The organism is Bradyrhizobium ottawaense (genome assembly GCF_002278135.3).
GTDB lineage: Bacteria > Pseudomonadota > Alphaproteobacteria > Rhizobiales > Xanthobacteraceae > Bradyrhizobium > Bradyrhizobium ottawaense.
Window position 1 is genome coordinate 8267672 of the sequence record NZ_CP029425.2, and the last position, 55603, is coordinate 8323274.

The 55603-nt window shown below is 65.3% G+C and carries 56 protein-coding genes, 1 tRNA gene and 1 riboswitch (2 of these 58 cut by a window edge); of the genes, 17 read left to right on the forward strand and 40 right to left on the reverse strand.

Annotated features, from left to right (window positions below; translation table 11 throughout):
* The 6 genes from CIT37_RS38675 to CIT37_RS38700 form a co-directional block, all read right to left on the reverse strand.
* On the reverse strand, positions 1–193 hold the 5' end (the start) of the coding sequence (locus tag CIT37_RS38675) for an ATP-binding cassette domain-containing protein (protein ID WP_028140890.1). It extends 566 nt beyond the left edge of the window; only the first 193 of its 759 coding nucleotides appear in the window; the start codon lies at positions 191–193; the stop codon falls past the left edge of the window.
* A 12-nt stretch (positions 194–205) separates the two neighbouring features.
* Positions 206–1528: a xylose isomerase gene (gene xylA / locus CIT37_RS38680; RefSeq protein WP_095425044.1), complete on the reverse strand. Its 1323-nt coding sequence runs from the start codon at positions 1526–1528 to the stop codon at positions 206–208.
* Positions 1529–2983 (reverse strand): xylulokinase, encoded by a 1455-nt coding sequence (gene xylB, locus CIT37_RS38685; protein WP_095425088.1) that lies wholly within the window; start codon positions 2981–2983, stop codon positions 1529–1531.
* 77 nt (positions 2984–3060) lie between these two features.
* Entirely contained in the window at positions 3061–4119 is a 1059-nt protein-coding gene (locus CIT37_RS38690) for a LacI family DNA-binding transcriptional regulator (RefSeq protein WP_095425043.1), read from the reverse strand.
* Between the two features lie 397 nt (positions 4120–4516).
* Positions 4517–5098 (reverse strand): helix-turn-helix domain-containing protein, encoded by a 582-nt coding sequence (locus tag CIT37_RS38695; protein WP_028140894.1) that lies wholly within the window; start codon positions 5096–5098, stop codon positions 4517–4519.
* A gap of 177 nt (positions 5099–5275) precedes the next feature.
* A tRNA-Gly gene (locus CIT37_RS38700) sits at positions 5276–5349 on the reverse strand.
* A 175-nt stretch (positions 5350–5524) separates the two neighbouring features.
* Here CIT37_RS38700 and CIT37_RS38705 point away from each other — a divergent pair.
* From CIT37_RS38705 to CIT37_RS38730, 6 genes are all read left to right on the forward strand, one after another.
* On the forward strand, positions 5525–6103 hold the full coding sequence (locus CIT37_RS38705; protein WP_038947291.1) for a methylated-DNA--[protein]-cysteine S-methyltransferase: 579 nt from the start codon (positions 5525–5527) through the stop codon (positions 6101–6103).
* Between the two features lie 10 nt (positions 6104–6113).
* On the forward strand, positions 6114–6953 hold the full coding sequence (locus CIT37_RS38710; RefSeq protein WP_028140896.1) for a helix-turn-helix transcriptional regulator: 840 nt from the start codon (positions 6114–6116) through the stop codon (positions 6951–6953).
* 131 nt (positions 6954–7084) lie between these two features.
* Positions 7085–7444, forward strand: a complete 360-nt coding sequence (locus CIT37_RS38715; RefSeq protein WP_038947289.1) for a hypothetical protein — start codon at positions 7085–7087, stop codon at positions 7442–7444.
* A 105-nt stretch (positions 7445–7549) separates the two neighbouring features.
* Positions 7550–7909, forward strand: a complete 360-nt coding sequence (locus CIT37_RS38720) for a VOC family protein (protein ID WP_028140897.1) — start codon at positions 7550–7552, stop codon at positions 7907–7909.
* 145 nt (positions 7910–8054) lie between these two features.
* Complete coding sequence (locus CIT37_RS38725) at positions 8055–8456, forward strand: SRPBCC family protein (protein WP_028140898.1); 402 nt, start codon at positions 8055–8057, stop codon at positions 8454–8456.
* Positions 8457–8579: 123 nt separating this feature from the next.
* Complete coding sequence (locus tag CIT37_RS38730) at positions 8580–9059, forward strand: hypothetical protein (RefSeq protein WP_161966289.1); 480 nt, start codon at positions 8580–8582, stop codon at positions 9057–9059.
* On the opposite strand, the gene CIT37_RS38735 is transcribed toward CIT37_RS38730, so the two are convergent.
* The 4 genes from CIT37_RS38735 to CIT37_RS38750 all read right to left on the reverse strand — a co-directional run bounded on the left by CIT37_RS38735 (position 9056) and on the right by CIT37_RS38750 (position 13492).
* The gene (locus tag CIT37_RS38735; protein WP_095425040.1) at positions 9056–10501 is read right to left on the reverse strand and encodes an MATE family efflux transporter; all 1446 of its coding nucleotides are present in this window, start codon (positions 10499–10501) and stop codon (positions 9056–9058) included. The two genes, CIT37_RS38730 and CIT37_RS38735, sit on opposite strands and share 4 nt — an antisense overlap.
* 169 nt (positions 10502–10670) lie before the next feature.
* Positions 10671–11723 carry a hypothetical protein gene (locus CIT37_RS38740; RefSeq protein ID WP_028140901.1) on the reverse strand — a complete coding sequence of 351 codons (1053 nt, stop codon included), beginning with the start codon at positions 11721–11723 and terminating at the stop codon, positions 10671–10673.
* Positions 11724–11829: 106 nt separating this feature from the next.
* Positions 11830–12246 (reverse strand): PAS domain S-box protein, encoded by a 417-nt coding sequence (locus tag CIT37_RS38745; RefSeq protein ID WP_095425039.1) that lies wholly within the window; start codon positions 12244–12246, stop codon positions 11830–11832.
* 109 nt (positions 12247–12355) lie between these two features.
* The gene (locus CIT37_RS38750) at positions 12356–13492 is read right to left on the reverse strand and encodes a 2'-deoxycytidine 5'-triphosphate deaminase (protein ID WP_095425038.1); all 1137 of its coding nucleotides are present in this window, start codon (positions 13490–13492) and stop codon (positions 12356–12358) included.
* A gap of 80 nt (positions 13493–13572) precedes the next feature.
* Positions 13573–13652, forward strand: a riboswitch (SAM riboswitch).
* A 74-nt stretch (positions 13653–13726) separates the two neighbouring features.
* Here CIT37_RS38750 and CIT37_RS38755 point away from each other — a divergent pair.
* Positions 13727–14914, forward strand: a complete 1188-nt coding sequence (locus CIT37_RS38755) for an O-succinylhomoserine sulfhydrylase (protein ID WP_028140904.1) — start codon at positions 13727–13729, stop codon at positions 14912–14914.
* Between the two features lie 115 nt (positions 14915–15029).
* Here the strand turns inward: CIT37_RS38755 and CIT37_RS38760 are convergent, their stop codons facing one another.
* The 3 genes from CIT37_RS38760 to CIT37_RS38770 are packed head-to-tail and all read right to left on the reverse strand — an operon-like array spanning position 15030 to position 18064.
* On the reverse strand, positions 15030–16022 hold the full coding sequence (locus CIT37_RS38760) for an SGNH/GDSL hydrolase family protein (RefSeq protein ID WP_028140905.1): 993 nt from the start codon (positions 16020–16022) through the stop codon (positions 15030–15032).
* A gap of 12 nt (positions 16023–16034) precedes the next feature.
* Complete coding sequence (locus tag CIT37_RS38765; protein WP_028140906.1) at positions 16035–16814, reverse strand: SGNH/GDSL hydrolase family protein; 780 nt, start codon at positions 16812–16814, stop codon at positions 16035–16037.
* Positions 16814–18064 (reverse strand): OpgC domain-containing protein, encoded by a 1251-nt coding sequence (locus tag CIT37_RS38770; protein ID WP_028140907.1) that lies wholly within the window; start codon positions 18062–18064, stop codon positions 16814–16816. The genes CIT37_RS38765 and CIT37_RS38770 overlap by 1 nt, the downstream gene beginning before the upstream one ends.
* Before the next feature lie 179 nt (positions 18065–18243).
* Between CIT37_RS38770 and apaG the strand changes: the two genes are divergently transcribed.
* On the forward strand, positions 18244–18636 hold the full coding sequence (apaG, locus tag CIT37_RS38775) for a Co2+/Mg2+ efflux facilitator ApaG/CorD (RefSeq protein WP_026202434.1): 393 nt from the start codon (positions 18244–18246) through the stop codon (positions 18634–18636).
* 1132 nt (positions 18637–19768) lie between these two features.
* Here apaG and CIT37_RS38780 read toward each other — a convergent pair.
* From CIT37_RS38780 to CIT37_RS38790, 3 genes are all read right to left on the reverse strand, one after another.
* Complete coding sequence (locus CIT37_RS38780; protein ID WP_028139789.1) at positions 19769–20776, reverse strand: Hsp33 family molecular chaperone; 1008 nt, start codon at positions 20774–20776, stop codon at positions 19769–19771.
* Positions 20777–21090: 314 nt separating this feature from the next.
* A complete protein-coding gene (gene argF, locus CIT37_RS38785) occupies positions 21091–22026 on the reverse strand; it encodes an ornithine carbamoyltransferase (RefSeq protein WP_028139788.1) in 936 nt (311 codons plus the stop codon).
* Complete coding sequence (locus CIT37_RS38790; RefSeq protein WP_028139787.1) at positions 22026–23234, reverse strand: aspartate aminotransferase family protein; 1209 nt, start codon at positions 23232–23234, stop codon at positions 22026–22028. Before CIT37_RS38790 ends, argF begins: the two co-directional genes overlap by 1 nt.
* Before the next feature lie 455 nt (positions 23235–23689).
* Between CIT37_RS38790 and CIT37_RS38795 the strand changes: the two genes are divergently transcribed.
* Positions 23690–24202: a GcrA family cell cycle regulator gene (locus CIT37_RS38795; RefSeq protein ID WP_028139786.1), complete on the forward strand. Its 513-nt coding sequence runs from the start codon at positions 23690–23692 to the stop codon at positions 24200–24202.
* A gap of 229 nt (positions 24203–24431) precedes the next feature.
* Here CIT37_RS38795 and phoB read toward each other — a convergent pair whose 3' ends face one another.
* From phoB to CIT37_RS38865, 14 genes are all read right to left on the reverse strand, one after another.
* The gene (phoB, locus tag CIT37_RS38800; protein ID WP_018316913.1) at positions 24432–25139 is read right to left on the reverse strand and encodes a phosphate regulon transcriptional regulator PhoB; all 708 of its coding nucleotides are present in this window, start codon (positions 25137–25139) and stop codon (positions 24432–24434) included.
* A gap of 22 nt (positions 25140–25161) precedes the next feature.
* A complete protein-coding gene (phoU, locus tag CIT37_RS38805) occupies positions 25162–25878 on the reverse strand; it encodes a phosphate signaling complex protein PhoU (protein ID WP_028139785.1) in 717 nt (238 codons plus the stop codon).
* Between the two features lie 11 nt (positions 25879–25889).
* Complete coding sequence (pstB, locus tag CIT37_RS38810) at positions 25890–26708, reverse strand: phosphate ABC transporter ATP-binding protein PstB (RefSeq protein WP_028139784.1); 819 nt, start codon at positions 26706–26708, stop codon at positions 25890–25892.
* Positions 26705–27556 carry a phosphate ABC transporter permease PstA gene (gene pstA, locus CIT37_RS38815; protein WP_095425037.1) on the reverse strand — a complete coding sequence of 284 codons (852 nt, stop codon included), beginning with the start codon at positions 27554–27556 and terminating at the stop codon, positions 26705–26707. The genes pstB and pstA overlap by 4 nt, the downstream gene beginning before the upstream one ends.
* Before the next feature lie 4 nt (positions 27557–27560).
* On the reverse strand, positions 27561–28550 hold the full coding sequence (gene pstC, locus CIT37_RS38820) for a phosphate ABC transporter permease subunit PstC (RefSeq protein WP_026201750.1): 990 nt from the start codon (positions 28548–28550) through the stop codon (positions 27561–27563).
* A gap of 140 nt (positions 28551–28690) precedes the next feature.
* Positions 28691–29704 (reverse strand): phosphate ABC transporter substrate-binding protein PstS, encoded by a 1014-nt coding sequence (pstS, locus tag CIT37_RS38825; RefSeq protein ID WP_028139782.1) that lies wholly within the window; start codon positions 29702–29704, stop codon positions 28691–28693.
* Between the two features lie 150 nt (positions 29705–29854).
* Positions 29855–31147, reverse strand: coding sequence for an ATP-binding protein (locus tag CIT37_RS38830; RefSeq protein WP_095425036.1), 1293 nt, complete (start codon positions 31145–31147; stop codon positions 29855–29857).
* A 58-nt stretch (positions 31148–31205) separates the two neighbouring features.
* Entirely contained in the window at positions 31206–32261 is a 1056-nt protein-coding gene (locus CIT37_RS38835) for a putative bifunctional lysylphosphatidylglycerol flippase/synthetase (protein ID WP_028139780.1), read from the reverse strand.
* A 444-nt stretch (positions 32262–32705) separates the two neighbouring features.
* On the reverse strand, positions 32706–33137 hold the full coding sequence (locus CIT37_RS38840; protein ID WP_095425035.1) for a GNAT family N-acetyltransferase: 432 nt from the start codon (positions 33135–33137) through the stop codon (positions 32706–32708).
* Between the two features lie 19 nt (positions 33138–33156).
* Positions 33157–33384 (reverse strand): Rdx family protein, encoded by a 228-nt coding sequence (locus CIT37_RS38845; protein ID WP_038946905.1) that lies wholly within the window; start codon positions 33382–33384, stop codon positions 33157–33159.
* Positions 33385–33395: 11 nt separating this feature from the next.
* Positions 33396–34301, reverse strand: a complete 906-nt coding sequence (locus CIT37_RS38850) for a haloalkane dehalogenase (protein WP_095425034.1) — start codon at positions 34299–34301, stop codon at positions 33396–33398.
* Positions 34298–34888 carry a TetR/AcrR family transcriptional regulator gene (locus CIT37_RS38855; RefSeq protein ID WP_095425033.1) on the reverse strand — a complete coding sequence of 197 codons (591 nt, stop codon included), beginning with the start codon at positions 34886–34888 and terminating at the stop codon, positions 34298–34300. Before CIT37_RS38855 ends, CIT37_RS38850 begins: the two co-directional genes overlap by 4 nt.
* A gap of 97 nt (positions 34889–34985) precedes the next feature.
* Positions 34986–35282 carry a hypothetical protein gene (locus CIT37_RS38860; RefSeq protein WP_028139775.1) on the reverse strand — a complete coding sequence of 99 codons (297 nt, stop codon included), beginning with the start codon at positions 35280–35282 and terminating at the stop codon, positions 34986–34988.
* A 2-nt stretch (positions 35283–35284) separates the two neighbouring features.
* Positions 35285–36679, reverse strand: coding sequence for an OmpA family protein (locus CIT37_RS38865; protein WP_028139774.1), 1395 nt, complete (start codon positions 36677–36679; stop codon positions 35285–35287).
* Positions 36680–36843: 164 nt separating this feature from the next.
* Here CIT37_RS38865 and CIT37_RS38870 point away from each other — a divergent pair, with 164 nt between their 5' ends.
* Both CIT37_RS38870 and CIT37_RS38875 read left to right on the forward strand, forming a co-directional pair.
* Positions 36844–37902 carry a polysaccharide deacetylase family protein gene (locus CIT37_RS38870; protein WP_028139773.1) on the forward strand — a complete coding sequence of 353 codons (1059 nt, stop codon included), beginning with the start codon at positions 36844–36846 and terminating at the stop codon, positions 37900–37902.
* A gap of 287 nt (positions 37903–38189) precedes the next feature.
* The gene (locus CIT37_RS38875; protein ID WP_038946902.1) at positions 38190–38990 is read left to right on the forward strand and encodes an SDR family NAD(P)-dependent oxidoreductase; all 801 of its coding nucleotides are present in this window, start codon (positions 38190–38192) and stop codon (positions 38988–38990) included.
* A 272-nt stretch (positions 38991–39262) separates the two neighbouring features.
* Here CIT37_RS38875 and boxB read toward each other — a convergent pair whose 3' ends face one another.
* The 6 genes from boxB to CIT37_RS38905 form a co-directional block, all read right to left on the reverse strand.
* Positions 39263–40699, reverse strand: coding sequence for a benzoyl-CoA 2,3-epoxidase subunit BoxB (gene boxB, locus CIT37_RS38880; protein WP_095425087.1), 1437 nt, complete (start codon positions 40697–40699; stop codon positions 39263–39265).
* A gap of 153 nt (positions 40700–40852) precedes the next feature.
* The gene (boxC, locus tag CIT37_RS38885) at positions 40853–42541 is read right to left on the reverse strand and encodes a 2,3-epoxybenzoyl-CoA dihydrolase (RefSeq protein WP_038946900.1); all 1689 of its coding nucleotides are present in this window, start codon (positions 42539–42541) and stop codon (positions 40853–40855) included.
* 98 nt (positions 42542–42639) lie between these two features.
* Positions 42640–42861 (reverse strand): hypothetical protein, encoded by a 222-nt coding sequence (locus CIT37_RS38890; RefSeq protein WP_244611338.1) that lies wholly within the window; start codon positions 42859–42861, stop codon positions 42640–42642.
* Complete coding sequence (locus CIT37_RS38895; RefSeq protein WP_244611339.1) at positions 42824–43177, reverse strand: DUF309 domain-containing protein; 354 nt, start codon at positions 43175–43177, stop codon at positions 42824–42826. Before CIT37_RS38895 ends, CIT37_RS38890 begins: the two co-directional genes overlap by 38 nt.
* Positions 43178–43195: 18 nt before the next feature.
* A complete protein-coding gene (locus tag CIT37_RS38900) occupies positions 43196–44014 on the reverse strand; it encodes an alpha/beta fold hydrolase (RefSeq protein WP_095425032.1) in 819 nt (272 codons plus the stop codon).
* 115 nt (positions 44015–44129) lie between these two features.
* Positions 44130–45671, reverse strand: a complete 1542-nt coding sequence (locus CIT37_RS38905) for a benzoate-CoA ligase family protein (protein ID WP_095425031.1) — start codon at positions 45669–45671, stop codon at positions 44130–44132.
* 137 nt (positions 45672–45808) lie between these two features.
* Here CIT37_RS38905 and CIT37_RS38910 point away from each other — a divergent pair, with 137 nt between their 5' ends.
* Together CIT37_RS38910 and CIT37_RS38915 are read left to right on the forward strand one after the other, a co-directional pair.
* Positions 45809–46717, forward strand: a complete 909-nt coding sequence (locus tag CIT37_RS38910) for a helix-turn-helix transcriptional regulator (RefSeq protein WP_095425030.1) — start codon at positions 45809–45811, stop codon at positions 46715–46717.
* 230 nt (positions 46718–46947) lie between these two features.
* The gene (locus CIT37_RS38915; protein ID WP_095425029.1) at positions 46948–47340 is read left to right on the forward strand and encodes a group II truncated hemoglobin; all 393 of its coding nucleotides are present in this window, start codon (positions 46948–46950) and stop codon (positions 47338–47340) included.
* 54 nt (positions 47341–47394) lie between these two features.
* On the opposite strand, the gene CIT37_RS38920 is transcribed toward CIT37_RS38915, so the two are convergent.
* Both CIT37_RS38920 and CIT37_RS38925 read right to left on the reverse strand, forming a co-directional pair.
* Positions 47395–47727 (reverse strand): PRC-barrel domain-containing protein, encoded by a 333-nt coding sequence (locus CIT37_RS38920; protein WP_028139764.1) that lies wholly within the window; start codon positions 47725–47727, stop codon positions 47395–47397.
* A gap of 167 nt (positions 47728–47894) precedes the next feature.
* A complete protein-coding gene (locus tag CIT37_RS38925) occupies positions 47895–48680 on the reverse strand; it encodes an IclR family transcriptional regulator domain-containing protein (protein ID WP_095425028.1) in 786 nt (261 codons plus the stop codon).
* A 113-nt stretch (positions 48681–48793) separates the two neighbouring features.
* Between CIT37_RS38925 and CIT37_RS38930 the strand changes: the two genes are divergently transcribed.
* From CIT37_RS38930 to CIT37_RS38945, 4 genes are all read left to right on the forward strand, one after another.
* A complete protein-coding gene (locus tag CIT37_RS38930) occupies positions 48794–50152 on the forward strand; it encodes an aromatic ring-hydroxylating dioxygenase subunit alpha (RefSeq protein WP_095425027.1) in 1359 nt (452 codons plus the stop codon).
* 130 nt (positions 50153–50282) lie between these two features.
* On the forward strand, positions 50283–51719 hold the full coding sequence (locus CIT37_RS38935) for a glutamine synthetase family protein (protein WP_095425026.1): 1437 nt from the start codon (positions 50283–50285) through the stop codon (positions 51717–51719).
* A gap of 54 nt (positions 51720–51773) precedes the next feature.
* Positions 51774–51995, forward strand: coding sequence for a hypothetical protein (locus CIT37_RS38940; RefSeq protein ID WP_152036305.1), 222 nt, complete (start codon positions 51774–51776; stop codon positions 51993–51995).
* Between the two features lie 53 nt (positions 51996–52048).
* Positions 52049–52402 (forward strand): hypothetical protein, encoded by a 354-nt coding sequence (locus CIT37_RS38945; RefSeq protein ID WP_028139760.1) that lies wholly within the window; start codon positions 52049–52051, stop codon positions 52400–52402.
* A gap of 37 nt (positions 52403–52439) precedes the next feature.
* Here CIT37_RS38945 and CIT37_RS38950 read toward each other — a convergent pair whose 3' ends face one another.
* Both CIT37_RS38950 and CIT37_RS38955 read right to left on the reverse strand, forming a co-directional pair.
* Entirely contained in the window at positions 52440–54692 is a 2253-nt protein-coding gene (locus CIT37_RS38950) for a TonB-dependent siderophore receptor (RefSeq protein ID WP_244611388.1), read from the reverse strand.
* A 148-nt stretch (positions 54693–54840) separates the two neighbouring features.
* Positions 54841–55603: the 3' portion of an AraC family transcriptional regulator gene (locus CIT37_RS38955; RefSeq protein WP_038970764.1), read on the reverse strand. The gene runs 119 nt beyond the window's last position; 763 of the gene's 882 nt are visible here — the last part of the coding sequence; the start codon falls outside the window, past its right edge — the gene reads right to left on this strand; it ends in the stop codon at positions 54841–54843.

The following is a 55603-nucleotide window of genomic DNA, read 5'->3' on the forward strand; positions in this document are numbered from 1 at the left end:
CGCCATGGCTGGGGCGGAAATTGCCGGCGATGATCTTGACCAGGGTCGACTTGCCCGCGCCGTTGTCGCCCATCAGCCCGACCACCTCGCCCGGCATGACCTGCATGTCGACGCCGTGCAGCGCGCGGATCGCGCCGAACTCCTTGCCGATGCCGGTCAGCTCGAGGACCGGTGTCGCGTCAGCCTTTGCCATCAGCAGCCTCGCTCAGACATAGCGGTTGACCAGGGATTCCAGATATTCTTGCCGGCCCGAGCGCGGCTGCGGGTCGAAACCGGGACGAAGCGCGCGGTCGGCGAGATCGGCGAGCGAACGCTGGCCGCCGAGAATGGCGCGACCCTCGGGGCCGGACCATCCCTGGTAACGCTCGGTGAGCGGCGCCGTGAGGGCGCCGGCGTCCAGCATGTCGGCGGCGGCGAGGAATGCGCGCGCGCAGGCATCCATCGAGCCGACATGGGCGTGGATCAGATCATCAGGGTCGATCGACTGCCGCCGGATCTTGGCGTCGAAATTGAGCCCGCCGGTGGTGAAGCCGCCACGGTTCAGGATCTCGTGAAACACCAGCGCCAGCTCCGGGACGTTCATCGCGAACTGGTCGGTATCCCAGCCGAGCAGATCGTCGCCGCGGTTGACGTCGAGCGAGCCGAACACGCCGAGCGCCTCGGCCAGCGCCACCTCATGGTGGAAGGAGTGACCGGCGAGGATGGCGTGGTTCTGCTCGATGTTGAGCTTGACGTCCTTCAGGAGGTCATAGCGCGCAAGGAAGCCGTAGCAGGTGGCGACATCGAAATCATATTGATGCTTGGTCGGCTCCTTGGGCTTCGGCTCGATCAGGATCGGCCCCTTGAAGCCTATTCTGTGCTTGTGCTCGACGACCAGCGAGATGAAGCGGCCGAGCTGGTCGAGCTCGCGCTTGAGATCGGTGTTGAGCAGCGTCTCGTAGCCCTCGCGCCCGCCCCACAGCACATAGTTCTGGCCGCCGAGCCGGTGCGTCACCTCCAGCGCGGCGCGGACCTGGCCTGCCGCGTAGGTGAAGATCTCCGGATCCGGATTGGTCGCCGCGCCCGCCATGTAGCGACGATGAGTGAACAGGTTGGCGGTGCCCCAGAGCAGGCGGACCTTGCTCGCGGCCATCTTTGCCTCGAACAGATCGGCAATCGCATTGAGATTGGCGACGGATTCCGCGAGCGAGCTACCTTCCGGCGCGGCATCGACGTCGTGGAAGGTGAAGTAGGGCACGTCCAGCAGGCGGAACAGCTCGAAGGCGACGTCGGCCTTGGCGCGCGCCTGCGCCATCGCGTCACCGCCCCCGTGCCACGGCCTCAGGAACGTCTCGCCGCCGAAGGGATCGCCACCCGGCCAGCAGAACGAATGCCAATAGCAGACTGCAAAGCGCAGATGATCCTCCAGCCTGCGGCCATGCACGAGGCGATCCTTGTCGTACCAGCGGAACGCGGGCGCCTGTCCCGCATCCTTGCCGGCGAAGGCGACAGGTGCAGTTGCATCGAAGAATTTGGCTGACGCGTTCACTTAAGAGCACTCCTTCAATGCGGGATAAAGCGCGCGCCATCGCCGATAGGCCTCGTCATAGGCCTCAGTGACGGATGCGCGGGGCGTGAAGCTCGCGAGCCGCCGCGGGCGGGTGCAGACCGCTGCCGGTGTCTCGCCGGTCACAGCGAGCCGGCCGAGCCGCGCGGCGCCGAGGGCCGCCCCCACCTCGCCCTCCTCGACGCGGTGAACGGGAATGCCGAGCACATCGGCGCAGATCTGCGCCCATAGCGGCGAGCGCGAGCCGCCGCCGACGAGATCGAGCTCGGCAACAGGCCCGCTCGCCGCGCTCAGCGCCGCCAGATTGTCGCGCGCGGCGAATGCCACGCCTTCGAGCACGGCCTGCACGATCTGCGTCCGCCCGGTCGCACCGCGCAGGCCGACGAAGGCGCCGCTCGCCGCGGCATCGTTGTGCGGCGTGCGCTCGCCGTCGAGATAGGGCAGGAATCTGATCGGGCTCGGCCCGTCGACGCGCTCGCCGAGCGGCGCCAGCAGCGCTGCGGCCGGCGTCTCCATCACGCCGGCGAGCCAGGCCAGCGAGGCCGCTGCCGAGAGCATCACGCCCATCTGGTGCCAGAGGCCGGGCAGCGCGTGGCAGAACGCATGCACCGCCGTTTCAGGCGCCGGCGCGAACCGGTCGGTGACGCGGAACACCACGCCTGACGTGCCGAGCGACAGGAACGCATCGCCCGGCGCGATCGCGCCGAGCCCGATCGCGCTCGCGGCGTTGTCGCCGGCGCCCCCGGCGACAACGACATCTTTCGCCATGCCCCAGCGCTGGGTGAATTCCGGCGCGAGCATCGCGCTCACCTCGCTGCCCTCGACGAGGCGCGGCATGTGGTGGAGATCGAGCCCGGTGGCATGCAGCAACAGGGGCGACCAGCGGCGCAGACCGACATCGAGCCACAGCGTGCCGGCCGCATCGGACATGTCCTCGATCAACTCGCCGGTCAGGCGATAGCGCACATAGGCCTTCGGCAGCAGCACCTTTGCGACGCGCGCGAAGATTTTTGGCTCATGCCGCGCGACCCACAACAGCTTCGGGGCGGTGAAACCCGGCATCGCCAGATTGCCTGCCATCGCGTGCAGCGAGGGGCAACGCTGCTCCAGCACGGCGCATTCGGCCTGCGAGCGGCCGTCGTTCCAGAGGATCGCCGGACGCAGCGGCCGTCCGTTCTCGTCGAGCAGCGTCGCGCCATGCATCTGGCCCGACAGGCCGATGCCGCGGACCCGCGCCACCTCGCGCGGATGGCGGGCGGCGAGATCGTCGACCGCACCGATGGCTGCATCGACCCAGGAATCGGGGTCCTGCTCGGACCACAGCGGCGCCGGGTGCGACAGCGCAAGCTCGCGCGCCGCCGTCGCGAGGATCGCGCCGGCTTCGCTCACGAGCACCGCTTTCACGCCGGAGGTGCCGATGTCCAGTCCGAGATACAAATCGTCCTCCCATTTACCCATTGCGGTGCGCGAGCTTGCGTCGCCTTCCCGCCAGGCCGTTCCATATTCATCTGCCGCTAAGGCAGATTGTCCCGCATCACGATGTCGATCCTGATCTTCTCCTGTTCGCGCAGGATCGGCTCGCCGCGGGCGAGCGCGAGCAGCACGCGCACGGCCGCACGCGCCTCGTGCCCGGGGTTCTGCGAGATCGCGGCATCCATCACGCCCTGCAGCAGCAGCCGGCGCGTCAGCACGGTGACGTCATGACCGACGAACACGACCTGCTTGTCGCGGCCGGCATCGCTCAACGCCTTGTCATTCAAGGCCTTGGCGACGCCCTGGGTGCCGGCGCCGACGTTATAAAGGCCGACGATGTCGGCATGCCTGCCGAGCAGCCGCGCCAGCACCTGTTCCGAACGATCGTCCTCGTCGCGCCCTTCCAGCACCGGCAGCACGCTGAGCCCGGGGAATTCCGACGCCATCACCTGGTTGAAGCCGAAGATGCGCTCGGCATGGTCGCGCAGGCCCTGCGAGCCCGCGACGATCGCGACCTTGCCGGACTTTTGGCCGGCCAGTCGCCCGACCAGCGCGCCGGCGGTGCGCCCCGCGGCAATGTTGTCGATGCCGACATAATGGTGGCGCCGCGAGGACGGCACGTCCGAAACCAGCGTCACCACCTTGGTGCCGGCATCGACGAGATCGTTGATCGCGGCGCGGACGCCCGGATGATCCAGCGCCACCACGGCGACGCCGTCGTAATCGCCCGACAGCGCCTCCAGTGAGGCCGCAAGCACGGAGGGATCAAACACGTCGGTCGGAACCATCTCGACATTGAGGCGGCGAACCGAGAGCCAGGCCGACATCTCGCCGAGATAGGCCTCGATCTGCTGCATGAAGGGGTTCGGCCCCGACGGCATCACGAAGGCGAAGCGGCGGGCGCGGCCGCGGGCGAGCTCGGCGGCGGCAACATGCGGCTGGAACGCGTTGCGCTCGATCGCCGCCTTGACGCGCCGCACCGTGTCCGGCCGCACCCCCGGGCGGTTGTGCAGCACGCGATCGACCGTCGCCAGGCTGACGCCCGCCTCGCGGGCGATGTCCTTCAGCGTCAGCGCGGTCGCGGCGAGGGTGTCAGCCATCGCTGAAGGTTAGCAGAGGTGTTTTGAGGTACGCAACTCATTTTGAGGACCGTCATCGCCGAGCCTCAAATTACGGTTGTAGCCACAGCCGTAGACACGCCCCTGCCCGACCCGCGTCTCGCTCGAACGCTGGACGCGCGGCCCCGCCGCCTTGCCTATGGTTGCCGCTCACCGACGGCGCCACAACGAGCGTTCGCGGCAAGATCATGAGAGCGCGCGGCGATATCGCCAGGGATTCGGACAAAGGCAGGCTCTATCAACGCGTCCTGTGGCAGTCCGCGACGCTCTATCATCAAAATGCTCAGCTCCTGGGCCGGCGAGCGGGTCCAGCCGCTGCCGCAATTGGCCTGAGCATTGACCGGACTTGTCGACAGGCCATGACAGGCTTGCCCTGATCTCACATCTTCCCGTAGGAGGCGCCGCGCCGCGTGATGATGACGTAGCGCGCGTCCTGCTTGGTTTCGTTCTCGAAGATCACCGCGCGCATCACGTCGAAATCCAGGCAGTCGCCTTCGCGCAGGCGCACCGCCTTGGCGTCGATGTGCACGGCGATGGCTCCCTCCAGCATCAGCAGTTGCTGGGTGAAGGCGTTGCGGCCCCAGGGGCTGTACGGCACCCGCGCGCCGGCCGGCAAATCGATGACGATGATCTCGATGCCGCTCGCCGCATCCGTCGGCGAGGCGTGCCGGCGGCGATAGCCGCTGTCGGGATCGCGCCAATGCGGCTGGTCGGCAAGCCGCACCAAGCGCTCCGGCGGCTTCTCGGCGAGCGCGACGACATCGCTGAGCGACACGTCGAGCGCCGCGCAGAGTCGTCCCAGCAGCGCAGCCGTCGCGCTGCTCTGCGCCCGCTCCACCCGCCCGATCATGGCACGGCTGACGCCGGAGCGTGCGGCGAGCTCGTTCAACGTCATGCCGGCCTGCGTCCGCAGCGTCTTCAGGCGGCGCCCGATCGCGCGATCGAGTTTTTGCTGGTCCATGGTATTCATCCGAACGTTGCCCGGCCAGAGACCGCACCCGCCAAAGCGTGAGGAGCTTAGGCCAAGGGACCAGCAAGCGCCGGAGACAGCGGCTAATATATTGGAATTTTACGCACCGCGCGAATACGCGGTCGCGCCTGCCAGATCGATCGGAATGGAAAACTTCAATCGGAAGCTTGGAGCGGGCGAAGGGAATCGAACCCTCGTATGCAGCTTGGGAAGCTGCCGTTCTACCATTGAACTACGCCCGCTTATGCGCGGCTTGCGCGCCCGTCCTGATTAGCCGAGACGGCGCCTCCCGCCAAGCAGTTTGGCGCAGCCAGCCGGCCGGTTATTAACGTCTTGGCAAGATTTTGGGTGCGCCGGATTGTGGCGGTGTTATGATCTCGTGTCTGGGGAGAGACGTGCACTGAGTGGGGCGTGTGCATGGTGGGGCGTGGCTATTCAATATTCGACACGGCGATCGGGCGCTGCGGCATCATCTGGAGCGGCACCGGCGTGGTGGCCGTGCAATTGCCCGGGGCGCGGGAGATCGACACCCGCCGCCGCATCTTTGCGGTCCATCCCGAGGCGCGGGAGCAGCGCCCCTCCGACAATGCCGAGCTTGCGATCGACGGCATCGTGAGCCTGCTGCAGGGCAACGATCCCGATTTTTCCGAGGTCAGCCTGGATGCCGGCGGGGTGCCCGGCTTCAACCGCCGCGTCTACGAGTTCGCCTGTTCCATTCCGCGCGGGGAGACGCGCACCTATCACGAGGTCGCCAAGGCGCTGGGGGCTTCAGGCGCGGCACATTCGGTGGCACAGGCGATCGCCAGAAATCCCTACATGCTGATCGTGCCCTGCCACCGGGTACTGGAGGCCGGCAATTACACCGATCGGCTCTCTCCTTATGGCGGGGTGATCTCCAAGCGGCGGCTCCTGGCACTCGAGGGCGCCCATCCCGTCGCCAGCAAGACGCTGTTCGAGGTGCTGCTGCCGGTTGCCCCACCAAGGCCGTCCACCTAGATAAGGCGGCATGGACGCGACCACACTGCTGACGTCACAATCGATGATCGTTTCCGAGTTTCGCTGCGACGCGGGACCGGGCGATACGCCATTTGCCGAATGCCGCACTGGGCATTCCATCGCCTATGTCCGCTCGGGCAGCTTTGGCTGCCATTGCCGCGCCGGTTTCTTCGAACTGGTGGCGGGCTCGATGCTGGTCGGCGCGCCCGGCGAGGAATACACCTGCACGCATGAGCATGTCAGCGGCGATGTCTGCCTGTCGTTCTTCCTCAGCTCGGACATGGTCGATGCCCTCGGCGGGCGGGGCGAGGTCTGGCAGGTCGGCGCCACGCCGCCGCTACCCGAATTGATGGTGCTGGGCGAGCTCGCCCAGACGGCGGCAGATGGCAATAGCGATATTGGCCTCGACGAGGTCGGCCAGATCCTGGCCGGCCGTTTTGTCGACGTCGTTTCGGGCAAGGCGCGCAAGCCGGCCACCCCCACCGCGCGCGACCGCCGCCGCGCGGTCGAGGCCGCACTTTGGATCGACGACAATTCGCATGCCGAGGTCGATCTCGAACAGGCCGCAAAGCAGGCGGGCCTCAGCCCGTTCCATTTCCTGCGGCAGTTCTCGAGCGTGCTCGGCGTCACCCCGCATCAATATCTGGTGCGGTCGCGGCTGCGGCACGCAGCGCGGCTGCTCACGGATGACGACATTGCGGTCACCGATGTCGCCTATGACGTCGGCTTCGGCGATCTCTCCAACTTCGTCCGCACCTTCCACCGCGCTGCCGGCGTATCGCCGACCAAATTCCGCCAGGCCTCGCGCGGGGAGCGCAGCGTCTTCGCCGAACGCCTCGTCCTCAACTGAGACAGGTCGGCCGCATGGTGGGGTAATAGTCTGTTGACCAGACGGGCGCGTCGTACTGGGCTTACGGAACGCCGCGCGATATTACAACCAAAGAGCGAACCAACGCTCTTTGAAATGCGGCGACCCGGCAGATGAACAGTGCCCCGAGTGATGTGATTGCGGCCACACTGATCGCGCTTGCCGTTGGTCTTGCCTTCATCGCCGGCTGTGCCGTCTATTATGGCCGCCAGATCACCTCGCGCAGGATTCCGATGCAATGGGGCACCGACGGTCAGCCGGCCTGGTTTGCACCACGCCTCATCGGGCTCTGGTTCAGCTTCGGCGTCACGGCGGCCCTGTCCGCGTTCCTGCTCGTCCTCGCCCTTCATGACCCGCAGAAGCTCACGGCCCTGATCGTCGCAACGGTCAGCGTGATCGGAACGAACATGTGGGTTCACGTCTATCACCTGAAACGGGTGATCCGGTGGCAGTCGGAGGTTCCGGCGAATTAGCCGGCTGCCGAGCGCAAGATTCTCCAAGAGCCGCCCGCTCCACCCCGACTAGGGTCGTCTCCGGGCGCGCGCCATTTTCGGCGCGCTTTGCAAATGGAGACGACCATGTACGACCACATCGGGCTTCGCGTTGCCGATCTCGACGCCGCGACGCGCTTCTACACCGCGGTGCTGGCGCCGCTCGGTTACGTCCTGTGCTCCAGCGGCGACGGCTATGCCGGCTTCGGGCCGAAGGGCGAGCCGGGGCTGTGGCTGCACCTGAACAAGGGCCGCAAGGCCGACGGCGCGCACATCGCGTTCCGCGCCGGAAATCATGACGCGGTCAAGGCGTTCCACAGCGAAGGCCTGAAGAGCGGCGGCCGCGACAATGGCGGCGCCGGGCCGCGCAAGGATTACAGCCCGACCTACTACGCGGCGTTCCTGATTGATCCCGATGGCAATAATGTCGAGGCGGTTTGTGTGTAGAAGCCGCCGCGCACGAGCACTCGTAGGGTGGGCAAAGCGTAGCGTGCCCACCATCGCGTGCGAGAGCGCCGATGAATGGTGGGCACGGCGCGCGAAGAGCGCGCCTTTGCCCACCCTACGAACTCCACATCATAGGAATTCCCCGATGGCCTCCATCCACAACGACATCTCCATCAATGCCCCGGCACGCGACGTCTGGGATGCGGTGCGCGATTTCGGCGCGCTGCATGAACGGCTGGCACCCGGCTTCGTCACCGCCTGCACGATCGACGGCGATGCGCGTATCGTCACGTTCGCCAACGGTTCGGTGGCGCGCGAAGTGCTGGTCGATTGCGACGACGCGCGGCAGCGCCTCGTCTATGCCATCAACAACGAGCGGCTGCAGCATTACAGCGCCTCGGTGCAGGTGATCGCCGACGGCGACCGGAGAAGCCGCCTGGTGTGGATCATCGACATGCTGCCGAACGAGCTTGCAGCCTACGTCCAGGGCCAGACCAAGGACGCCGTCGTTGCGATACATAAAGCGTTTCCGCCCGCTGCAGCTTAGCGGCGGTCCACGCGGCTCTGTGAGTTTTCTCACAGAGCTCCGCCCTCGCCAGCCTTAACCATCGCGGCGTGCGTCCGGTTGGCTCCGCTCTCCCGGCGGCGCGACGCACGCGAGGAGCATGCCATGCGAGGTGCGGACAAGGTGATTTGCCAGGCGGCCGCCGTGCTGCTGCTGTTTTCAGTCGCGAGCTCGCCGGCGAAGGCGCAGTTCCTCGGCGGCGGAGGTGCCGGCGGCGAGGACATGATGACCCAGATGGCCCCGATGCTGGAGATGATGAAGGCGAAGATGGGCAAGCGCCGCTTCGCCATGATGATGCAGACCATGGGCCCGATGATGAGCCGCATGATGGAGAACGGCGGCGGCGGCCTCGGTGGCCTGTCCGGCGGCCATCTCGGCGGCGGCTTTGGCGCACCCAATTACGGCGGCTACACCCCGATGGGGGGCGGCACCATGCCGGCCGGTTATGGCGGCGTTGGTGGCGGCGACATCATGGGCATGCTCGGTGGTGCCGGAGGCCGCGACATGATGGCGATGATCCCGCAATTGATGCGGCTCGCCAATGTCGGCGGCGGTAGCGGCCATCGCCGCCACAGGCATCGCTAATCGGCGGCGCGAGAGAGAGCCGGCCTGATCGCAGCCTTGTTCGCGCGCGGTCCCCAGCGCGTCAGCACCACGCTGGAGAATGAGAGCAGGCCGAGCACGACCATCGAGCTTGCGGCCAGCCAGAAGAAGCTCTGCGCGGTCGCCCCGTGTGTCGACAGCCACCAGCCGGCCGCCGAGATGTAGATCAGCCGCGCCGTCTGCGCCAGCACCGGCCCGATCACCTTGGCCGCGCCTTGCGAGGAGAAATACATCGTCGTGGCAATGCCGAAAAAGGCGTAGAACGGTCCGACCGTCGAGAGATATTGATGGCTCGCCGCGCGCACGGCCGCGCTGTCGGTGAAGATGTTGATCCAGAGATCGGGGAACATCGCAACGACGCAGGCCGGCGCGCCGACGGCCACGAATGCGGATGCACCGGCGATCCAGGCGACGCGCCGTGCACGCGCGATGTTGCCTGCGCCGATCGCCATCCCCACCATCGGCACACAGGCGATGCCGAACGAGAACGCGATCGAGGTCAGCAAAAATTCGAGCCGCGCGCCGATGCCGTAGCCGGCGAGAATCGTGGTGCCGAACTTCGCCAGCATGTGGGTGAAGATCGAGATCGTCAGCACCGATTGCAGCGGCGAGAAGCAGGCGATGGCGCCGACCTTCAGGATGTCGAAAAACATCGCCCACTGAATGCGCAGGCCGCGCAGCTTCGGTGTAACCCGCGCGCGACCGGAGAACAGGTACCAGCCCATGATGCCGATGTTCATGGAATAGGCGATCAGCGCGCCGGCCGCGACGCCGCGCATGCCGAACTGCGGCACCGGCCCGAGCCCGAGGCCCAGCGTGCCGCCGAGCACGATCTGCCAGGCCGCCGAGTTGAGGATCAGGAACGACGGCAGCTTCATGTTGCCGGTGCCACGCAGCACGCCGGCCATGGTGTTGAGCAGCCAGGGCAGCACGGCGCCGCCGAAAAATACCTGCGTGTAGGCGACAGCGTGGGTCAGCACGTCGCCGCGGCCGCCGAGCATTTCCAGCACCCGCGGCCCGAAGATCAGCATGCCCAGCATGAAGACGAGGCCGAAGCTGATGCCGATCAGGATCGCATGCGCGGCGAGCGTGGCGGCGCGTTCGCGGTTCCCGGCGCCGAGCGCGCGGGCAATGGCGGAAGCCACCGCACCACCCATGGCGCCGCCCGACATCGTCATGGTCAGAATGATTGTCGGAAACACCAGCGCCATCGCCGCCAGCGCCTCGACGCCGAGCCGGCCGATATAGGAGGTCTCCGCGATCACCGTACAGGTGCCGGCCGAGAGCGCGATCACGTTAGGCCAGGCGAGAGAGAGCAACGTGCGCAGGATCGGCCCGTCTACAAGCGCGCTTCGTAGCGGCCGCGGTGGCGGCGGCAGCGGACGCTCTTGCTCATCGACCGGGATTTCGGCGATGTCGGACATGTCCTCTCCGGGGCAGGGGGCGCCATTTGCGGCGCGGCAATGCGTAGGTGTGCCGATTATTTTCTTCGCGCAGAAGGCGCGGCGAGAGGCTTGTTAGCACGGCTCGCAGCGATTCCACCTGCGCCAGCTGCAGGCGTGCCCTGCGGCAGCGCATTTCGATGGATGAAGGCTATTCGATCGTCCAGACCAGCGGCGCGCGGCCGCCAGCAGCAGCGCGCATGCGCACGCCGATGTGCCGCCCGCATCCCGCAGCCAGGCCTTCGAACAATCCCTCCAGCACCCTGGCGCAGGCGCCGTGATAGTCGGCGACGTCGTCCATCAGTTTCCAGCTCTGCTGGCGGATTTCGAACGCGCCTTCGGATTGCGAGGTCTCGGCCGTGTCATCCTGCGCCGCGAACAGCGCGTTCAGGAACGACGCGAATTCGCTTGCCCCGCCGCGGCTCATCGCCAGTGCCGCCGCGACCTCGTCGAAATATTGCATGCCGATCAGCTTGCCGGTGAGGTGCAGCAGATAGCCGGCGTCTTCCGGGCCGAACAGCTGCACCATCACGGGCGCCGCCGTGCGCACATATTCCATCGCATAGTTGCGATAGGCTTTTTCAAGGCGCGGTTTCGGCCAGCTCGCAACCGGCAAAGCCGGCGCAGTCTTCGCATCGAACAGCGGCGCTTCCAGATGCCGCGCGAACACCAGGCGCTGATCGAGCTCGAGCGGATGATCGTACTGGTGATAATAGCCTTCCAGCCCGTCCTGGCCGTCGACGCTCTGCTTGGTGCAGACGAAGCCGAGCCTGAGATCGCCGAGCGCGACGCCATTATTGGCGTGCCATCCCCGCAGCATGGCGCGGGAAACCTCGCCCGGCACGCCGCAGATCGCCGTGCCTTTCCAGATCCAGCGCGGCGGCGGATAGCGGATCCAGGCCTTGGCATCGCTCTCATACATGTATTCGACATGCACGCCGCCGATCCAGTTCGAGAGATAGTGATATTGCGCGGCCGCCACCGCCGGCGGCAGATGATCGATCCCGAGCTTCCTAAGCCCCGGCAGGAAGCGCTCCTGCTGCTGGCGGCGGAACACGCGGAAGACGAACTCCGCTGCATCCGCAGTGCCGCGCCGCGTGACGACGGTGAGAATGAGGCCGGTGAAATAGGCGTGGTAGAGGTCGGCGACCGCACGCCAGCGCTTCCATTGAGCTTCCTGCGCGGCGTCAGCTGCGGCGGTCATTCGTTTCGCTCCCGATCATGTTGCGATCGAGTGTGTCACCGCACCTTCCGGCAGGCAACATGACGCCCGTGCAGAGCGCCCTGCGTGGCCACCCGCCAATTCCGCATCACGAAGTTTGCGGTGGCGTCTTGGCCGCGCGCTCTCGCTCGACCCGTTCGGTGACATCGCGCGCCATCGCCACCGATCCCAGAACGTTGCCGCCGGAATCCCGCACCAGCGCGAAGGTCATCTCGATGTAGAGCTTGCGACCGCTCTTGTGCAGCGCGCGGGTCAGTGTCGGCCTGCCCGCAAGCTTCATGCTGCCGCTGGCCAGCGCAGCTTCAAAGCCCTTCCAGTGCGCGGCGCGCAGGTGCTCGGGAATGATCAGGTCGAGAATCTGGCCCAGCGCTTCCGCTGCGGAGAAGCCGAACAGAGCCGTCGCTGCGCGGTTCCATCGCATGATCGTGCCGGAGCGGTCCGAATAGATCAGCGCATCCGCGACGTCTTCGGCGATCCTTGCGTCGAGTTCGGATGGGTTGCTCATGTCGTCACCTCGCATGTAGCCCGGATGGAGCGGAGCGTAATCCGGGATCGTGCCACGAGTGAGACTGCCCCGGATTACGCTTGCGCTCCATCCGGGCTACAGGATCGGGCTACACCCGAAAATGCTTCGATAGTTTGAGGCCCTGGGCCTGGTAGTTGGAGCCGATGCGTTGGCCGTACATCGCGTCGGGACGGGCCAGCATCTTCTCGTAGACGAGGCGGCCGACGATCTGGCCGTGCTCGAGGATGAACGGCACTTCGCGCGAACGCACTTCGAGCACGGCGCGCGATCCTAGCCCGCCCGCGCCGGCATAGCCGAAGCCGGGATCGAAGAATCCGGCATAGTGCACGCGGAATTCGCCGACCAGCGGATCGAACGGCACCATCTCCGCGGCGTAGTCGGGCGGCACCTGCACGGCTTCCTTCGAGGCCAGGATGTAGAACTCGCCGGGATCCAGGATCAGACTGCCGTCCGGGCGGGCCGAGATCGGCTCCCAGAAGTCCTCGACGGAATAGCCGGCGCGACGATCGACGTCGACCACACCGGTGTGGCGCTTGGCGCGGTAGCCGACGAAGCCGTTCGCTTTCTCGCCGGAGAGATCGACGGAGACGGCGACGCCGCCGGAGAGATCGGCATCGTCGATATCGACGAGGCGCTCGGCGGCATGAAGCGCATCGAGCTCGTCGGCATTGAGGATGGCGTCACCGGTGCGGAAGCGCACCTGCGACAGACGCGAGCCCTCGCTGACCAGCACCGGAAACGTCTTCGGGCTGATCTCGGCATAGAGCGGGCCGTGATAGCCGGCGCCGATCATGTCGAACCGGCGGGTGCCGTCTGCGATGACGCGGGTGAAGACGTCGAGCCGGCCGGTGGAGCTCTTCGGGTTCGCGGCCGCGACGATCTCCGGCGGCAGCGCGAGGCTCTCCAGCAGCGGCACGATGTAGACGCAGTTGGTCTCCAGCACCGCGCCGTCGGCGAGGCTGAATTCGTGCAGCTTCAATTCGTCGATGCGCTCGGCGACGGTGGCGCCGGGACCGGGCAGGAAGCTGGCGCGGACGCGATAGGCGATGTCGCCGAGACGCAGATCGAGGCTCGCCGGCTGGATCTGGCTCTCGACGAAGTCATAGGCGGGCAGGATGAGACCCGCCGCCGCCATCGCCGCGATCATGCGGTCGGGCAGGATACCATTGGCGTCGGGCGCGACCGTGAACGTCAACCGGGGGTCCTCATCAGGGGTCAGATGCATCCGGACATGCCGGAAATACAAGTCTTTTACGGCTATCCGATGGACGCCTTGACGGAAAGGGCATTGCGGAATATGAGCATCACTTATCCCGTGGTGATTTGAGCCGGCCGGCTTGCAGCCACGTTAAATAAGTCGCTAAACAGGCCGGGGACCTCTGTGATCCCGGCCCGTGGATATATCCAGGCCGGTTTTTTTGTGACCGTTTTCGACGAGACGGTCATGTCGGAGGTACCTATGTCGAAGTCGACCACCAACTACCGTCCCGAAACCCGCCTGGTCCATTCCGGCACCCTGCGCTCGCAATATGGCGAGACGTCGGAGGCGCTGTTCCTGACCCAGGGCTATGTCTACGACACCGCGGAGCAATGCGAGGCGCGGTTCAAGGGCGAGGATCCGGGCTTCATCTATTCGCGCTACTCCAATCCCACCATCGCGATGTTCGAGCGCCGCATGATCGAGCTCGAAGGCGCCGAAGCCGCCCGCTCGGCGGCGACCGGCATGGCCGCGGTGACGACGGCGATCCTGGCGCCTCTCAAGGCCGGCGACCACGTCGTGGCCTCCCGCGCCCTGTTCGGCTCGTGCCTCTACGTCATCCAGGACCTGCTGCCGCGCTACGGCATCGAGACCACGCTGGTCGACGGTCTCGATCTCGACCAATGGCAGCGCGCCGTCAGGCCGAACACCAAGACGTTCTTCCTGGAGAGCCCGACCAACCCGACCCTCGACGTGCTCGACATTCCCGGGATTGCCGAGATCGCGCACAAGGGCGGCGCGCGGCTCGTCGTCGACAACGTGTTCGCAACGCCGATCTGGCAGAGCCCGCTCGCGCTCGGGGCCGACGTCGTGGTCTATTCCGCGACCAAGCACATCGACGGCCAGGGGCGCTGCCTCGGCGGCATCATCCTGTCGTCGGAAGCCTTCATCGCCGAGCACATCCACAATTTCATGCGCCAGACCGGCCCGTCGATCTCGCCGTTCAACGCCTGGGTCCTGCTCAAGGGCCTGGAGACGCTGGGCGTACGCGTGCGCGCGCAGACCGACACCGCCGCGCGCATCGCCGACGTGCTCGCGAGCCATCCGAAGATCTCGCGGCTGGTTTTCCCGGGCCGCGCCGATCATCCGCAGGCAGCGCTGGTGAAGAAGCAGATGCGTGGCGGCTCGACGCTGGTCGGCTTCGAGGTCAAGGGCGGAAAGGCTGCAGCGTTCCGCGTGCTCAACGAATTGAAGCTGGCGAAGATCTCGAACAATCTCGGCGACGCCAAGAGCCTCGTCACGCATCCGGCGACCACGACGCATCAGCGTCTGAAGCCGGAGGACCGCGCCGCGCTCGGCATCAGCGAAGGTTTTATCCGCTTCTCCGCGGGGCTCGAGCATGCCGATGATCTGATCGAGGATCTGACGGCGGCGCTGGAGAAGGCGTAGCCACGTATTCGCAATCGTAGGGTGGGCAAAGCGAAGCGTGCCCACCGTTCTCGATTACAACGACGAGGTGGTGGGCACGGCGCTTTGCGCCTTTGCCCACCCTACGGCAGCGTGCCTACATCGGCCGATAGGTCCGCACATCCCCCGGCACGTTCACGCCCAGCTTGATCTGCCCCACCGAGCGGATGATGTCGTCGCCGAGCAGCTGGGCGAAGCAGGCATAGCCCCAATCGTTCATGTGCAGGCCGTCTGCGATGACGAAGCTCTCGACCGGAATCGATTGGTTCTCGTGCCAGTCGCGCATCACCTCGAAGCGCGGGAAGATGCCGACGTGACGAAGCTCGGCGACCTTGCCGAGCAGCTTCACCATCTTGCCGGCGCTTTCGCCGCGCTGGTTGACGGCCGGCGAATATTGCGGATCGACCAGCACGATGTCGGCGCCGCCGGCGGCCTGGATGCGGCTGATGCCGTCCTCGACCATTTTGGCGGTGTCGCCGGGATCGAGATTGCGCAGCACCGCGTTGGTGCCGACCTGCCAGATCACGAGATCCGGATGCACGTCGATCACCTGGGTCTGGAGACGCTTCATCATCTCGGGCGCATCCTCGCCGCCGACGCCGGCATTGACGACGGTGATGTCGGCGGTCGGATAATGGCGGCGCAGCTGGGCGGCAAGACGATTCGGATAATTGAACTCCGGCGAGCTCGCGCCGAATCCTGCGGTCGACGACGAGCCGAACGCGACGATGAGGACGGGCTGGCCGGCGACGAGCTTGCCCGCGACATGCGGCAGCGAGCCCATCGCCTTGGAGCCGCCCTTCGGCGGCAGGCAGGGCACGCGGTTGAAGACGTCGCCGGCGGATTTGGCGACCTGTTTCACCTTGTCGATGGCGCGCGCGGTGATGCCGCGCTGCTCGGGAGAGGTTGCGGCGACATTGGTCTGTGAGGGCGAGGCGGGCGCGGGATCAGCCGACTGCGCGGGTGCGGGCGTCGCCTGTGCGGCTTGCGTCTGCGCATGGGACTGCGGGGCCGGCGCCAGCAACAACAGCACTGCTGCTGCAGGCGCGGCCAGCCATGCCGTCAGGCAAAAAGGGCGGAGAGAACTCATTAACGCTAGACCTCAATTTTGCTGCTGGGCCGGCTCCAGATGGGCTGCGTCGATCACGAACTGTGCCAACGCCCGGCCAAGGCAATCATGAACCTGCTTCGCCAGTTCGGGCCCGCGGGACGGGCTGAACAGGTCGAACTGACCCTGATCATTCCACTGCCGCATGATCGTGAAGCGATCGAACAGCGGAATATCATGCTCCTGCGCCACGACGCGCATATTATCGAGAAATGGCTGGGCCGAGATCATCGTTTCGGTACGCGGGCTGTACTGCAAATTCATCAAGACGACGTCGGCCCCTGCCTTTTGCAACGCAATAACCCCCTCGGTGACTGCGCTGCGAAATTCGTCGGGATCGATGGATCGGATGGCATCCACGGTCCCGGTCTGCCAGACGACCAAAGTAGGCGTTTTTGCTTCCATCAGCTTAACGAAGGTCGAGGCGGCCTCCTCCGCCGTTCGCTTGCTCTGTATTTCTACGGAGACGTGCACCGCTTCCGACGGCGGCAGCTTTTCCTTCAGAACCGCTTCCATGCGCGCCGGATAGGAGCTGCCCTCCGAGGACGGAATCGTGGTCGAGCGGCTGCCGATGACCAGGATTTCGAGCGGCTTGCCGGCCTTGATGGCCTCGGCGACCTTGGGAAGCTGGCTTTCGCTGGTAAGCAGATAGGACGGCAATTCGCACGCCGCGGGCGCGGTGGCAGCGCCAGGCGCAGCATCGCCCGCCCGCGCCACAGGCGCGGCGAGGCTACCGCATAGCAGGACCAGGCTCAGGAGAACCTTCGCCTTCATCAGCCCCCTCCCGCCAGATCGGCGTTGCCGACGGCGTTTTTGGTTTTCGCACCGCTCTTGTCAGCCACGCGCTTGTACCACGAAATCACCCAGGCCACGCCCCACATGATCAGGACCCCGGAGAGACTAATCAGCGCATGCATGGCTGCCCCGCCGGAGACTTCGGCGAGAATGAAATGCCCGGCGAAGGCCAGGAAGACACCGAGGCAGAAGATCTCGAGAGAATGCTGGCCACATAGAATCAATGGTCGCAGCCAGCGCGATTTCAAGCCCGGCCAATCCCGGGGTAGGAAGCGCACGGTGAGCGCGGCCAGCGCCAGGAAATGCGTGAAGCGCAGCACGTCGAGATCGGTCTTGTCGATCGGATACATCCACTGCTCGACCCGCTTCGGCATGAATTGGGAGAGCTGCGGCACGTACCAGGTCAGCGTCACGTAGAACGCCGCGGCGAGATAGGCGATCGAGATCCACATCGTCACCGGCGAAGCCAGGATACGCGACATCCGTCGCGCACCTCCGAGCGCGCACCATGCACCGAAGACGAACAGCAATTGCCAGGCGAAGGGATTGAAGGCCCAGAAGCCGTTAGGATAGGCCGACAGGTAAAGATCGTATTCCCAGGTGACCGCGTAGAGCGCGACCGAGAGGCCGAGCGTGACGTCGGGACGCCATTTCATCGACCACAGGATCAGCGGCAGTGCCAGCATCAGCACGATGTAGAGCGGCAGCACGTCCATGTTGACGGGACGGAAGCGCAGCAGCAGCGCCTGCACGATGGTGACGTCGGGCTGCTTGAGGAAATCCATGATCCCCATCTCTTCGGTGTAGAGCGGGTTCTCGAACCTGGTCGCGACGTAGGAGATTTCGGCGAGGAAGATCGTGAACAGGAAGACGTGGGCGACGTAGATCTGCCAGACCCGGCGCAGGATGCGCGCGGTGGCGATGACGACGCCGCTCTCCAGCATCGCCCTTCCGTAGACGAAGGCGGCGGTGTAGCCGGAGATGAAGATGAAGATCTCGGTGGCGTCGCTGAAGCCGTAATTGCGGATCGTGAACCAGGTCAGCAGACTCGGCGGCAGATGGTCGATGAAGATCAGCCACAGCGCCAGCCCGCGGAACAGGTCGAGCCGGAGCTCGCGCTCGCCGATGGCGGGCAGCGTGATGGCCGGCGCCCTCGCGCGCGGCTTCGCCCCCGCGGGCTTGGCGGTTCCCGCGATCGTCGATCCCGTCACTTGGTCGGCAATGGTCATCGGGGCTTAAAAACCCTTGCGCAAATCGCGACGTCGAGAAGTGTACCGGCCCGGACGTCGTCTCGCAAAGCGGCCGGATCACGTCCGGGTGTCATTCCCCTCGAATTCTGGCGGGACGATGTCGCCAAAGCCGCCTCCGGCGTTTGGTTCCAGCGCCGGATTTCGGTATGATAGCAACCATGTACCGCGCCGTGACCCGCCAGATCGAAGTGACCGTCGAGCCGAACTTTGTTCCGGAGCAGTCGTCGGCCGACCGCTCCCGCTACTTCTGGTCCTACACCATCGTCATCGTCAATTCGGGCGAGGAGACCGTGCAGCTCAAGACGCGGCACTGGATCATCACCGATGCCTCCGGCCGCCAGCAGGAGGTCAAGGGCGAGGGCGTGGTTGGCGAGCAGCCGATCCTGGCCCCCGGCGAGCGCTTCGAATACACCTCCGGCGTCCCGCTTTCGACCGCCTCCGGCTTCATGACCGGCCGCTACCAGATGGTCACCGAAAGCGGCGAGCGCTTCGAGATCGACGTTCCCGCGTTTTCGCTTGATAGTCCCGACAACAAGCGGGTGTTGAATTAGGGCCTCGCTCGTGTCCCGGACGCGCCGCAACGCGAAGCGTTGCTGCGCAGAGCCGGGACCCAGGGGCGGCCCGGCACGCGGCGAGATGGGCCCCGGCTCTGCAGCGCACCGCACCGGACGATGCTTCGCATCACCGGGAGCGCTGCGCTGCGTCCGGGGCACGAGAGCAGAGTGTGGCGCACGCATTCTCCACGTCGTCGTTGCGATGCTCCAATGCAGATCCCAGCGGCAGTGCCGTAGGGTGGGCAAAGGCGCTTAAGCGCCGTGCCCACGATCTCCATCGATAAGCAACAAAGACGTGGGCACGAACGAGATTGAGCTTGTGGCAGGCAGCTCGGCTTGCAGACACGCCTTCGCGGCCTCGCGGCTCAATTCGCCCGAGCTTTGCTTCATCGCTCACCCTCATTAGCCAAGAGGGCGCAGGGAAGACCGGGTGCCGGCTCGCACCCGCGGTCCGCTGCGCGAAATGCACGCGCAAGAAGAACCGCACAGCAGCATACAGGTGGTGCCGAACACTCGGCCTTCCCTGCGCAGTGGCTGGACGGCTTATGCCGTGATCTCCCGGGAGCCGACCATTCCTTCTGGCCTCCCTCGCCCCGCGAATTGGATGATGCAGTCTGCCCGGTTGGGCTCGCTCGCACCTTCGCAAGACTTGACCGTGGCAACGACGGCCAGGACCACACGGTTTTGCCGTACGCACGGCCCGCCATTTCGCCGCAGTTTTTCCTGGCCCCGTCGACGAAGCCGGAAACTTACAGACGAGACGAAGCCTAGCAGCGCCGTCGTCTGCACGAAGCCTCGGACTCACAGGGACTACCCGCCCTGCCCGCACCTCTCGTGCCGACGCTGCCGCGTCCACCGCAAGCCCGGCTCGCGATGCGTGACGACACATGATCGCCCCTCTTGGTGAGCCGGGATGCGCAATTCATACGCCGAAACCGAATTTCGGCAAAGTGGAATATTTTCGGCGACGAGGATTGACAGAGGGCGACACACGCGCGGTGCCGTAGGGTGGGCAAAGGCGCGCTCTTGCGCGACGTGCCCACGAATTCTCCCAGTCACACGCAGATCGTGGGCACGCTTCGCTTTGCCCACCCTACGAAGCTACGAGAGCTCGCCAAGCGCCTGCGAATTACGCGTCCTCCACGCCGGCCTCGTCCGGCGTGAAATCGTACACCGACGAGCAGAACTCGCAGGTGACGACGACCTTGTCGTCCTTCACCATCGCGGCGCGATCGTCGGGCGAAAAGCTCTTCAGCATCGAGGCGACCGCATGGCGCGAGCAGGAGCATTGCGCCTTGAGCACCATCGGATTGAACACGCGCACGCCGCGCTCGTGGAACAGGCGGAACAGCAGCCGCTCGCCGGAGAGCTCGGGATCGATCAGCTCGACGTCCTCGACGGTCTCGATCAGCGAACGCGCCTCGACCCAGGCATCGTCTTCGGCAACGCTGTGCACCTCGACGCCATCGGGGGCATCGCCGGGATGCAGATCGGCCTGCCGCGCGCGCTCGGGCGCCTTCGGCAGAAATTGCATCAGCATGCCGCCGGCGCGCCAGCGATGCTTGCCGCCGTCGTTCGAACGCCACTCCTCGCCGACCGCGAGGCGCACGCGCGTCGGGATCTGCTCGGAGCGCAGGAAATATTCGTGAGCGGCGTCTTCCAGGCTGCCGCCGTCGAGCGCGACCAGGCCCTGGTAGCGGCTCATGTCGGGGCCCTGGTCGATGGTCATGGCGAGATGACCGCGGCCGAGCAGCGTGCCGGAATCCCTGGTATCGCCGAGACGCGCGGCATCGAAGCGCGCATAGGCCCGCAGGCGATCCGGCGCCATGTAGTCGACGACCAGGAACGACACCGGGCCGTCGGTCTGGGCCTGCAGGATGAAGCGGCCCTCGAATTTCAGCGCGGTGCCGAGCAGCGTCGTCAGCACGATGGCCTCGCCGAGCAGCTTGCCGACCGGCGCCGGATAATCGTGCTTGGTCAGGATCTCGTCGAGCGCCGGGCCAAGCCGCACTAGGCGCCCGCGCACGTCGAGCGCGTCGACCTCGTAGGGCAACACGGCGTCATCGATCGGAACCGCTGATGGCGCGCGAACCGGGCCTTCGGGGCCGGCTTTCATCTCAGGGGATTGGGAAACCATGGGGCGTTATCTGGGGTCGGAGGGCGGAAATGGAAGGGGGCGGCGGCGGTGGTATGTTCCGGATACAAGTCGAACTGAACGAAGCAACCTCAAACTCGGTGTCGTCCCGGGGCGCGCGAAGCGCGAGCCCGGGATCCATAACCACAGGATGACGTGATGGCGCGAGCTGACAACTCCGAGTCCTCGCCAAACTCAGTCCTGTGGCTATGGGTCCCGGATCGGCGCTCCGTTCTGGACAACGCTACGCGTTGCCAGAAGCTGCGCTTGTCCGGGACGACACCGTATGTGAGGTGATCGCCGGGCCTCCAGCGAAGCTACTTCACCGCGTCAAAACACCAGGCCAGAATGCCCTTCTGCGCATGCAGGCGGTTTTCGGCCTCGTCGAACACGACCGATTGCGGACCGTCGATCACTTCATCCGTGACCTCCTCGCCGCGATGGGCGGGCAGGCAGTGCATGAACAGCGCGTCGGGCTTGGCCAGCGACATCAGCTTGCCGTTGACCTGATAGGGCTTCAGCACGTTGTGGCGGTGCTCGCCTTCCTTGTCGCCCATCGACACCCAGGTGTCGGTGACGACGCAGTCGGCGCCGCGCACGGCGGCTTCCGGATCGGTGCCGAGCATGATCGGCGCGCCGGTCGCCTTGATGAAGTCGCGCATCGCCTTTTTCGGCGCGAGCTCCGGCGGCGTTGCGACATTGAGCTGGAACTTGAAGCGCTCGGCGGCGTGAGCCCAGGACGCCAGCACGTTGTTGTCGTCGCCGGTCCAGGCCACCGTCTTGCCCTCGATCGGGCCGCGATGCTCCTCATAGGTCATGAGGTCGGCCATCACCTGGCAGGGATGCGAGCGCCGCGTCAGGCCGTTGATGACCGGCACGGTGGCGTTGGCCGCGAGCTCCAGCAGCGCATCGTGGTTGAGGATGCGGATCATGATGGCGTCGACATAGCGCGACAGCACGCGCGCGGTGTCGGCGATGGTCTCGCCGCGGCCGAGCTGCATCTCGGCACCGGTGAGCATGATGGGCTCGCCGCCGAGCTGACGCATCGCGACGTCGAACGACACGCGTGTCCGGGTCGACGGGCGCTCGAAGATCATCGCCAGCGTCTTGCCTTCGAGCGGCCTGACCGGCTGCTGCGCCTTCTGCTTCGCCTTCATCGCGGACGAAGCTGCAAGCATGCGCTTGAGCTCCGACAGCGGCAGCTCGTTGATATCGAGGAAGTGCTTTGGAGTTTTATTGGGGGACTTGCTCATCAGCTTGCCGCCCGCTTGGTCTGGCTGGACGAGATTGCGGCGCAGGCGCGCTCGAGCCGCCCGACGCTGTCCTCGATCTCGGCTTCGGTCACGATCAGCGGCGGCAGGAAACGCACGACATTGTCGCCGGCCCCGACAGTGAGCAGCTTTTCGTGACGCAGGGCCGCGACCAGATCGCCGGAGGGCACCACGGCCTTGATGCCGATCAGGAGGCCTTCGCCGCGCACTTCGCTGACGACATCGGGATGACGGTCGATCACGGAGGCAAGCTTCTGCTTCAGCAGCAGCGACATTCTCTGCACGTGGTCGAAGAAGCCGGGCTTGAGCATGACGTCGAGCACCGCGTTGGCCGCGGAGATCGCCAGCGGATTGCCGCCGAAGGTCGAGCCGTGCGAGCCGGGCCCCATGCCGGCGGCCGCATCCGCGGTCGCCAGCACCGCGCCGATCGGGAAGCCGCCGCCAAGCGCCTTCGCCAGCGACATCACGTCCGGCGTGACGCCGGTGCGCCGATACGCGAACAGATCACCACTGCGGCCCATGCCGGTCTGCACCTCGTCGAAGGCGAGCAGCAGGCCCTTCTCGTCGCAGAGCTGGCGCAACGCCTTGAGGAAGGTCGGCGTTGCCGAACGCACGCCGCCCTCGCCCTGGATCGGCTCGATCAGGATGCCCGCGGTGTGCGGGCCGATCGCCTTCTTGACGGCCTCGATATCGCCATGCGGCACCTGGTCGAAGCCATCCATGGGCGGGCCAAAGCCTTCGAGATATTTTGCAGATCCGGTCGCGGCGAGCGTCGCCAGCGTACGGCCGTGAAAGGCGCCTTCGAAGGTGATGATGCGATAACGTTCCGGATGTCCCTTGGAGAAGTGATGATGGCGGACCAGCTTGATCACACCCTCCAGCGCTTCGGCGCCCGAATTGCAGAAGAACACGAAGTCGGCAAAGCTCTCGTTGCAGAGCCGGTTGGCGAGCTTCTCGCCATCCGGGCTCTGGAACAGGTTCGACATGTGCCAGAGCTTCGTCGCCTGCTCCTGCAGCGCCTTGATCAGATGCGGGTGGCAATGGCCGAGCGCATTCACAGCCACGCCCGAGGTGAAATCGAGATAGCGATCGCCATTGGTCGCGATCAGCCAGCAGCCTTCGCCGCGCTCGAAGCCGAGGTCGGCTCTGGCGAAAACGGGGAGCAAATGCGGCGCTGCGCTGTTAGTCATGATGTCACTTGAATGTTGCGGACGGTGTGACGCGTGCATTGCGCAACGCACCATCGACCGGCCCGGAAAACGAAACGTGCCGCCTTTTAAGGGCGGCACGCGCGACTATCTTATGCCTGGCAAGACGGGTGTCAATGCCGCCCGGAAAGCCTCGGGAAACGCTGAATCCGTAGTCTTGCGGTGCCGATTTTGCGGGTTTTCACCACGGAACATGTGGAAGCGAGTCGGCGGACTCTTGCGCGGGAGTCACGCCATATTGTAGCGTTTGGATTGTCAGATACGACATCTCGTGCAGCGGTTCTGATCCCAAGAGTCCTCTTGTACCGGCGTAAACGTTCGGGCGTCAGTCACGCGCCCGGCGAGCCTTAAGGGATTCTGACGGCACGGGTTTTTGAAGGCTTAGGCAATCGCTGCGAGGCCCCAGGATGGCGGCGCGTAGCGAGGGAAAGGGTGCAATGACGGTTTTGACCTGGTCCGACGATCGCGTCGAGCAGCTGAAAAAGCTCTGGGAGGCCGGACTTTCGGCCAGCCAGATCGCAGCTGAACTCGGCAATGTGACCCGCAATGCCGTGATCGGCAAAGTGCACAGGCTCGGTCTGTCCGGCCGTGCCAAGAGCCCTTCATCGGCAGCGCCCCGGCCGCGCAAGGCGCGTCCCGCGCAGCACATGATGCGGGTGACCCGCCCCATTGCGCGCGGCAACACCGCGCTGGCGCAGGCCTTCGAGGTCGAGGTGGAGGCCGAACCGGTCACCTACGACAACGTGGTGCCGATGAGCCAGCGGCTGTCGCTGCTCGAGCTGAACGAGGCCACCTGCCATTGGCCGGTCGGCGATCCCTCCAGCCCCGATTTCTTCTTCTGCGGCGGCAGGGCGCTGTCCGGCCTGCCCTACTGCGCCCAGCACTCGCGCGTCGCGTATCAGCCGGCGGCGGATCGCCGGCGTGCCCCGGCAAAGCCGGGTCCGCGGTGAGTGGATTTAGCTGATCGCAAAGACGGCAGCCGTCACACGACGGCGCCTCAACCAACTCGGTGTCATCCCCGCGAACGCGGGGATCCATAACCATAGGGCGCTGTTGTTGCGCGAGATGGTCACTCCGAGTCTTCGCCAAACCACTGCCTGTGGTTATGGGTCCATGCTTTCGCAGGGACGACACCGGAGAATGTGGCGGCAGCCCACCAAACCCCAACGCCTGCAAACCTTACGTCTGCTCCGCCTTCGCGAAGCGATCGTCGAGCGCGTAGCCGGCGCCGCGGACGGTGCGGATCGGGTCCTGCTCGCGGCCGAGATTGAGCAGCTTGCGCAGGCGGCCGATATGGACGTCGACGGTGCGCTCGTCGATGTAGATGTCGCGGCCCCAGACGCTGTCGAGCAGCTGCTCGCGCGAGAACACGCGGCCCGGATGCTCCAGGAAGAACTCCAGCAGGCGATATTCGGTCGGACCGAGATCGATCGGCCGGCCCGAGCGCGCCACGCGACGCTTGTCGCGGTCGAGCTCGATGTCGCCATAGGCCAGCACTGTCGCGAGTCGCTCAGGACTGGCGCGGCGAAGCAGGCCCTTCACGCGCGCCAAGAGCTCTGGCACCGAGAACGGCTTGACGATGTAGTCGTCGGCGCCGGTCGCAAGTCCCCGCACCCGCTCGCTCTCCTCGCCGCGCGCGGTGAGCATGATGATCGGCAGCTGCTTGGTGTCGGGCCGGGTCCGCAGGCGCCGGCACAGCTCGATGCCCGACAGGCCCGGCAGCATCCAGTCGAGCACGATCAGGTCCGGGATGTGCTCCTTGAGGCGGGTGTCGGCGTCGTCGCCGCGCATGACCGTCTCGACGTCATAGCCGTCGCCTTCGAGGTTGTAGCGAAGCAGCTCGGTGAGAGCTTCCTCGTCCTCAACCACCATAATGCGTGCGCCCATCGGGTCGTCGCTCCTTGAGTCTTCAGGTATTCGGGACCGTCGTGGCGAAGGTGGTCATGTCGCCCTTCGGCCGCTTGTCGGTGATCGCCTGGCCTTCGATCATGTAGAACACGGTCTCGGCGATGTTGGTGGCGTGGTCGCCGATCCGCTCGATGTTCTTGGCGCAGAACATCAGATGGATGCAGAACGAGATGTTGCGCGGATCCTCCATCATGTAGGTGAGGAGCTCGCGGAACAGCGAGGTGCAGATCGCGTCGACTTCCTCGTCGCCCTTCCACACCGCCATCGCCGCCGGCAGATCATGTGCGGCATAGGCGTCCAGCACCGACTTGACCTGCTGCTGCACGAGGTCGGTCATGTGCTCCAGGCCGCGGAACAGTTTCAGCGGATGGAAGTCGGTCTCCAGCGCGGCGACGCGCTTGCCCATGTTCTTGGCGAGGTCGCCGATGCGCTCGAGGTCGGTCGCAACGCGCATGGCGCCGACGATCTCGCGCAAATCCACCGCCATCGGCTGGCGGCGGGCGATGGTGAGCACGGCGCGTTCCTCGATGCGCTTCTGCAGCGCGTCGAGCTCGGCGTCGATGGCGACGACGCGCTGGCCGAGCGCGACGTCGCGGCGGATCAGCGCGCCGACGGAATCGACGATCATGCGCTCGGCGATGCCGCCCATCTCGGCGACCAGGCGGGTGAGCTCCTGGAGGTCGGTGTCGAAAGCTTTTGCGGTATGTTCAGTACCCATGTCGCGTCTCCTCAGCCGAACCGGCCGGTAATGTAATCCTGCGTGCGCCGGTCGCTCGGCGACGTGAAGATCTTGCTGGTGTCGTCGAACTCGATCAGCTCGCCGAGATACATGAAGGCGGTCTTGTCGGAGACGCGCGCCGCCTGCTGCATGTTGTGCGTGACGATCGCGATCGTGTAGTTCTCGGACAGCTCCTGGATCAGCTCCTCGACCTTGGCGGTCGAGATCGGATCGAGCGCCGAGCAGGGCTCGTCGAACAGAATCACCTCGGGCCGCACCGCGACGGTGCGGGCGATGCACAGGCGCTGCTGCTGGCCGCCGGAGAGCGACAGGCCGGAGGCGTTGAGCTTGTCCTTGACCTCGTTCCACAGCGCGCCGCCGCGCAGCGCCTTCTCGACGCGGTCGTCCATCTCGGACTTCGAGATCTTCTCGTAGAGGCGGATGCCGAAGGCGATGTTCTCGTAGATCGTCATCGGGAACGGCGTCGGCTTCTGGAACACCATGCCGACCCGGGCGCGCAGCAGATTGAGGTCGAGCCTGGGGTCGAGGATGTTGGTCTGGTCCAGCATGAGCTGGCCGGTGGCGCGCTGGCCCGGATAGAGGTCGTACATCCGGTTGAAGATGCGCAGCAGGGTCGACTTGCCGCAGCCCGACGGGCCGATGAACGCCGTGACACGGTTGGCGCCCAGCGTCAGGTTGATGTTCTTCAGCGCGTGGTGCTCGCCGTAATAGAAATTGAGATTGCGCACCGTCACCTTGGCCGGAGCTTCCGGCAGCGGCTGCGAGGCCAGATGAGCGTTGGAACTCATGGATACGGACAGGTCGGTCATTTTGCAGTCCTCTCGGCGCCGAGGATGCGCGCGCCAATGTTCAGGGCAAGCACGGTGAGCGTGATCAGCAGCGCGCCGCTCCAGGCGAGCTGCTTCCAATAGGCGTAGGGGCTCTGGACGAAGTTGTTGATGGTGACCGGCAAATTGGCCATCGTCTTGTTCAGGCCGAGGCTGAAGAACTGGTTCGACAGCGCGGTGAAGAGCAGCGGCGCGGTCTCGCCGGCGACACGGGCGGTGGCGAGCAGCACGCCGGTGATGAGGCCCGACCGGGCCGCACGATAGGCGATACGCTTGATCACCAGCGAGCGCGGCAGGCCGAGCGCCGAGGCCGCCTCGCGCAGCGGACTCGGCACCAGCAGCAGCATGTCCTCGGTGGTGCGCAGCACGACCGGGATCACGATGACGGCGAGCGCCAGCGCGCCCGCGATCGCGGAGAAGCCACGCATCGGCACCACCACCGCGCCATAGATGAACAGGCCGATGATGATCGAGGGCGCCGAGAGCAGGATGTCGTTGATGAAGCGGATCACCGAGGTCAGCCGGTCGTTGCGGCCGTATTCGGCAAGGTAGGTGCCGGCGAACAGGCCGAGCGGCGCGCCGATGCCGACGCCGATCAACGTCATGATGATCGAACCGACGATCGCGTTGCGCAGGCCGCCCTCGGTCGAACCCGGCGGCGGCGTATCCGCGACGAAGATCTCAAGATTGAGGCCGGCCAGGCCGTTGAAGAGCAGCGTGATCAGGATCAGCGCGAGCCAGGTGACGCCGAAGGCGGCCGCGGCGAAGCAGAGCCCGCGGATGACGATGTCCTTGCGGCGACGACGCGAATAGATCGGATTGAGCGCCATGACGTTACTTCCCCGCCTTCTTGTCCAGCCGCATCAGCATCAGCCGCGCTGCGGCCAGCACGAAGAACGTCAGCACGAACAGCAAGAGGCCGAGCAGGATCAGGCCGGACTGGTGCAGGCCGTCGCTCTCGGCGAATTCGGATGCGATCGCCGCCGAGATCGTGGTGCCCGGCGCGAAGATCGATGAGGAGATGCGGAACGAGTTGCCGATGATGAAGGTCACCGCCATGGTCTCGCCGAGGGCGCGGCCCAGCGCCAGCATGACGCCGCCGATGATGCCGACGCGGGTGTAGGGGATCACCACGCTGCGGACGACTTCCCAGGTGGTGCAGCCGACGCCGTAGGCGGCCTCCTTCAGCACCGGCGGCACCGTCTTGAACACGTCGACCGAGATCGAGGTGATGAAGGGCAGCACCATGATGGCGAGGATCAGCGCGGCGTTGAACGTGCTGAGATAGGACGGCGGACCTGCGAAGATCGCGCCCAGCACGGGCACGCCGTCGAATATTCTGATCATGAAGGGCTGGAAGGTGTTGGCCAGGAACGGGCCCAGCACGAAGAAGCCCCACATGCCGTAGATGATCGAGGGAATGCCGGCGAGCAGCTCGATCGCCATGCCGATCGGGCGGCGCAGCCATTGCGGGCAGAGCTCGGTGAGGAAGATCGCAATGCCGAGACCGACGGGAATGGCGATCAGCATGGCGATGAAGGAGGTGACGAGCGTGCCGTACATCGGCCCGAGCGCGCCGAGCACGGGCGGATCGGCCGACGGCGCCCAGCGCTGCGTCCACAGGAAGGAGAAGCCGTATTCCTTCATCGCCGGGAACGCGCCGACGATCAGCGAGACGATGATGCCACCGAGAATGAGGAGCACCGAGATCGCGGACAGCCGCGTGATCCAGTAGAAGGTGACGTCGCCGAGCTTGAACGCGCTCAAGGCCTTGGCGCGGTCATACGGTCCGGCGTCGTCGATTACATCGCTCTGAACGGCCATCTCTGCCACGCCGATCCCCTGTGCCCGTTATATACGCTTGTTGTCAGTCTTTTTGTCGGTCTCGCGCTCCGGACGCGGCGCACGCCGATCCGGAGCGGAAGTCTCGCGGGTCCCGGCGCGGCGTCCGGGACAGGAGCACCTTAGCTCTTGATCTCGGCAGCCCAGGTCTTCTCGATCAGGGTCACGACGCCCTCGGGCATCGGGATGTAGTCGAGCTCTTCAGCCGCCTTGCCGCCGCTCTTGAAGGCCCAGCGGAAGAACTTGATGGCTTCCTGCGAGGCCGCCTTGTCGGTGGCGTCCTTGTGCATGAGGATGAAGGTCGCCGCCGTGATCGGCCAGGACTTCTCGCCGGGCTGGTCGGTCAGGATGACGTAGTAGCCGGGCGCCTTGGCCCAGTCGGCGTTGGAGGCGGCCGCCTGGAAGGCTTCGACGGTCGGCTGCACCGGCTTGCCGGCCTTGTTGACGAGACCGGTGTAGGTCAGCTTGTTCTGCTTGGCATAGGCGTACTCGACGTAACCGATCGAGTTCTTGGTCTGGCTGATGTTGCCCGACACGCCTTCGTTGCCCTTGGCGCCGACGCCGACCGGCCACTCGACCGCGGTGCCCTCACCGACCTTGCTCTTCCAGTCCGCGCTGGCCTTGGCGAGATAGTTGGTGAAGTTGAAGGTGGTGCCCGAGCCGTCCGAGCGGCGGACCACGGTGATGGCTTCCGAAGGCAGCTTCACGTTCGGATTGAGCTTCTTGATCGCGGCGTCGTCCCACTTGGTGATCTTGCCGAGATAGATGCTGGCGAGCGTCTCGCCGTCGAACACCATCTCGCCGGGCTTCACGCCCTCGAGGTTGACGACGGGGACGATGGCCCCCATCACCATCGGCCACTGCACGAGGCCGTCCTTCTCGAGCTGCTCGGCCTTGAGCGGCGCGTCGCTGGCGCCGAAGGTCACGGTCTTGGCCTGGATCTGCTTGATGCCGCCGCCGGAACCGATCGACTGGTAGTTCAGACCGTTGCCGGTCTCCTTCTTGTAGGCGTCAGCCCATTTGGAATAGATCGGGAACGGGAACGTGGCGCCGGCGCCGGTGATGTCGGCAGCAAAGGCCGCTGTCGCCGATGCGGCGACCAAGCCGGCAGCGACGATCGTCTTGAGGAAATTCATGCTGGTCTCCATACAGGGGAGCGAAGCGCCATCAGCGCCCGATCGCGCTCCCCGCGCCGCCCCTTTAGGAGCGGTCGGCTGTGCTTTTACGAAGGTTTCGTGACAGTCGGATGACACCCTCAAGCGATTGGAATCGCTTGAGTTCTAGATCTAAACTAAAGTCTTGGCCTGGGGAAAACAGGCGGTGAAAGTGGCGCCCTGCCGGGGCACACTTTCGATCAAAAGCCGGCCGCGATGGCGGTTAAGAATATGTTTCACCAGCGATAATCCGAGCCCGGTGCCGCCCTGCGAGCGGCTGTCGCCGACGTCGACCCGGTAGAACCTCTCGGTCAGCCGCGGCAGGTGCTCGGGCGCGATGCCGGGGCCGAAATCGCGGACCATGATCCGGATTTCCTGAGTTCCATCAGTGGCTGCGGCTGAGGTCAGCGACACGATGACGCGTCCGCCGGAGGCACCGTATTTGAGCGCGTTCTCGATCAAATTCTCGAACAGGCGGAGCAGCTCCTCGCGGTCGCCCGCGATCATCACCGGACTATCCGGCAGATGGATCTCGACCTCGACCTGGCGCTCGCGCGCCAGCGGCTCGAGCCCGTCGGCGACCTGGCGGATGATCGGCAGCAAATCGACCAGGGTGTCGGGCCGGACATGGGCCGACAGCTCGACCCGCGACAGCGACAACAGATCCTCGATCAGGCGCGCCATGCGGGTGGCCTGGTTGTGCATGATGCCGAGGAAGCGCTCGCGCGCCTTGGGATCGTCCTTGGCCTGGCCCTGCAGCGTGTCGATGAAGCCCGACAGCGCGGCCAGCGGCGTGCGCAGCTCGTGGCTGGCATTGGCGACGAAGTCGGCGCGCATCTCCTCGACCCGGCGCAGCGGCGTCTGGTCGTGGAAGGTCATCAGCATGCATTTGTCGGCGCCGCCGAAGCTGGTCGGCACCGGCACCGGCGTGATCATGAGCTCCATCCAGCGATCGACCGGGACGTGGTCGAGATAGGTCGCGCGCCGCGGCTCGGTGGTCGCGATCGCTTCGCGCAGCGCCGTGATGATCTCCGGCGAGCGCAGCGCGAACTGGGCGAGCTCGTTCCGGCGCAGCGCCGGCGCGAGCTGGGCGGCGGCGGCGTTGAGGTGGATGACGCGGCCGGCGCGGTCGAGCAGCACCGCCGGATCCGGCATGCCGGCGACGACGGCGGCCACCGCCGCGCTCTCGACCGGGTTGATGCGCCTGACGTCGTCGCGCGACGCGGCGGGATCGTGCAGCCGCCACGGGATCAGCGCGGCCGCCGCGATACAGAGGAACACGATGGCGGCGTGCAGCGCCGACAATTCGCCGAGCGAGACGACGACGGACAGCGCCAGCGCCGCGGCGATCAGGATCACGGTCGAATGCCGCAGCCGGTCGGACCAGGGCTGCGCGGAGGGAGAAGATGGGGCGTCGATCGCCATCGGGGCGGACTTCTCCTGGGGCTTGTCTGAAGGCCTGTCCAAATAAGGCTTGGCGCCGTCAGGCACCGCTGTCGCTGCGCTCTCTCACATAAGCGGCTTCACGCGCCGGGCCGGGGTCGAGCTTGAGCGCCGCCTGCTGCAAGCGCTTCGATCGTGCGCCGATGATAACTTCGCGAAACGTCAGCAAGATTACAGATATGACGAAGGGCGACAGATAATAGAGGACGCGGAACAGCAGCATGCCGCCCAGAAGTTCCTCGCGATCCATCTGCCAGAGACCGACCAGCATGGCGGCGTCGAACACCCCGAGCCCGCCGGGCGAGTGGCTGGCGAAGCCGAGCAGGGTGGCCGAGACGAAGATCACCGCGACCACCACGAAGCCGAGATTGGGCTCGTCGGGGACCAGCACATACATCGCGAGCGCGCAGAAACCGAGATCGACGATGCCGATCGCGATCTGCAGCAGCGTCAGCGGGCCGCCCGGCAGCACCACGGTCCAGGGCCCGCGGCCGACCACGCGCGGCTGGGTCCAGACCCAGACCACATAGCCGACCAGCCCGACGATGATCATCAGTGCCAGCGCCCGGTTCAGCCAGGGCGGCAGCTGGTCGATCGAGGCGGCTGCCTCCGGATGATAGGAGATGCCGAGGCCGAGCACGGCGGCATTGCCGAGCCAGAAGGTCAGGCCGGCGAGGAAGCAGATCTTCGCGACGTCGATCGCGTTCAGCCCGTAGGCCGAATAGATGCGATAGCGCACCGCACCGCCGGTGAAGACGGATGCCCCGACATTGTGGCCGATCGAATAGCTGGTGAAGGCCGCGAGCGCGTTGATGCGATAGGGCACATGGGCATGGCCGATCGCGCGCACGGCGAACAGGTCGTAGAAGGTCAGGGTGAAATAGCCCGCGGTGACGAACAGCGCCGCCATCGCGATCTGGGTCGGCTCGGTGCTCTTGATCGCTTCGAGGACTTCGTTGAAATCGATGCCTCGCAGCATGTGGTAGAGCACATAGCAAGCGATGCCGATGACCGCGACGCTGATCACAACGCCAAGCTTATGCAGGACTTGCTTCTGGCGCAGAAACGACATCGCCCTGCGTATGGCTTCCAGCATCTAGACCTCGAACAACGCTTCAGCGGCCAGGGTGGCCGGCGAACAGGCGGACGACGCACAGGCACTCAACGAACCCTCGCCGCCGGCTCCGGTATCGCGCATGCCCCCCTGCCCTCCACTAGCGCGTTTTGGGGCGGAGTGGAATTCGCCAATTCGAACAAAAACACGTGCATTCAATATTTTAGGCAGGGTTGCGGGCTCCTGATGCACGGTTTGGCGCCTTCGGCGGCAGGACTTGAGGCGAATCTCCATGGCGATCCTGCGCAGGCGCCATGAAGTTTTGATGATTTCGGCCGCACAATGTTCCTGCACGCCTTAAGCCGACGTCAATCTATGGACCGCGTCAATCTATGGACCGCGCCGGCCCGTTGAAAGAGGGGGCAATCCCGGCGTCGTTCACGGGGTGTCCGATGCGCCGGAAGGTCGCGGGCCCCGGGCGCGGCCTCAAGGCGCGGTCAAATAGCCGCGACCATAGGCTCCGGCCTGGTCTTCGAAGATCGCCATGGCCGTGGTCATCCGCCTGAAGCCCAGGCGTTCGTAAAATCCTTCCTTGCCCGGGACGGCGTAGAGGATGACCTTGCGATGGCCGCGGCAACGCACAAGCAAACGCTCGATAATGTCGCGGCCGAGACCTCGCCCCTGGCGGTCCGGGTGCACCGCGATGTCACAGAGATAGGCGCAGTCGCGGCCGTCGGCCAGGACGCGTCCCACCCCCACGATGCGACCATCCTCATTGGCGAAGGCGCGAAACATGCTGTTGCCGAACACCAGCGCGAGATCGGCCGGCGCCTTGTTGCCGAGCGGCGCGATGCGATAGAGTTCGGATAGCTCATCCCAGTCGATCCCGGCGAGATCGTCGGCCCAGACAATCGACATCGCGAAGACCCTCCCCGGCTCAGTCCCGCGCGGCGGTGACGGCAGCGACGATTTCGTCGCCGTCAGGAAAATGTCCTTTGCTGCGGCTGGCGACGATCCGGTCACCGAGCTTGACCTGGAAGACGCCACCCTTGCCGGGGACGAGATCGGATTCCAGCCCTAGCTGCCGGCGCAGCGCCACGGCCGCCTCTTTGGCACGCTTCTCGTAGCCGCACGGCCGGCAATAGATGATGGTTACGTCGGACATCTCGTCCTCCTTCAGGCCGCAAGCTGGGGACGCACCGCTTCAATGCCGGCGATCCAGCCGGCAACGGAACGACCGATCGCGTCGGGGTGGTCTTCCTGGAGATAGTGCAGGCCGGGCCCGAGGCGGACAAGCGCGCAGTGCTTCAGCGAGGCAGCGAACGTCTCGGCAAATTCGGGGGCGACGATGGCGCCCGGCTCGCCTGCGAACAGCAGCTTCGGATATGCGGACGCCTTGAGCGACGCATGAGCCGATCGAAGCGCTTCATAGACGTCGGCGGGCTCGCCGGCGATTGGCAATTCCCGAGGCAAGGCAAGCACGGGACGGCGGCTGTCCGGGGTCGGAAAGGGCGCGCGATAAGGCGCCATCTCGTCGTCGCTCAAGGTGCGCATGATACCGCCCGGCAGCACGCGTTCGACGAAGGCGTTCGCCTCCAGGATCATGGCCTCTCCGTCGCCTTGCGTCCTGAACTTGCGGAAAGTCTGGCGCGCAGTTTCGGCCTGGTGGAAATCCTGCCAGGTCGGCATCGGCCGGATGAACTCCATGAAGGCGAGGCCGCGCACGAAGGCCGGCCGGCGCGCCGCGAGATGAAATGCGAGCGCCGTGCCCCAATCCTGCGCAACGAGATAGGCTGAGCTGATGCCGAGTTCCTCGATCAGCGCGTCGAGATAGCGGACGTGGTCGAAGAAGCGGTAGGCTATGTCGGGCTTGCCGGACCGGCCGAAGCCGATGAGATCGGGCGCGATGCAGCGCGCCACAGGCGCCACCAGCGGCAGGATGTTTCGCCAGATATACGACGACGTCGGATTACCGTGAAGGAAGAGCGCGACCGGCGCATCCTGCGCACCTGTGTCGCGATACGCCATCGTGCTTCCCAGCACGGAAGCGCTTCGGATCTGGATCTCGGCTTGCTGGCTCATGTCGGCTCCTTGAAGACGGTCTTGAATGCGATGGACTTGAAACGCTCGAGCGGCTTGGACGTGCGGTCGACCTTCATGCGCAGGATCGCGCCCTGCCAGGACGCGAGCAGGAAGTCGGCAAGCTCCTCCGGCTCGAATTCGGAATCGATCTCGCCGCTTCTCTGCGCCTCGCTGATGCAGGCAGCGAAGGGCATGCGCCATTCGGCAAAGATTTCGGCAAGGCGGGTGCGCAGCATCTCGCTGCTGCCGCCCGCTTCCAGGCTGAGATCGCCGATCAGGCAGCCGCGTCCGTAGCCGTCGGCTTCGAGCCGTCCGGTGATGATGTCGAGATAGCGTTTGAGCCGCGCCCGCGGGGTCAGCGATGCGTCTTCAAGAGCCTCCGCGACCAATCCCTTCGTGATCTCGAAATAGCGATCGAGCACCTCGGAGGCGAACGCTTCCTTGGAGCGAAAATGATTGGTGAAGGACCCCTGCGGGGCGCCTGCCGCAGTGGTGACATCGCGCACGCTGGTGCCGTGATAGCCGGTCCGGAACATGACCTTGAGACCGGCGTCGAGGATGGCGTCTTTGAGTGAGGGTTTGGGCATGGAGTAATAATACGTACGTACGTATTATTGTCAAGCGCAGCGTTTGACGTCTCTCTCGACGACGTGTCCGAACAGAAAGGGGCCTGGCGGCGGAGCTTCAGCCGGTCCGCATGCTGCGCGAGACTACGCGGTCGCGCAGCCAGGCGCCGATGGTGCAGCCGACCAGGTAGCAGGCGAACATGATCAGGCCGAGGTCGAGCCAGTAGCCGAAGCGGCCGGGGACGACGCGTGCGAACGAGGCCGCGACCAGGGCGGCAGCAAGCGCGGCGAGCCAGCGCGCCGTCACCTTCGAGGTGCCGTTGCCGCGCTGGACCACCGAGATCCAGCCCATGCAAAAGCCCAGCAGCAGCGAGCCGATCAGCCAGCCCAGATGGAACGAGACGAGATAGGGCATCGTCACCTCACCAGGAATTCGATACGGCGGTTCTGCGCCTTGCCTTCGTCGGTGTCGTTGCCGGCGAGCGGCTGCGTGCTGCCATGGCCGACCGCGGTGAAGCGGCTGGCGGGCAGGCCGGCCTTGACCAGATAGTCGATCACCGCCTGTGCGCGCTTCTCGGAGAGAGCCCGGTTGAAGCCGTCCTCGCCGTCGGCATCGGTATGCCCGGCCACCTCGACATTGGTGGTCGGGCAGCGCAGCGCCGTCTCGATCAGATGATCGAGGATGGCGGCGGAATCCGGATCGATGTCGGCCCGCTTGGCTGCGAAGCGGATCTTGCCCTTGGCCAGGAGCTCGGAGAACAATTGCTGGCACACGGTGCCGTCGACCGGGCCTGCCGCCGGTTTCACGGTGATCTCCGGCTTGTACTGCCAGTTTTTCGGGAAGTCCTTGCCGAGGCCTGCGCGGATGTCGTTGGCCGCGCCCTCGTAGAGCGCATCGCCCGACAGCTTCACCTCGCGGTCGGAGACGACGAGCGTGCCGGTCGACAGTCGCGACAGTGCGCCGAGGGCTGCGATCACCGCGGTGTTGAAGGAGCCGGGCGCACCGATGCTGGCCTTGAGATTGTCGACGACCTTTTCGGTGAAGAATTTTCGCGCGGCGCTGGTGGCGATCGCCGCGTGGATGGTGTTGTCGGGAACATAGCCGGTCAGCGTCACGGTCGCGGCGACCGGATCCTTGTAGGCCTGGAAGATATAGGGCGGCGCCTTGACGTCGTTGGCGGCAATCGAAAAGCCCTCGGGCAGGTTCTTCAGCGCGGCCACGATCGCCTCGCGGCCACCGAGATCGCGCGCCATGCCCGACAGATTGACCTTGGTGTCCGTGATCGTGATCTTGCCGTCCTTCAGCTTGCCGATCTGGTCCAGCAACAGCGTCGCTGCGGCCTCGAACCGCGGCGGCGCACCGCGCGCCAGCCCCATCTGGTCGGCCACTTCGACGCCGCCGACCTCCTTGCGGGCCGCCTCGGTCAGCCGGCCCTTCATCGACGGCAAGGGCGCGGAGCCTGACAGCGTCACCCGCACCACGTCGCGCTCGGCGTTCCAGACGAAGGGCTTGGCCTCGGGAACAAGGCGGGTCCGGTCGTCGACCAGGCGGACGCCGGGGACGGTCTCGACCGCCATCACGGCATCCCGCCGCCCCTCCTCGGAGAAGGCGTCCGCGGCCAGGCTGACATCGCGGCCATCGACCGCGATCCGGGTCTTGTCCAGAACGGTATCTTTCAGCGCAGCCGAGCTGCGCGCCGACAGGTCGGCTTCGACCGGTAAGGTATTATTCCAGGCCGCAAATCCCCACATGACGGCCAAGGGGATCAGCCCCGGCCACCATTTGCTGGCCCACGTAAAAAGCTTCTTCATTCGACGACCCGAACTCTGGAACCGGAGACAAAACAAACCCTTGGCAGGCTGTCAAACCGGAAATGGTGCCCTTGCGAAGGCCCCACCCGGACAATCGGAATAACTTTTTCTTCAAGGGTTCTTCCGTAAGTTGAAAGCGGAATGCCAGAGTCCGCCAGCGGGTCATGAAACAACTGCGTAACAACGTCATCCGCGCCGGGCTGGGAGCACTCTATTTCAGCGGGGCGCACCACCTGCTGCGCCCGCTTTTGTCGGGCGTCGGCGCCATTTTCATGCTGCACCACGTGCGCCCGGCCCGCGAGGCCGCGTTCCAGCCGAACCGGCATCTCGAAGTCACCCCCGAATTCCTGCGCGCGACGCTGTGCCATCTGCGCTCGCGCGACATCGACATCGTCAGCATGGACGAGCTGCATGAGCGGCTGGTGCAGGGCCGGTTCGACCGCCGCTTCGCCGCCTTCACCCTCGATGACGGCTATCGCGATAATCTGGACTATGCGCTGCCCGTGCTGCGCGAATTTGACGCGCCTCTGGCGGTCTATGTCGCGAGCGATTTTGCCGAGGGCACTGGACGGCTGTGGTGGGCGGCGCTGGAGGCCGTGATCGCCAAGACCGAGCAAGTCGACGTCAGAGTAGGCCATTCCGCGCTGCGGCTCGATGCGACGACCCCCGCGGCCAAGCAGGCAACGTTCGACCGCCTGCACGACTGGCTGCGCGCACTACCGGGCGAGCACGATCTGGCGCGAGAGATCGAGGCGCTCTGCACGACATACGACGTCGACATGGAAGCGCTGTGCCGCAGCCTCTGCCTGTCCTGGGCCGAGGTGAAGAGCTTTGCCGCCGATCCGCTGGTCACGATCGGCGCGCATAGCGTCAGCCATTGCAACCTCGCCAAGCTGGCCGAAGACGTCGCCGCGCAGGAGATCGCCACGAGCCGCGCACGGATCGAGCAGGCGCTGCAGCGGCCCGTGCTGCATCTCGCCTATCCCTATGGCGACCGCGAGGCCGCGGGGATGCGCGAATTCGGCCTTGCTGCAACGGCGGGTTTCAAGACCGCGGTAACGACGCGGCCCGGCATGCTGTTCGCCGACAATGCCGCCCACATGACGGCGCTGCCGCGCGTCTCGCTCAACGGCAACTACCAGGACGCGCGAATCCTGCCGGTGCTGACCTCTGGCGCCGCGACCGCGATGTGGAACGGTTTCCGCCGGATCGCGGCGGCGTAGCCGCTGCAATCTCCGCTGTCGTCCCGGACAAGCGCGCCCAAAGCGCGCGCCGATCCGGGACCCATACCGCATGATCCATCGATTGCGGTTGGTAGACGTACCGAACAACCAATCTTCGCCAAACATCTCCCTGTGGTTATGGATCCCGGATCTGCGCTTACGCTTGTCCGGGACGACACCGAGTAGGTTGGACCGCCGTCGCGCCACACTCCCATCTCCTCCACGCGCGGCCTTCCTTGACTCCCCTTCCCTCCCCGCCCAAAACATTGCCAACCCAGGGAGGCATCATGTTCAACGATCTGTTCTCGCTCAAAGGCCGCGTCGCGCTGGTGACCGGCGGCTCGCGCGGCATCGGCAAGATGATCGCGGCGGGATATCTCAGCGCCGGCGCTGCGAAGGTCTACATCACCGCGCGCAAGGCGGGGCCGTGCGAGGCCACCGCCAAGGAGCTCACTGCGCAATATGACGGCGAGTGCATCGCGCTGCCGATCGACATCTCGACTGTCGAAGGCTGCGACAGGCTCGCCGGCGAGATCATCAAGCTGGAGCCGAAGCTCGACATCCTCGTCAACAATGCGGGTGCTGCCTGGGGCGCGGAGTTCGACGAATTCCCCGAAAGCGGCTGGGACAAGGTGATGGACCTCAACGTCAAGTCGCTGTTCTTCCTGACCAAGGCGCTGGCCAAGCCACTGCGCGCGGCTGCAAGTCCGGAACGTCCGGCCAAGGTGATCAACATCGCCTCGGTCGACGGCATCTTCGTCAATCCGAGCGAGACCTATTCCTACGCCGCCAGCAAGGCCGCCGTGATCCACCTGACCCGGCGCATGGCGACGAAATTGATCAAGGACAACATCAACGTCACCGCGATCGCGCCGGGCGCGTTCAAATCCGACATGAACCGGGCCGCGCGCGACCATTCGGAAGAAGTCGCAAAGCGCATTCCGGCGCGTCGGATCGGGACCGACGAGGACATGGCGGGGCTGGCGATCTATCTCGCCTCGCGTGCGGGTGACTACGTGGTCGGTAACACCATCGCCGTCGATGGCGGCGTGGTGTATGCGAATGCCGGGCTGGAGATCGCGGGGTAGCAGAACCGGGGGGACCAAGCGAGAGAGTGCGCTAGCTGATAGATGCGACGCACTCACCCCATATTTAGTGTCGTCCCGGACAAGCGAGCAAAGCGAGAGCAGATCCGGGATCCATAACCACAGGGAGGAGTTTGGCGCAGACTCGTGGTTGCCTGCTCGCGCTAGGACCTCGCCCTGTGGTTATGGGTCCCGGATCTGCACAAACGCCCGGCAACGCTATGCGTTGCCGGGCGTGTGCTTGTCCGGGATGACAGTTGAGGATGAGGCCGCGCCTACGACTCGATCTTCACGTATTCGAAATCGCCGGGCTTGTTGTCGATGCCGACCTTCGGCGGCGAAATCCACGAGGCGAACTTGCCGCTCTCGGTGACGGGCTGCATCAGGGAGGTGATGAAGTCGCCGTCGGCGGTCGAGGGCAGCCATTCGTCCTTGCGCTTCGCCCAGGTGGCGTCGTCGATCAACAAACCGTCGGGCGTCGCGTGCACGTCCTTGAACTCGCCGATGTGGCGGTGGAAGGCGACGTTGGGCAAGGTCAGCTTGAAGTCGTAGCCCGCGGTCGAGATCACCTTGTTCCAGCGCAGCATGCCCTTGACGCAATCCTGGCTGTAATCGTCGCGCAGGCGCATGTTGAGCGCGGTCAGCGCCGGCTCGTCGACCAGCTTGATCTCGCCGTTGATGAACTTCAGCACGGGATAGGTGGCGTTCTTGAGCTGGTGATCGTCCTCGATCTGGGTCTCGTGATAGCGGCCCTTGATGCCGGCGTTGAAGGCGTTGGCTGCGTTGGTCGAGACCTCCGAGCCAAACAGATCGAGCGACAGCGTATAGTGCAGGTTCAGCTTCTTCTGGATGGTCGGAAGATCGATCACCCCGAGCGCGCGGACTTTCGCGATGTCGGTGGGATCGGTGACGCCGGCCTCGCGCATCGCATCGCAGGTGCGCTGCACGACGCGGGTGATGCCGGTCTCGCCGACGAACATGTGGTGCGCTTCTTCCGTGAGCATGAAGCGGCAGGTGCGCGACAGCGGATCGAAGCCGGACTGCGCGAGGCTGTGCAGCTGCATCTTGCCGTCGCGGTCGGTGAAATAGGTGAACATGAAGAAGGACAGCCAGTCCGGCGTCGCCTCGTTGAAGGCGCCCAGCATGCGCGGGGCATCAGCATCGCCGGAGCGGCGGCGCAGCAAATCATCTGCTTCCTCACGGCCGTCGCGGCCGAAATATTTCTGCAGCAGATAGACCATCGCCCAGAGGTGGCGGCCTTCCTCGACATTGACCTGGAACAGGTTGCGCATGTCGTAGAGCGAGGGCGCGGTCTTGCCGAGATGACGCTGCTGCTCGACCGAGGCCGGCTCGGTGTCGCCCTGGATCACGATCAGACGGCGCAGCATGGCGCGATGCTCGCCCGGGACTTCCTGCCAGGCCGGCTCGCCATAATGCTCGCCGAACGGCACGACGCGGTTCTCTTCCTGCGGGGCAAGTAGAATGCCCCAGCGATAGTCGGGCATGCGGACGTAGTCGAACTTGGCCCAGCCGCGCGGATCGACCGAATAGGCGGTGCGCAAATACACCAGCGACTCCTGGAAACCTTCCGGCCCCATGTCGCTCCACCAGTCCATGTAGCCGGGATGCCAGCCCTCGAGCGCTTTGAGCACTTGGCGATCTTCGGCGAGATTGACGTTGTTCGGAATCTTGGTCGAGTAGTCGACGTTCATGATGTTCATGGCCGTGCTCCTTGTTTCTTGTCCCGGACGCTGCGCAACGCGAAGCGGTGCGCTGCTGAGCCGGGACCCATTGTCTCGTCCGTCTGGGTCCCGGTTCTGCGCAGCGTCACTTCGTGCCGCAGCGCGCCCGGGACACGAAAGTCGTTACACCCGCGTCATATCGAATTTCGGCTTCTGCCCGCTGCCGTAGCGGCGCAGCGCGCCTTCCTCGCCGACGGCGTTCGGGCGCTGGAAGATCCAGTTCTGCCACGCGGTCAGGCGCGAGAAGATTTTCGATTCCATCGTCTCCGGGCCGACGAAGCGCAGGCTGGCTTCCATGCCGGTGAGGCTGTCCGGCGAGAAGCTGGCGCGCTCCTCCAGGAACACGCGGACCTCGTCGTCCCAGTCGATGTCGTCGAGCGCGAAGGTGACGAGGCCGAGCTCCTCGGCCTGCTCGGCATCGAGCGCGGTGCCCATCGTGGCTTCGGCGCGCTCCACATCCGACGGATCGGCCTGGAAGCGCGACTCCAGCCGCGTCAGGCCGTGGCTCATCGGATACGGGCCGAAATTCATGGCGGAGAGCTCGATCGACGGCGGCGGACGGTTGTCGCCCTGGCGCGTGCCGATCAGCATGTAGGAGCGATCGGCGGCGAAGACGAGTTCGGCCAAGGTGCCGGCAAAGCAGGAGCCGGGCTCGACCAGCGTCACCAGCGTGCGCGAGGTGACGTCGATGCGCTTGAGCACGCGCTTCCAATAGTGGCGGATTTCGTTGACCAGCCAGTGCGCCTTGTTGGCTTCGAGGAAGGCGTCGTGCGCGAGCACATGAGCGCGGTCGCCATGGCTCTTGAACACCAGCATGGCGATCTCGAGCTCGTTGATGCGCAAGTGCAGGATGGCGTCGTCGAGCTCACGCGCGACCTGGAGCGGCCAGAACGACGCGCCTAGCGCCATCATGCCGTCGATATCGGCGGGTGCTGCGGCCTCCGGCGCCTTGATGGAGATGGTGGCGATGCGGGCCGTGCGGTCGATATCGACGGTGACGAAGCCGTAGCGGATGCTGGTCGCGTCGATCGCGCGCTTGAGCTGTGTCAGCGCGATGCCCTTGCCGCTGCCCTTGCGCTTCGAGGCCGCAGCGAACTCCCTGGCACGCTCGGCGATCTTGCCTTCGAGCTTCGAGTTCGGCGCGATCTCGTCGACGAGGCGCCATTGCACGGCGCGCTTGCCCTTCACGCCCTCCTCGATGGTGCAGAAAAAGTCAGCATGGTCGCGGCGCACCTTGCGCTTGTCGACCACGCGGGTGAGGCCACCGGTGCCCGGCAGCACCGCGAGCAGCGGCACTTCGGGCAGCGCCACCGAGGAAGCGCCATCGTCGGCGAGGATGATGTGGTCGGTCGCAAGCGCCAGCTCATAACCGCCGCCGGCGGCCGAGCCGTTCACCACGGTGATGAAGCGCTGGCCGGAATTCTCGGACGAATCCTCCATGCCGTTGCGGGTCTCGTTGGTGAACTTGCAGAAGTTCACCTTGTGGGCATGGGTGGAGCCCGCGAGCATGCGGATGTTGGCGCCGGCGCAGAACACCCGGTTCTTGGCCGAGCGCATCACCACGACCTTCACCTCGGGGTGCTCGAAGCGCAGCCGCTGGACCGCATCCGCCAGCTCGATGTCGACGCCGAGATCGTAGGAGTTGAGCTTGAGCAGATAGCCCTCGAACAGGCCGCCATTCTCGTCGACGTCCATGGTCAGCGTCGCGACGTCACCCTCGACCGCGAGCTTCCAGTGCCGGTAGCGGGACGGTTCGGTCTGGAAATCGATGAATGTCGCGCCGCCTGCGAGGCGCCGATCTTCCCCGGCCATGGGCCACCCTTGAGCTCGTTTTGGTTTACCGTTAGATGCACAATAGTGCATCTTTTTCGATGCGTCTAGCCCTTAACCGCCGGCGCATGCACTTTGTTTCATACAGTCGACCAGGACCGCACAATCGCGCCAAGCGCGATCCAGTCGGCCTTCGCGAGCCGCGGGCGGCCGATCTTGGCCTGGAGCAGCGCCACCAGGGCCGCGACCGGAAAGCTCTCGACGAAGCCGTCGCCGCCGCTGGCGACCTTGCGCGCGCTCAACCCGCGCAGCTCGGTCAGTGCGTCACCGAACAGGCGCGCGGCCGAATGCGCCTTCTGCATGCGCAAACGCAGATTGGCATTGGCGATGTGGATGCAAGGCACGCAGCAGGATGCGCTCGCGGCCGCCTTGCGGCGCGGCGGCCCACACCGCCTCCAGCACCTCCTGCGATTCCCAGAAATCGCCGCGGTCGTTGAGCGCGAGCCCGTAGCGCAACGCCGGATGACGCGCCGGCACATAGCCGCGAAAGGCCGATGGCACCAGCGCCTTGGCCAAGCGAAGCGTTTCGTCATCGGCCTCGACGGCGCCGGTCTCGCCCGGCACATAGGCCCATTGCGGCCAGGGCAATTGGCCGGTCACATGTGAAGGCACATTCATGGGTGTGCCTCCGCATAATCATGCGGCGCGTACCCCGAGTCCCTGATCGTCGCGCAGGGCCGCGTTTGCAAATTGCTCAATCGCGTCAAGCGTCGCCCCCGGCGCTTCACGATGCGGGGAATGGCCCGCGTCTGAAATGACTTTAAAATCTATCGGACAGTAACACTCTTCCTGCGCAATTTCGACCTGACGCAATGTCCCATATTGGTCGCCAGCACCTTGCAGGACCATGATGGGTACGCGGATATAGGCCAGGTATTCCGAGATGTCCCAGTCGCGGAATTTCGGATCGAGCCAGGCGCCGTTCCAGCCGTAGAAGGCGTTGTCGACGTCCTTGTGCCAGCGCGCCAGCTTGGCCTTCAGGTCCGTGGTCTCGAAGCTGGTCTTGATCTCCGCGATGGATTTCACCGAGATGTCCTCGACGATGAAATGCGGCGCGATCAGCACGAGGCCGCTCAGGCGGTGGTCCTGATGCGCGCCCGCATAGATCGTTGCGATCGAGGCGCCGTCGGAATGGCCGAGCAGCAGGCCGCGCTTGAAGCCGATCGCATCGAGCAGCTTCGGCAGCACGTCCAGCGCCTCGCGCTGCATATAGTCCAGCGGCCGCGGCAATTTCACCGGGCTCGACTGGCCGTAGCCGGAGCGCGAATAGGCGAAGATGCCGGCACCGGTGGCTTGCTGCAGCTTCTCGGGAAAATCGCCCCAGAGTCCGACCGAGCCGAGCCCTTCGTGCAGCATGACGATGGTCGGCGCGTCCGCGGCCTCAGGCGCGAGCCATTTGTATTCGAGGCTGGCGCCGTCGACGCTGAGGAAGCCGGTGGGGGTGAGGTTGGTCATCTCTGCGCTCTTCTCTCTCCGTCGTCATGCCCGGGCTTGACCCGGGCATCCACGTCTTTCCTCGTACGCGGCGACGCGTGGATGGCCGGGACAAGCCCGGCCATGACGGCTGTGGCTAATTCGCCCCATCCCGCAACTTGAACCGCTGGATCTTGCCTGTCGCCGTCTTCGGCAAGGACTCCACCACGTCGATCCAGCGCGGATATTTCCACGGGCCGATCTTCTGCTTGACGTGCTCCTTCAGCATTTCCTGAAGATCGCTCGTCGTCGCGCCCGGCCGCAGCACGACGAAGGCTTTTGGCTTCAACAGCCCTTCCGGATCGGCCTCGGGCACGACGGCGGCCTCCAGCACGGCGGGATGCGTGATCAGCGCGCTCTCGACCTCGAACGGCGAGACCCAGATGCCGGAGACCTTGAACATGTCGTCGGCGCGGCCGCAGAAGGTGTAGCGGCCGTCCGCGTCGCGGACATATTTGTCGCCGGTGCGGGTCCACGGTCCCTCAAAAGTGCGGCGGCTCTTGTGGCGCTGGTTCCAGTAGCCCTCGCCGGCCGAGGGCGCATCGACCAGGAGCTCGCCGACCTCGCCGTCGGCAACATCTTGCCCGGCCTCATTGACGAGCCGCACCGCATAGCCCGGCACCGGCTTGCCGGAGGAGCCGTATTTGATATCGCCGGGCGCGTTCGACAGGAAGATGTGCAAGAGCTCGGTCGAGCCGACGCCGTCGAGGATGTCGACGCCGAAGCGCGCCTTCCAGCTGGTGCCAACGGATTCCGGCAGCGCCTCGCCGGCCGAGGTGCAGATGCGCAAGGCGCCGCCGCCACGCTCGGCCTTCATGGTCTCGTCGTTGAGCATCGCCGCGAACAAGGTCGGCACGCCGTAGAAGATCGACGGCTTGTAGCGGTTCATCAGGTCGAACATCCGCGCCGGCGTCGGCCGTTCGCTGTTGAGGATCACGCTGGCGCCGACCGACATCGGGAAGGTCAGCGCGTTGCCGAGCCCATAGGCGAAGAACAGCTTGGCGGCGGAGAGACACACATCGCTCTCGCGGATGCCGAGCACCTGTTTGGCGTAGGTGTCGGCGGTCGCCTGCAAATTGGAATGGATATGGCGCACGCCCTTGGGCATGCCGGTCGAGCCGGACGAATAGAGCCAGAACGCCGGCTCATCCGGATGCGTCGCGGCGGTGGTGAACTGATCACTCTCGCCCGCGAGCTCCTCGGCGAGCTGCTTGTGGCCGTTCTGCTTGGCGCCGGACACAACGACATGCTCGAGATCGGGCATGCGGCCGACGACGTCCTTGATGACAGGGTAGAGCGCCTCGGAGACGAACAGCACGCGCGCACGGCAGTCGGCGAGGATGTAGGCGTACTGGTCCGCGGTCAGCAGCGTGTTGAGCGGCACCGGCACGATGCCGGCGCGGATCGCGCCCAGGAACACCACCGGGAAATCGACGGTGTCCAGCATGATCATCGCGACGCGCTCCTCGCGGCGGACGCCGAGCCGGCGCAGCATGTTGGCGGCGCGTCGGCTCTCGCGCTGAAGCTCGCCATAGGTGAGCCGCGAGACGGTGTCGTCGAAGGCCAGCTTGTTGCCCCGGCCCTCCTCGACGTTGCGGTCGAGCAGCCAGGTCACCGCGTTATAGGATCCCTCGCTCACGGACTTCTCCCCCGAATTTAGAATTATAATTCATAGAAAGACACCGCGGCGGCTTGCTGTCAATGCTAGCAGGCATTATGTTTCATTAAAATGCGCCGCAGGACACCCTTCAAAGAGACATCCCTTAAAGAAGGCTCATGACCGACAGTCCCGACGCAGAATCCCGATTTCTCGAACAGCTCGGCCAGCGCGTGCGCACCATGCGCGCGCTGCGCGGCATGTCGCGCAAGGTGCTCGCCAAGGTATCAGGAATCTCGGAGCGCTACATCGCGCAGCTCGAAAGCGGCAAGGGCAATGTCTCCATCGTGCTCTTGCGCCGTGTCTCCGACGCGATGGGCGCGCATCTCGAAGATCTGCTTCCCTCCGCCGATCCGACACCGGACTGGCAGATGTTTCGCGACCTGCTGCGCAAGGCCACGCCTGCCCAGATCGCGCAGGCAAAAGATCTGCTCGCCGGCGGCAGCGCCTCGGCGCCGCGGCGCGCGCCGTTCTGCGGCATCGCGCTGATCGGCCTGCGCGGCGCCGGCAAGTCGACGCTCGGGCGCATGCTGGCGAAGAAAGTTGGCTGGAGTTTTGTGGAGCTCAACAAGGAGATCGAGCAGCAGAACGGGCTCTCGGTCGCCGAGATCATCGCGCTGTACGGCCAGGAAGGCTTTCGCCGCATGGAGCAGGCGGCGCTTCAGCAGCTGCTCGCGCGCAACGAGCTGATGGTGCTGGCGACCGGCGGCGGCATCGTCTCCGAGCCTTTGACCTTCGACCAGATCCTGACCTCGTTCTACACGATCTGGCTGAAGGCCGAGCCCGAGGAGCACATGGCCCGCGTCCGTCGCCAGGGCGACCTGCGCCCGATGGCCGACGACCGCTCCGCGATGGCGGAGCTGCGCAACATCCTGCTCAGCCGCGAGCCGCTATACTCGCGCGCGACGGCGGTGGTGGACACGGCAGGTCTCAGCGTGGATGCGGCCGCCGCACGGCTGATCGATGCGGTGCGCCCGGTGCTGCAGAACGAAGCCCGCAGCTTCGGGCTGCGCAGCGTGGCGCTGTAGGGCGATTGGATCTCGCTGGAGCTACACTCTCCGCTGTCGTCCCTGCGAAAGCAGGGACCCATACCGCGTGATCTATCGGTAGCGCGCGCCGCCAATCCCGAACGACCAGTCTTCGCCAAACTCCTCTCTGGGGTAATGGGTCCCTGCGTTCGCAGGGACGACAGCGGAGATTTGTGATCGAGCTGCGACCATCATATATGCAGGCCCAGCAGCAAACATCCGGACCACCAATGACCTCCACCGACGTCACCACCATGTTCGAGCGGATCGGCGGCAGTGCCACGATCGACGCCCTTGTCGACCGCTTCTACGACCGCATGGACACGCTGCCGGAGGCGCAGATCATCCGCGCGATGCATGCGGACGACCTCGGCCTGATCAGGAACGTGCTGAAGCGCTATCTCACCGAGTGGACCGGCGGCCCGCGGCTTTACTCCGTCGAGAAGGGCCATCCGCGGCTGCGCCAGCGGCACATCGGCTTTGCCATCGGCGATGCCGAGCGCAATGCATGGATGGTCTGCATGCGCGGCGCGCTGGAAGAGACGGTCGTCGACACGATCGCGCGGCAGGACCTCGACCGCGCATTGTCCGGTCTCGCCGACTGGATGCGCAACCGGCAATGATCCGGTCAGCGTGACGTTCCCGGCGTTTGACCGGCCCGCGAGACTTCGACGCGGCTAGATCGACCAGTAGTTCGGATGCTGGTAGGGCCGCGAGCGGTCGCCCCAGTCGAACTCATCGCCATCGACTTCGCAGGGACCGCTGCTCAATTGCTCCGGCGTCAGTTCGACCTGGAAGGCCTGACGGCCCGGATCATATTTCAACGCGCTCCACTGCACGGGATAATGGTGATGTGTCCCGAGCAACCTGCCGGTCTTGATCACGGCGTAAGCGACCGTTCCACTGACCTTGTCGAGCATCAATCGTTCGATCGTGCCGAGCTTCGTGCCGTCGCCACCATAGACGGCGACGTGCTCGACGCGATCACTGGGAACCATGGTGTGTTGCATGGCGTGCTCCCTCGTCTTGTGTGGCGCGCATTATAGCACAGACGGCGGAATGTAGGGTGGGTTAGCGTCAGCGTAACCCACCTCTTTAGGTCTCGGGGCGCGAGAAGTGGTGGGTTACGCCAAGCGACTGCGCTTCGCGCAGCCGCCAAGGCTAACCCACCCTACGCTTACAGCAGCTGCGAACGCACCGACTCCGCGCCCTCCTGCAACAGCGGCAGGAAACGGCCGATCAATTCCTGCGCCGGCACCCGATCGACATGGGCGCCCATGTTGATGGCGGCGACGATCACGTCGTCGTAGCGGCACACCGGAACCGAGATCGAGCGGAAATGCGGCTCGGCCTCGCGGTCGACCAGTGAATAGCCTTGCGTGCGATCGGCGGCGATGCGCGCTAGCAGCGCCTTCGGGTCGATCTGCGTCTGCGGCGTCAGCGCCTGGCGCGTCATCGCCTTCAGGCGCGCGGCAAGGTCGGCATCGTCAAGCTGGCCGAGCATGGCGCGGCCGACCGAGGTGCAGAACGAAGGCAGCCGATAGCCGATCTCCAACCCGCCCGAGAACACGCGCGCCGGGCTGCCTCGGGCAATGAACACGACGTCATCGCCGTCGAGCACCGCGAGCGAGGAGATTTCGTTCGCCGCGGTCGCGACACGATCGAGCACGGGCTGGAGCACCGCAACGAGCTGGTTGGAACGCAAGTAAGATGCCGCCAGCGTCAGCACATGCGGTGTCAGCGAGAACAGCTTGCCATCGCCGCTGACGAAGCCGCCGCGCTGGAGCGTGAACAGCATACGCCGCGCGGTGGCGCGCGGCAGGTCCGCGGCGCGGGCGAGATCGCTCAGCGTCATCGGGCCGGCCGTCGTGCCGAAGCATTGCAGCAGGCGCAGGCCGCGATCGAGCGCTTCGACGAAATCCGTCGCGCGCTCGTCGGTCTCGCTCCGCTTCAGTTTGGGCATGGTGACGGGACAATCCTGCAAAATAGTGCTTGCTGCTGCTCCAAGGCATGTCATAATTCGCCCATTCGTTCAATAGGCGAACAAACGCCACTCCACAGAGGGATGCTACTGCCATGATGAGCCAGGAGCAGAACGACCTGATCACCCGCACCGGTCCGAAGGATCCGTGCGGAAAGCTGATGCGGAGCTACTGGCAGCCGGCGGCGCTGGTGGATGAGCTCGAAGGCGATCGTCCGATCCGTCCCGTTAAGCTGCTCGGCGAGAACCTGGTGCTGTTCCGTGACGAGACCGGACGCTACGGCCTGATCGACCGGCACTGCGCGCATCGCGGCGCCGACCTCGCGTTCGGACGGCTCGAGCACGGCGGCCTGCGCTGCGCCTTCCACGGCTGGCTGTTCGACGCCACCGGCCAGTGCATCGAGACGCCGGCCGAGCCGAAGGACTCGAAGCTCTGCCAGAACATCCGCCAGCGCTCCTATCCGGTGGTCGAGAAGAGCGGCATCCTCTGGGCCTATCTCGGCGAGGGTGAGCCGCCGGCCTTTCCGGAGCTCGACTGTTTCGTCGCGCCTGATACTCACACCTTTGCGTTCAAGGGCCACATGGCCTGCAACTGGCTTCAGGCACTCGAAGTCGGCATCGATCCCGCGCACGCCTCCTATCTGCATCGCTTCTTCGAGGACGAGGACACCTCCACCGCCTACGGCAAGCAATTCCGCGGCGCCTCCGCCGGGTCTGATCTGCCGATGACGAAGATCTTGCGCGAGTACGACCGCCCGATCATCAATGTCGAGCACACCGAATACGGCCTGAGGCTGATCGCGCTGCGCGAGATCGACGAGGAGCGCACCCATGTGCGCGTCACCAACCAGCTCTTCCCGCACGGCTTCGTCATCCCCATGAGCACGGAGATGACGATCACGCAGTGGCACGTGCCGGTCGACGACGAGAACTGCTACTGGTACGCGATCTTCACCAGCTATTCGAACCCGGTCGACAAGCAGAAGATGCGCGACCAGCGGCTCGAGCTCTATGAGCTGCCGGACTACAAATCGCGCAAGAACCGCAGCAACGATTACGGCTTCGATCCGCACGAGCAGCAGACCGCGACCTATACCGGCATGGGCACCGACATCAACGTCCACGACCAGTGGGCGGTGGAATCGATGGGCGCGATCCAGGACCGCACCAAGGAGCATCTCGGCTCGAGCGACAAGGCGATCGTGCAATATCGCCGCCTGCTGCGACAGGAGATCGAGAAGGTCGGCGGCGGCGAGAAGCCGATGCTGTTCCTGGACGAGGCCAACGCGCGCTGCATCCAGGGACCGGCGACCATGGACGGCATCGGGCCGACCCAGGGGTGGGAGCTCTACTGGATGGAGATCGACGTCAAGCGCCGCCGCGGCGCACCCTGGGCCGCACCGGTGCCGAAGGAGATCGCGGACAACGTGCACCGGCTGACGGCGGCGGAGTGACGTTCGTGTACCGAACCCGTAGGGTGGGCAAGAGCGCAACGCGCCGTGCCCACCATGCTTCGGTGTGGTCGATAGACGCGGTGGGCACGCTCCGCTTTGCCCACCCTACGGCAGCTGAGGGAGTAGCAAAGTGACTTTCGTCGCGCGTCATGCGCTGTGGTCGGATGAGCAGAGGGACGCCGCGACGCGCATGCGCCGTCTCGTCGAGGACAAGAACCTCGAGGTCATCCGCCTCGCCTTCCCCGACCAGCACGGCATCCTGCGCGGCAAGACCATCATCGCCTCCGAGGCGATCGCCTCGCTGGAGAGCGGCTGCTCCATCACAACGACCATGCTCGCCAAGGATACTTCGCACCGCACGGTATTCCCCGTGTTCACCGCGGGCGGCGGCTTCGGCATGAAGGAGATGGAGGGCGCGGCCGACGTGCTGATGGTCGCCGACCCCACGACGTTTCGCGTCTTGCCGTGGGCGCCGACCACGGGCTGGGTGCTGTGCGACCTCTACTTCAATGACGGCCGCCCGGTGCCGTTCGCGACGCGCTCGCTCTATCGCAAGGTGCTCGACCAGCTCGCCAGCCGCGGCCACGATTTCGTCGCCGGGCTCGAGGTCGAATTCCACATCTTCAAGCTCGACGACCCGCATATGCGGCCCGAGGACGCCGGCCAGCCGGGCACGCCACCATCAGTGAGCCTGCTCAGCCACGGCTATCAATATCTCACCGAGCAGCGCTTCGATCAGATGGAGCCGGTGCTGGAGATCCTGCGCCGCGACATCGTCGCGCTCGGGCTGCCCCTGCGCTCGGTCGAGGTCGAGTTCGGGCCGAGCCAGTGCGAGTTCACCTTCGCGCCGAAGAAGGGCCTGGAGCCCGCCGACAACATGGTGCTGTTTCGGAGCGCCGTGAAGCAGATCGCGCGCCGGCACGGCTATCACGCCACCTTCATGTGCCGCCCGAAACTGCCGAATGTGTTCGCGAGCGGCTGGCACCTGCACCAGTCGATCGTCTCGCGCGCCAGCGGCGAAAACATCTTCATGGCCAAGGACGGCAGTGAGCCGCTCAGCGCGTTTGGCCGGGCGTACCTTGGCGGCCTGCTCGACCACGCCCGCGCCTCGACCGTGTTCACCACGCCGACCATCAACGGCTACAAGCGCTACCGCTCCTATTCGCTGGCGCCCGACCGCGCGATCTGGGGCCGCGACAATCGCGGCGTGATGATCCGCGTGCTCGGCGGTGCCAATGATGCCGCAACGCGCCTGGAGAACCGCATCGGCGAGCCCGCCGCCAATCCCTATCTCTACATGGCCTCGCAGATTCTCTCGGGCCTCGACGGCGTCGATCGCAAGCTCGATCCCGGCCCCTCCGCCGACACGCCCTACGAGACCAAGGCGCCGCTGCTGCCGAAATCGTTACGCGATGCGGTCAGCGCGCTGAAGGACGATCCGTTCTTCCGCGAGAAGTTCGGTCCGGAGTTCGTCGACTATTACACCCACATCAAGAACGCCGAGATCGACCGCTTCCTGTCAGAAGTGACCGATTGGGAGCACCGCGAGTATTTCGAGGCGTTTTGACATCCTGTCTTGGAAGTCCGCTCAAGAGCGCAACAGCTCCAGGCTCACGGCCGTGTGAAGCGGCTTCGTCGCGCCGGTTCCGACGACATCGCACCGCTGCCGGACGAAGCCATTTTCCATCCCCGCGAAAACCCACTGAAAGACTCCTGCGCTAGGATTCCTGCATGTGATCAACAGTGGAGTTCGATCATGTGGGACCAGTTATTCAGCCTGATCTACCGCCTGTCGTGCCGGGCAACCTTGATCAACATCGGTCGGCATCATCTGGCGCGCTGAACTCAATGGATGCGCGATAGGTAAGACGGATTGACCAGATTAGGAGCGTTTCCATGCGCAAGCTGATCCTGATCGCAACGGTGTCTCTGCTCACAAGCCAGGCCTATGCGGGTGGGTCGCGGAGCCTCAGTCTCGCAGCGAGCAATTCCAGCCAGCAGGCGATCGAGCAACCCGCCACGGCGGCAACGGTCTCGCCGCAAACCACCCAGGCGCCGTCGCAGCCGGCAAATGTCCAGACTGCGACCACCGCACCAACCTCAGCAACGGCACCGGCGGCCACGGTGGCACCAACCACGCAATCTACGCCGCCGGCAAGCACGGCCGGAACGACCAAGCCGAAGCGGCGTCAGCTGTCCACCGACGCCCAAATCGTCCGTGCGCTGCATCGCCACGGGATCTATTGGTAGGATCGGCAGCCGGCCCCGGTCTTCACCATCGCCATACTCACCAGCGGTAGCCGAGCGTTGCGATGACGGTCAGCGGGGCACCGCGGTAGCAATATCCGACCTGGCACGTGGTGTAGTGCAGATTGAACAGGTTCTTGGCGTTGACCTGGAACTGCAGGCCCTTCAGCTCCTTCGCCGCCTGGCCGAAATCAAATTTCAGCGCAGCATCGACCAGGGTCACCGAACTGTTCTTGAACGTGTTCAGATCGTCGCCATAGCTCCAGGACATGTAACGCACGCCGCCACCGATGCTCAGTCCCGCAAACGGGCCGGCCAGCGGCAGGGCATAGTTGCCCCACAGCGTCGCGGTGTGCGGCGGATTGCCCGACGGAAACTTGCCGATCTGCGCGCTGTCGCCGGCCTGCTTGGTGACCATGTCGAGATAGGTGTAGGACGAGGTGATGTCGAAACCGCCGCCGAGGCTCGCGAGCGCCTGCAATTCGAAGCCGCGGCTTTGAATCTCGCCGCGCTGGACCGTGACGCCGGTCCCGGTCGTGACCAGGCCCCCGCTCTGGGTCAGGTCGAACACCGCAGCAGTGATGAAGCTCCTCATCCCCTGCGGCTGATATTTGACGCCGATCTCGGTCTGCTTGCCGGTGGTGGGCTTGAAGAAGGCGCCTGTGGGATCGACGCCGAGATTGGGAAAGAACGAGGTTGAATAGGCGACGTAAGGCGCAACTCCGGAATCGAACACATAGGTCAGCCCGGCGCGCCCGCTATAGGCCTGTTCGGACTGCTGCTGGCGGGTCAGCGCGAACTGATCCTCGCCCGTGGTGCGAACCCAGTCGCTGCGGCCGCTCAGCGTCAGGATCCAGTGGTCGAGCTTGGCCTGGTCCTGGATGTACACGCCGGACTGGATCTGCCGCTGCTGCGTCGAGGACGAGATCGCGGGATCGGGAATGGATTCCGGCGCGTAGACCGGCGCGGCCAGATTGAGAGGGGAAACCCCGAAGCCGAATCCCTGCTTGTCGTTGAATTTCGATGCCGTGTAGTCGGTGCCGACCAGGAGCGTGTGCTGCACCGGGCCGGTCGAGAGTTTTGCCTCGACCTGATTGTCCATGATGGCCGATTGCAGCGTATCGTGGACGTAGCCGGTATAGCGTGAGACGACATTGCCGACGGGAGCGCCGAGAAAGCCGACATAGCGCGTGACCGCATCGACGTCGACATAGCGGAATTTCTGGCGAACGGTCACGGCGTTGTTGAACGCGTGCTCGAACAGATAGCCGACGCGTCCCTGCTCCTGGTCGAGCGAATTGTAGGACGGGCTGCCGGTAAAGATGTCCGTCGTCGTGCCGGTGCCCGTGGAATAGGTGAACATGGACCCCGGCGTCTTCGATTTCTGGTACGCGCCGAGAATGGTGAGGGTCGTCGATTGGTCCGGCTTCCAGGTGACGGCGGGAGCGACGTAGATACGATTGTCCTTGCCGCCGGGCACGAACACGTCGGCGTCGCGCACGGCGCCGGTCAACCGATAGGAAAATTGGCCGTTGGGATCGACCGGACCCGAGAGATCGAAATTGCCCTGAACGCGCTCGCGGTCGCCGAACACCGTCTGCACCTCGTGGAACGGCTGGCTGGTCGGCAGCTTGCTCTGCAGGTCGATCAATCCGCCGGGCGAGCCGAGGCCGTAGAGGGCCGAGCTCGGCCCGCGCACCACGGTGATGCTGTCAACGCCATAAGGCTCGGTCTTGAACACGCCGAGACCGGCGCCGACGAGGCGCAGGCCGTCGAGATAGACGCCGTTATAGGTGATGTCGAAGCCGCGGATCGAGATGGCGTCGAAGCGCGGATCGTAGCCGGAGGCATCGATGCGGACGCCCGGCTCATAGCCGACCGCTTCCGTCAGCGTCTGCACCGCGCGGTCGTTGAGCTCCTTGCGGGTCACGACCGAGATCGACTGCGGCGTCTCGAGCAGCGGGGTGTTCGTCTTCGTGCCTGCCGAGCTGCTGCTTGCGACATAGCTGTTCTCGCTCGCCGCGTTGGCGCGACCGCTACCCGCCTCGCGCGTACCCGGGTTATTGGCTTGTCCGGACCCGGCATTGCGCGGGATCGCGACGCGGCCGCGCTGCGATTGTGAGGCGCGCTGGGCAGATTGGGCACGCGGACGCGCCTGGCTCGGTGCCTCCACCGTGACCGGAGGCAATGTGCCGGCCGTCGAAGGCGAATTGGTTCCGGAGACCTGTGCCGCCGAGGGCGTCGCGTGCAGGACCGCTCCCAAACCGGCCGCTCCCAGACCAGTTCTCACCATTCGTTCCCAGCCGAGCGTCTGCCCGTCGTTCCGCCTCATCGTATCCCCCGAGTTCCGTGTTTAATAACCCGGGTGTAACCAGATCAAAGCGATCGCCGCCTTTGCGCGCGCGCAAATCACCTTTGATCCCACGTGGAGGCTTTCGAGTTTACTGATAGCGGCTCGGCGAATGGCCGAAGCGCCTGCGGAAGGCTGTCGCGAAATTCGCCGGATGGGCATAGCCGACCCGATAGGCCGCTTCGGTGACGGACAAGCGCTGGTGAATCAAAAAGGCACGTGCGGCATCGAGCCGCTGAGCCCTGAGATAGTCGATCGCGCTCTGGCCATATGCCATCCGGAATTTCTGGTTGAAGGACCTGCGGCTCAGCCCCGCGTTCCGCGCCAGTTCGTCGATGCTCCAGGGATAGGCGAGATCGGCGTCCATCCGCTGCTTCACCGATTGCAGCCGCGTCCACTGCAGATCGGTGGTCGGATCGGTCGCAATCCGGCCGCGCTCGCCGAACAAGGCGTGGACCACGATCTCGGCGGCATGCGCTGACAGCAGCAATTGCGCCGCGTTGCCGGTGACCGGCGGCGAAAACATTTCTGCCGCGACCGCCTGTATGCGCGCAGACGCTCTCAGAGAGACGATCGCTGCGCCCGAGACGTCGTTCGCAAACAGCGCCCGAAACTCATCGCCGAGTCCGAGTCCATCGATCGAGGTTTGGGGAAACGCCAGGCCGATCGCGGAACGCTCGCCGGAGTGAACCGCGCGTTCCGCTGCGCAGGTTTCGCGCACGGCAATTGCCGTCATCTGCCCTTCGCAGCCAGTGCTGCGCGTCAGAATGCCGCGTCCTGCGTCACCATCAACGGAGACCGAGATGAACAGGCCCGGGGCTGCGATGGCAGAGCCCCCGGCATCGGCTCGAAAC

Bases quoted from the DNA above. Each gene is read 5' to 3' on its own strand.
- CIT37_RS38690 (WP_095425043.1), bottom strand. From the start codon at position 4,119: ATGGCTGACACCCTCGCCGCGACCGCGCTGACGCTGAAGGACATCGCC.
- CIT37_RS38695 (WP_028140894.1), bottom strand. From the start codon at position 5,098: ATGGACCAGCAAAAACTCGATCGCGCGATCGGGCGCCGCCTGAAGACG.
- CIT37_RS38705 (WP_038947291.1), top strand. From the start codon at position 5,525: ATGGTGGGGCGTGGCTATTCAATATTCGACACGGCGATCGGGCGCTGC.
- CIT37_RS38710 (WP_028140896.1), top strand. From the start codon at position 6,114: ATGGACGCGACCACACTGCTGACGTCACAATCGATGATCGTTTCCGAG.
- CIT37_RS38715 (WP_038947289.1), top strand. From the start codon at position 7,085: ATGAACAGTGCCCCGAGTGATGTGATTGCGGCCACACTGATCGCGCTT.
- CIT37_RS38720 (WP_028140897.1), top strand. From the start codon at position 7,550: ATGTACGACCACATCGGGCTTCGCGTTGCCGATCTCGACGCCGCGACG.
- CIT37_RS38725 (WP_028140898.1), top strand. From the start codon at position 8,055: ATGGCCTCCATCCACAACGACATCTCCATCAATGCCCCGGCACGCGAC.
- CIT37_RS38730 (WP_161966289.1), top strand. From the start codon at position 8,580: ATGCGAGGTGCGGACAAGGTGATTTGCCAGGCGGCCGCCGTGCTGCTG.
- CIT37_RS38735 (WP_095425040.1), bottom strand. From the start codon at position 10,501: ATGTCCGACATCGCCGAAATCCCGGTCGATGAGCAAGAGCGTCCGCTG.
- CIT37_RS38740 (WP_028140901.1), bottom strand. From the start codon at position 11,723: ATGACCGCCGCAGCTGACGCCGCGCAGGAAGCTCAATGGAAGCGCTGG.
- CIT37_RS38745 (WP_095425039.1), bottom strand. From the start codon at position 12,246: ATGAGCAACCCATCCGAACTCGACGCAAGGATCGCCGAAGACGTCGCG.
- CIT37_RS38750 (WP_095425038.1), bottom strand. From the start codon at position 13,492: ATGCATCTGACCCCTGATGAGGACCCCCGGTTGACGTTCACGGTCGCG.
- CIT37_RS38755 (WP_028140904.1), top strand. From the start codon at position 13,727: ATGTCGAAGTCGACCACCAACTACCGTCCCGAAACCCGCCTGGTCCAT.
- CIT37_RS38760 (WP_028140905.1), bottom strand. From the start codon at position 16,022: ATGAGTTCTCTCCGCCCTTTTTGCCTGACGGCATGGCTGGCCGCGCCT.
- CIT37_RS38765 (WP_028140906.1), bottom strand. From the start codon at position 16,814: ATGAAGGCGAAGGTTCTCCTGAGCCTGGTCCTGCTATGCGGTAGCCTC.
- CIT37_RS38770 (WP_028140907.1), bottom strand. From the start codon at position 18,064: ATGACCATTGCCGACCAAGTGACGGGATCGACGATCGCGGGAACCGCC.
- apaG (WP_026202434.1), top strand. From the start codon at position 18,244: ATGTACCGCGCCGTGACCCGCCAGATCGAAGTGACCGTCGAGCCGAAC.
- CIT37_RS38780 (WP_028139789.1), bottom strand. From the start codon at position 20,776: ATGGTTTCCCAATCCCCTGAGATGAAAGCCGGCCCCGAAGGCCCGGTT.
- argF (WP_028139788.1), bottom strand. From the start codon at position 22,026: ATGAGCAAGTCCCCCAATAAAACTCCAAAGCACTTCCTCGATATCAAC.
- CIT37_RS38790 (WP_028139787.1), bottom strand. From the start codon at position 23,234: ATGACTAACAGCGCAGCGCCGCATTTGCTCCCCGTTTTCGCCAGAGCC.
- CIT37_RS38795 (WP_028139786.1), top strand. From the start codon at position 23,690: ATGACGGTTTTGACCTGGTCCGACGATCGCGTCGAGCAGCTGAAAAAG.
- phoB (WP_018316913.1), bottom strand. From the start codon at position 25,139: ATGGGCGCACGCATTATGGTGGTTGAGGACGAGGAAGCTCTCACCGAG.
- phoU (WP_028139785.1), bottom strand. From the start codon at position 25,878: ATGGGTACTGAACATACCGCAAAAGCTTTCGACACCGACCTCCAGGAG.
- pstB (WP_028139784.1), bottom strand. From the start codon at position 26,708: ATGACCGACCTGTCCGTATCCATGAGTTCCAACGCTCATCTGGCCTCG.
- pstA (WP_095425037.1), bottom strand. From the start codon at position 27,556: ATGGCGCTCAATCCGATCTATTCGCGTCGTCGCCGCAAGGACATCGTC.
- pstC (WP_026201750.1), bottom strand. From the start codon at position 28,550: ATGGCCGTTCAGAGCGATGTAATCGACGACGCCGGACCGTATGACCGC.
- pstS (WP_028139782.1), bottom strand. From the start codon at position 29,704: ATGAATTTCCTCAAGACGATCGTCGCTGCCGGCTTGGTCGCCGCATCG.
- CIT37_RS38830 (WP_095425036.1), bottom strand. From the start codon at position 31,147: ATGGCGATCGACGCCCCATCTTCTCCCTCCGCGCAGCCCTGGTCCGAC.
- CIT37_RS38835 (WP_028139780.1), bottom strand. From the start codon at position 32,261: ATGCTGGAAGCCATACGCAGGGCGATGTCGTTTCTGCGCCAGAAGCAA.
- CIT37_RS38840 (WP_095425035.1), bottom strand. From the start codon at position 33,137: ATGTCGATTGTCTGGGCCGACGATCTCGCCGGGATCGACTGGGATGAG.
- CIT37_RS38845 (WP_038946905.1), bottom strand. From the start codon at position 33,384: ATGTCCGACGTAACCATCATCTATTGCCGGCCGTGCGGCTACGAGAAG.
- CIT37_RS38850 (WP_095425034.1), bottom strand. From the start codon at position 34,301: ATGAGCCAGCAAGCCGAGATCCAGATCCGAAGCGCTTCCGTGCTGGGA.
- CIT37_RS38855 (WP_095425033.1), bottom strand. From the start codon at position 34,888: ATGCCCAAACCCTCACTCAAAGACGCCATCCTCGACGCCGGTCTCAAG.
- CIT37_RS38860 (WP_028139775.1), bottom strand. From the start codon at position 35,282: ATGCCCTATCTCGTCTCGTTCCATCTGGGCTGGCTGATCGGCTCGCTG.
- CIT37_RS38865 (WP_028139774.1), bottom strand. From the start codon at position 36,679: ATGAAGAAGCTTTTTACGTGGGCCAGCAAATGGTGGCCGGGGCTGATC.
- CIT37_RS38870 (WP_028139773.1), top strand. From the start codon at position 36,844: ATGAAACAACTGCGTAACAACGTCATCCGCGCCGGGCTGGGAGCACTC.
- CIT37_RS38875 (WP_038946902.1), top strand. From the start codon at position 38,190: ATGTTCAACGATCTGTTCTCGCTCAAAGGCCGCGTCGCGCTGGTGACC.
- boxB (WP_095425087.1), bottom strand. From the start codon at position 40,699: ATGAACGTCGACTACTCGACCAAGATTCCGAACAACGTCAATCTCGCC.
- boxC (WP_038946900.1), bottom strand. From the start codon at position 42,541: ATGGCCGGGGAAGATCGGCGCCTCGCAGGCGGCGCGACATTCATCGAT.
- CIT37_RS38890 (WP_244611338.1), bottom strand. From the start codon at position 42,861: ATGCAGAAGGCGCATTCGGCCGCGCGCCTGTTCGGTGACGCACTGACC.
- CIT37_RS38895 (WP_244611339.1), bottom strand. From the start codon at position 43,177: ATGAATGTGCCTTCACATGTGACCGGCCAATTGCCCTGGCCGCAATGG.
- CIT37_RS38900 (WP_095425032.1), bottom strand. From the start codon at position 44,014: ATGACCAACCTCACCCCCACCGGCTTCCTCAGCGTCGACGGCGCCAGC.
- CIT37_RS38910 (WP_095425030.1), top strand. From the start codon at position 45,809: ATGACCGACAGTCCCGACGCAGAATCCCGATTTCTCGAACAGCTCGGC.
- CIT37_RS38915 (WP_095425029.1), top strand. From the start codon at position 46,948: ATGACCTCCACCGACGTCACCACCATGTTCGAGCGGATCGGCGGCAGT.
- CIT37_RS38920 (WP_028139764.1), bottom strand. From the start codon at position 47,727: ATGCAACACACCATGGTTCCCAGTGATCGCGTCGAGCACGTCGCCGTC.
- CIT37_RS38925 (WP_095425028.1), bottom strand. From the start codon at position 48,680: ATGCCCAAACTGAAGCGGAGCGAGACCGACGAGCGCGCGACGGATTTC.
- CIT37_RS38930 (WP_095425027.1), top strand. From the start codon at position 48,794: ATGATGAGCCAGGAGCAGAACGACCTGATCACCCGCACCGGTCCGAAG.
- CIT37_RS38945 (WP_028139760.1), top strand. From the start codon at position 52,049: ATGCGCAAGCTGATCCTGATCGCAACGGTGTCTCTGCTCACAAGCCAG.
- CIT37_RS38950 (WP_244611388.1), bottom strand. From the start codon at position 54,692: ATGGTGAGAACTGGTCTGGGAGCGGCCGGTTTGGGAGCGGTCCTGCAC.